Origin of the sequence: Buchnera aphidicola (Periphyllus lyropictus) (genome assembly GCF_024029895.1) — a bacterium.
GTDB lineage: Bacteria > Pseudomonadota > Gammaproteobacteria > Enterobacterales > Enterobacteriaceae > Buchnera_J > Buchnera_J aphidicola_BA.
Genome location: NZ_CP097457.1, coordinates 57,672 through 115,342 on the forward strand (window position 1 = coordinate 57,672; position 57,671 = coordinate 115,342).

Consider the following 57,671-nt stretch of genomic DNA (forward strand, 5'->3'; position numbering starts at 1 on the left):
TGTTTAATTATTCGAACACCTAATTTTTTAGATTTAATTAAATTTATTCCTGGATTTTTCCCTTGAACAACAAAATCTAATTTATTAGAAACACTTTTTTTAATTTCAACACCATAATATCTTAATTTTTTTATTATTTCATTTCGAGAAAAATTTTTTAATTTTCCAGTAATTAAAATTTTTTTATTATAAAAAAAAGAATTTCTTTTATTTTTTTTTAGTTTATTAATTAAAGAAAATTTAGAAATACTATTAGAATATTTTTTTATTATATTTTGATTTTTAAAATTTGAAAAAAAACAAAATAAATTTCTTGATATTTTTTTTCCTATTCCTGAAATTTTTAAAAAATCCAATTCATGTGCAGAAATTAAATTATTAATGTCTTTAAAAAAAAATGCTAATTTTTTTGAAACATTTTTACCTACACCTTTAATACCGAAAGAAAAAATAAATTTATCTAAACTTATTAATTTAAATTTATTTAACGAATTTAAAATTTTTTTTGTAGTTTTATTTCCAACATAATTTAAACTTTTTAAAATTTTTTCATTTAAATTAAGAAAATCAATCGGACTATAAAACTTATTTTTTTCTACTAATTGATTAATTATTTTTGGCCCTAAACTATCTATTGAAAGTGAAGTTTTAGAAAAAAAATGAATTAAACGTTTTTTAATTTGATCTAAACAAAAAAAATAGTTACTACAATAATTACGTTTACCATTTAATGAAGATTTTAAAATAGAATTACAAGAAGGACAAAATAATGGAAAAGAAATTTTATTTAAAGAATTTTGATTTAATTTATTTTTTACTCGAATAATTTTAGGTATTACATCTCCAGCTCTACAAACATAAACTTTAGAACCAACATATAAATTTAATTTATTCATTTCACTTTTATTATATAAAGAAGCTTTTCTAACAGTAACTCCAGATATTTTTATTGGAAAAAATTTTGCTACTGGAGTGATTATTCCAGTTCTTCCAACTTGAAATATAACATTTTTTAATTTTGTTTTTTTTCCTTTATTTTTAAATTTATATGCAATAGCCCAACGTGGAGATCTAGAAGTAAAACCTATTTTTTTTCTTAATTTTAAAGAATTTACTTTAATAACAATTCCATCAATATCAAAATTTAATAACATTCTATTTTTTTTAATATTTAAATAAAAATTAAAAATATTTTTAATAGAAGAACACAAAAAAATTTCAGAACTAATTTTAAAACCCCAATTCTTGATTTTTAATAAAATTTTATAATAACTATCAATATTTTTAAAATAATTAAATAATTCAAATCCATGACATACAAATCTTAACTTTCTATGAAATAATTGATTAAATTTTTTTTGAAGTAAAGACCCTGAAGCTAAATTTCTAGCACTAGAAAATTTATTAATATTTAATTTTAAATTATTTTGATTTAATTTTAAAAAATCTTTTTTTAACATAAAAACTTCACCTCTAATTTCTATTAATTCAGGAAAATTATTTCCTTTTAAAATTAAAGGTATATTTTTAACAAAAAAAATGTTTTTAGTTACATCTTCTCCTTTCTCACCATCTCCTCTTGTAAAAGCTTTTATTAAAATTCCTTTTTTATAAATTAAATTCACAGCTATTCCATCAAATTTTAACTCACAACAAAAAGATACAATTTTATTATATTTTTGATATTTTAAAATTTTTTTATAAAAAGAAAAAAAATTTTCTTTATTAAAAGTATTTTCTAAAGAAAGCATAGGAGTTAAATGATTAGTATAAGAATTTTTTTTTGAAATATTAAAACCAATCAAGTTTGTAGGAGAATTTCTATTCTCTTTAATTTTATATTTTTTTTCAAGAAATTGTAATTTTTTAAATAAATAATCATATCTATCATCAGAAATAATTGGTTTATTTAAAATAAAATATAAATAATTATGATAAATTAAAATTTCTTGAAGATCTTTAATTCTTTTTTTTATTTTTTTCATAAAATTATATAGTTCTATTTAAAGTTTTGATTAAATTATTTCATAAAAATCTTAATAAAAAAAATTTTAAAAAAATAAAAAAATATAAAATTTTAAATTAAAAAACTAATTAAAAATATTATATAAAAATAAATTTTTTATAAAAAATATTATTAATTTTATATTTTATTTTAAAATAAATAAAAATTTAATATTTAAATAAAAAAAAAGAATTTCTTTTATTTTTTTGTAAGAATTGAAATATTGATGTTAATATACAAATTATTTGTTTAAAAAAAAATGTAATAAATAATTATTAAAATAATAATTTTTTAATAAAAAATATGAAAAAAAAAAAAAAAAAAAAAACTAAAAAAAAAAAAAAAAAAAAATGATAAAAAATTATTTTTTTTAAATTAAGGAATTTTTTAACATGTTTCAAAAAAAAATAAAAATTAAAGCACCCCATGGATTACATACAAGACCTGCTGCAAAATTAGTACAAGAAGCTAAAAAATATAAATCAGATATAACAATTTCTTCTAATGGAAAAAAAGCTAATGCAAAAAGTTTATTTAAATTACAAACATTAGGTTTATCTAAAGGAAGTATGATAGTTTTATCTGCTACAGGAACAGATGAAGAAAAAGCTATAAAAAAATTATCTATTTTAATAAGCAAACTAACATAAAAAATATTTAAAATTATTTATAAATAAATTTAAATTAATGAATCGAAATTTGTTTAAAATAACTTATTTTAATCACTATATCATTATTATATTCAATGGTAATGTCATGATTTCAGGAATTTCAGTATCACCAGGAATTGTTTTTGGAAAAGCACTTCTTTTTAAAGAAAAAAAAATTATAATAAATAAAGAAAAAATTACTAAAAAAAATATTTCAAAAGAAATTAAAAAATTTTTTAAAGCAAGAAAAAAATCAGAAAAACAAATCCAAGAAATAATAATTCAAGCAAAAAAAAAATTTGGAAAAAAAAAATCTGAAATATTTAAAAGTCATATACTTTTATTAAAAGATGAAGAATTAGAAAAAGAAATTTTATCATTAATTAAGAAAAAATTAATTAAAGCTGATTATGCAGTAGAAAAAATTATTAAAAAACAAATCTATTTATTAGAAAAATTAAAAGATGAATATTTAAAAAACAGAGCTATTGATATAAGAGATATTGGAAATAGATTATTAAAAAATATACTAAAAATAAAAATAATTGACTTAAATAATATTAAAAAAAAAAGAATTTTAATAGTTAAAGATTTAACTCCATCTCAAACAACACAAATGAATTTAAACAAAATTATAGGATTTATAACAGATTTAGGAGGAAAAACTTCACATACCTCAATTATAGCAAGATCTTTAGAAATACCTGCTATTGTTGGAACTAAAAATATTACAAAAAAAATAAAAAATCAGGATTTTTTAATATTAGACAGTATAAATAACAAAATTACAATTAATCCTTCAAAAAAAAATATCAAAAAATTTAAAAAAAAAGAAAAAATATTTTTAAAAAAGCAAAAAAAAAATATATTAACTAAAAATCTTAAAGCTATAACAATTGATAAAAAAAAAATAAAAATAGGATCTAATATAAGTAACTGTAATGACATTGTTAGTTTAAAAAAATATGGAGCAGAATGTGTAGGACTATATCGTACAGAATTTTTATTTATGGAAAGAAATAATTTACCTTCAGAAGAAGAACAATTCAAAAACTATAAATCAATTGCAAAAAAATTAAATGGAAAAACAATTATTATAAGAACAATGGATATTGGAGGTGATAAAAACCTCTCTTATATAAAATTTCCAAAAGAAGAAAATCCTTTTCTTGGTTGGAGAGCTATTAGAATTTCAATTGATAATATTAACATTTTACAAGATCAATTAAAAGCCATCTTAAGAGCTTCAGCTTATGGAAAATTTAAAATAATGTTTCCAATGATTATTTCAATAGAAGAAATTCGTTACTTAAAATCACAAATAAAAAAAATAAAAATTCAATTTAAAAATAAAAAAATTAAATTTGATAAAAATATTGAATTAGGAATTATGATTGAAACTCCAGCATCAGCTATAATTTCTAAATATCTTGCTAAAGAAGTAGATTTTTTTAGTATAGGAACAAATGATTTAACCCAATATACATTAGCTGTAGATCGTGGAAACGATTATATTTCTCATCTTTATCAACCTTTAAGCCCATCTGTTTTATATTTAATAAATAAAGTTATAAAATCTTCTCATAAAGAAGGTAAATGGACTGGAATATGTGGGGAATTAGCAAGTAATGAAAAATCTATTGCTTTATTAATTGGAATGGGGATTGATGAATTAAGTATGAGTTCTGTATCTATTCCAATTATTAAAAAAATAATAAGAAAAATTAATTTTAAAAAAGCTAAAAAATTAGCAAAAAAAATATTAAAACAATCTACTACAAAAAAAGTAAAAAAATTAATCAAAAAATTCAATAAAAAAGAAAATTTATTATCATAAATAATAAATTTAAATAGGAGAAAATAATGAGCTTTATTTCAAATTTTTTTAAAAAAAAAGACGCTCATTTAGATAAAAAAATAAAAATTTATTCACCAATTTCAGGTAAAATTATTCCTATAGAAGAAGTTCCAGATATAGTTTTTTCAAAAAAAATTGTAGGAGATGGAATAGCTATAAAACCTACAGATAATAAAATAGTTTCTCCAATTGACGGAACTATAGGAAAAATTTTTAAAACTCTACATTCTTTTTCTATTGAATCATATTCAGGTATTCAAATTTTTGTACATTTTGGAATAGATACAGTAAAACTAAATGGAGAAGGATTTCGATCGTATGCAAAAGAAAACCAAAAAGTAAAAAAGGGAGAATTAATTCTAAAAGTAAATTTAGAATTATTAAAAAAAAAAGCAAAATCTATTATTACTCCTATAGTAATATCAAATATGGAAGAAATAAAAAAAAAAAAAAAAAAAGGTCTAGTAAAATCTGGAAAAAATGTAATTATGTATATCAATAAAAAATAAAAAAAATATCTAAACGGCGTTTAAACGCCGTTTAAAAATTTTAAAAATAAAAAACTCACCAATTTTATTTTTAAAATTTTATTAAAATTATATTAAAAAAAATTTTTTAGGTTTTTGTAACTAAAAATACCTTTAATCGATATATATCTAAAAATAAAGTTCTTAATTTTAATAATTCCTTTTTTATATAAAAACCTTTAAATCCTTCTTTAATAACAAACTTGACTGAAACAGCACTTAAAATAAAAAAAACAATCTTAAAAAAATTTCTTATTTTGTATTTTTTTAAGAAACAATTACATTCCTTAAAAAAAATACAATATTCACTTAAAATTCCAATTTTAATTACTTTATTTGGATTTCTCCAAACATTTATACGATCAAACAAAATAACTATATCTTTAGAACTAAGAAAAAATATATTATGTAATAAAAAATAATTTTCTGAAACTATTAAAGATAAATTTTGAATATAAATAGGAACATTTAATCTTTTTAACATATTTTTTACTAAATTAATTTGAAAATCAGAATAATTTTTTTTATTTTTTATAAAACTAAATATATTCTTATAATAAAAAAAAAATTGACAAATAAAAGAAAAACGAATATCTAATTTAAAATTACTTTTTGAAAAATTAGACAATGAATATAAAAAATAATCTCCTAAATTATTATTACAACAATTTCCACAATTTAATTTTATATTATATAAATGATAAATTTCTGGAAAAAGAACAGAAAGCGCATTACATTTTTTTAAAACATAAAAATAAATATGTGGAGAATTAGTTATTAATGCTTTTTTTGTTTCATTCCATATTCTATGAGAAGTTAAAAAAGATATTTCTCCAGTTTTTGTAATAGATTTCATAAAAACCATAGTTTTTTTTTCTATACGAAAACCTAAATGTGAAAATTGAGCAGCAAATCGAGCAGTTCTTAATATTCTTAATGGATCTTCTTTAAAAGCTTTAGAAACATGTTTTAATAATCTTAATTTAATATCTCTTCTTCCGTTTAAAGGATCAATAAAATTACCATTTTTATCCTGAGCAATAGCATTTATTGTAAGATCTCTTCTCATTAAATCTTCATATAAAGTGACATTTTTTGAATAATTAGTACTAAAACCAGTATAACCAAAACCAAATTTTTTTTCAGTTCTAGCTAAAGCGTATTCTTCAAAAGTTTTTGGATGTAAAAAAACTGGAAAATCTTTTCCAACTTGCTTAAATTTATTTTTTTTTAATTCTTTAGGTGTAGAACCTACAACAACCCAATCTCTATCTTTTACTGGTAAATTTAACAAAAAATCTCTAACAGCACCTCCAACTAAATAAATTTTCATTAATTTTCCTAAAAAATTTAAAAAAATAATATATAAAATAATCGTAATTTAAAAAATTATAATAGTAAAAAAAAAATTACTTAATTTTAAAAAAATAAATTAAAATTTAAAAAAAATTTAAATTATTAAAAAAATTAATAAAAATTACCAATTAACTAAAAAATAGTTATAAAAAAAACATTAAAAAATAATATTAAACTTAAAAAAAAATAATAACATAATCTTTTTTTAATAAAAATTTATAATATTTTCAATATTTTTATATAAAATTTTAATAAAATTTTTAATAAATTTTTAATTTTGGATTTACTATAACATTAAAATTCGATTGAATTTCATTACATTGATATTTTAACATTCCAACATATGCTATCATTGCTCCATTATCTGTACAAAATTCAGGTTTAACAAGAAAAACTTCACCATTATATTTTCTTATCATATTTTTTAATTTTTTTCTTAATTCTTGATTAGAACTAACTCCTCCAGATATTACTAAACGATTAATATTGGTAATTTTAATAGCTTTTTCACATTTATTAACTAAAATATCAGTAACAGATTGTTCAAAAGCATTAGAAACATCAGCTCGAAATTGAAAATTTATATTATTTTTTTTTTTAATAAAATTAATTACTGAAGTTTTAAGACCAGAAAAACTAAAATTTAAATTATTTTTATTTATCATAGGTCTAGGAAAAAAATACTTATTTAAGACTCCAAATTTAGCAATTTTTGAAATTTCAGGACCTCCTGGATATTTTAAATTTAAATATTTAGCAATTTTATCAAAAGCTTCACCAGCACTATCATCTATAGATTTTCCTAATAAAGTATATTTTCCTATTTTATGAGCATAAATTAATTCAGTATGTTTTCCTGAAACTAATAATGCTAAAAAAGGAAAAATAGGACACTTTTTTTCCATCATCACAGATAATAAATGCGCTTCCATATGATTTACTAAAATTGTAGGAATACCTAAAGAATAAGCTAAAGCAGTTCCAAAAGTTGCACCTACTAATAAAGATCCAACTAATCCAGGTCCAGAAGTATAAGCTATAGCATTAATACTATTAATATTAAATTTATCAGTACTTTTTAAAACTTTATTTATTAAATTAGAAATACTTAATACATGTTCTCTAGCTGCTATTTCAGGAACTACTCCTCCATACTTATTATGAATAAATGACTGACTAAATAACTTATTTATTAATAAACCATATTTACTATCATATACAGCAATTCCTGTATCATCACAAGATGTTTCAATTCCTAAAATTTTCATATTTTACCTAAAATTTAAAAAAATTTATTTTTATAAATGATTTAAGCGTTTAAATTTGATAAACTATTCTATATTAATAAAACAAAAAAATCTTATTAAGAAAAAATATGCCTATAATAAAAATTCGTGAAAATGAACCATTTGATGTTGCATTAAGACGCTTTAAAAGAGCATGTGAAAAAGCTGGAATTTTATCAGAAATAAGAAGAAGAGAATGTTATGAAAAACCTACAACAGAAAGAAAAAGAGCAAAAGCATCTGCAATAAAAAGATTAGCAAAAAAATTATGTAGAGAAAATTTAAAAAGAGAAAGAATGTATTAAAAAAATTATAATAATGAAAATAAAAGAAAAATAAAAAAAAATAAAAAAAAAAAAAAATAAAAATACCAAATTACCGTTCATTTAAAATAAGAACGGTAATATAAATAATATTTTTATATATTATACTTATTTGAGGCATATGACTGGAAAAATTCCAAAACTGTTTATAAATGAACTGCTTTTAAAAACTAACATAATAGATTTAATAAAATCTAAAATACCTTTAAAAAAAAAAGGAAACAATTATCAAGCCAAATGTCCTTTTCATAAAGAAAAAACACCATCATTTATTGTAAATTATGAAAAACAATTTTATCATTGTTTTGGATGTAATTCACATGGAAATGCAATTGATTTTTTAATGAACTATAACGGATTAAAATTTATAGAATGCATAGAAGAATTATCAATTTTAAATAATATTAATATTCCATATAAAAAAAGTAATGAAAAAATTTTTAAAAAATATAAAAAAAGAAAACGTTTATATAAAATAATGAAAAATATTTCTTATATATATCATAAAAATTTTAATAGAAATAGCTCAAAAAAAATTATAAATTATATAAAAAAAAGAGGAATTAAAAAAAAAATAATAAATTTATTTTTAATAGGATATTCAAATCTTATTACTTTAAAAAAAATACTATATACTCAAGAAAAAATTTTTAATAAAAAAGATTTATTAGATTCAGGAGTTATTAACATTAATTACTCTGGTTTAAAATATGATAGATTTAATAATAGAATTATCTTTCCAATTAGAGATAGACATGGAAGAATAAATGGATTTGGAGGTAGATTATTAAAAACAAATAAAAATTTTCCAAAATATATAAATTCTCCAGAAACAAAAATATTTCATAAAAAAAAACAAATTTATGGACTATATGAAATTTATAAAAAAAAAAATAATTTCAATTATTTAATTGTAGTTGAAGGTTATTTTGATGTAATTTTACTTACTCAATTTAAAATAAAAAATTCAATTTCTATTTTAGGTACATCATTAACTACAGATCATTTAAAAATTTTATTCAACATAACTAAAACAATAATTTTTTGTTATGATGGAGATAAAGCAGGAAAAAATGCTTCTTGGAATGCATTAATAAAATCTCTGCCATATTTATATGAAGATAGAAATATAAAATTTATTCTTCTTCCAAAAAATGAAGATCCTGATTCAATAATAAAAAAAGAAGGAACTGAAAATTTTAAAAAAAGAATTAAAAAAGCATTATATATGTCAGAATATTTATTTAAAAAATTAATAAAAAAAAATAAAATTTTTAGCATAGAAAAAAAAAAAAATTTTATTCATAATGCATTATCTTTAATTAATACCATTCCAAGTAAAACTTATAAATTTTTTCTATATAAAAAATTAGGAGAAAAAATTGGAATTACAGATGAATATCACTTAAATAATATCTTAAAAATAAATAAAAAAAAAAAATTAAAAATAAAAAAAGAAAAAAAATATAATTCAATCAAAGTATTAATAAGTTTGATTATTCAAAATCCTCATTTATATAAATTAGTTTTAAAAAATAAAAAAATATTTAAAATAAAAAAAAAAGGAATTTTGCTTTTTTTAAACATTATTAAAAAATGTAAAAAAAATAAAAAAATAAATACAGGTATTTTATTAGAACAATATAGAAAAAAAAAAGAATTTTTAATATTAAAAAAATTAGCAAAATGGAATAATATGATTAATAAAAAAAAAGTAAAACAAACTTTTTTAGAACTATTTAATCACTTACAAATAGAAATGCTTAAAAAAAAAATGGAAAAATTAATATTAAAAGAAAAAGAAAAAGGTTTAAAAAAAAAAGAAAAAATAAAATTATGGTTAATAAAAAAAAAAATAATGAAAAAACAAAAAAAAATTTAAAAAAAAGACTTAATTATAATTTAAATTTAAATAAGTAAATTATTTTTAGAAAAAACTTTATTATAATTAAAATTAATAGTGGATATTATCTTATGGATTCAAACCCAAAATCACAGCTTAAAGCTCTTATTACTCATGGTAAAGAGCAAGGATTTCTAACTTTTGCTGAGATTAATGATCATTTACCAGAAGATATAGTTGATTCAGAACAAATTCAAAATGTAATTCAAATGATTAATGATATGGGAATTCAAGTAGTAGAAAAAATACCTGATTCAGATGATTTAATTCTGAATAATTCTAATAATAATACAGATGAAGATGAAGTAGAAGCAGTTACACAAGTTCTTTCTAACGTAGAAACAGAATTAGTAAGAACAACTGATCCAATAAGAATGTATATGAGAGAAATGGGAACAGTTGAGTTATTAACTCGAGAAGGAGAAATTAAAATAGCTAAAAAAATAGAAAAAGGAATAAAACAAATTCATTCTTCAGTATTTAAATATCCTAAATCTATTAAACATATTTTAAAACAATATAATTATATAAAATCTGGAAAAATTAAATTATCAGATATTATTATAGGTTTTTTAGATAAAAAAATTAAATATAAAAAAAAAAGAAAAAAAATCACTCATTCAAATTTAGAAAATTACATTATCAAAAAAAAAAATTATGAAAAAAATAAAAAAAAGAATAATGAAGAAGAAAATATTGATAAAAAATTAGCAAAAAAAAGATTCTCTCAATTAAAAAATCAATATATTATTACAAAAAAGATAATAAAAGAAAAAAAAATAAATCACAAAGATTCTATTAAAGAAATTAAAAAACTTTTTTTCATTTTTAAAAAATTTAAGTTAGCACCTAAACAATTTAATTATTTAATTAAAAAAATAAATTATATAATAAAAAAAATTCGAATTCATGAACTATTTTTAATAAAAATATGTACAAAAAAATGTAAAATTCCAAAAAAAATTTTTATGAAATTATTTTTAAAAAATGAAACGAATAAAAAATGGTTAAATATAGCTAAAAAAATGAATAAAAAATGGAGAAAAAAATTAAATAAAATAGATAAAATAATAAAACATAATATTTATCAATTAATTAAAATTGAAAAAAAATCAAAATTAAAAATAAATAAAATAAAAAAAATACATAAAAAAATAATCGTTGGAAAAAATAAAGCTAAATATGCAAAAAAAGAAATGGTTGAAGCAAATTTAAGATTAGTAATATCAATTGCAAAAAAATACACTAATCGAGGATTACAATTTTTAGATTTAATACAAGAAGGAAATATTGGTTTAATGAAAGCAGTAGATAAATTTGAATATCGAAGAGGATATAAATTTTCTACATATGCAACTTGGTGGATTAGACAAGCAATTACAAGATCAATTGCAGATCAAGCAAGAACTATTAGAATTCCAGTTCATATGATAGAAACAATTAATAAATTAAATCGTATATCAAGACAAATACTTCAAGAAATTGGAAGAGAACCTACACCTGAAGAACTTTCAGAAAAAATGTTTATTTCAGAAGAAAAAATAAGAAAAGTACTTAAAATTGCTAAAGAACCTATATCTATGGAAACTCCTATAGGAGATGATGAAGATTCTCATTTAGGAGATTTTATTGAAGATACATCTCTAGAATTACCATTAGAATCAGCAACTTCAAAAAGTTTAAAAAATGCTACTCAAAATATTTTATCTAGTTTAACTCCTAGAGAAGCTAAAGTATTAAGAATGCGTTTTGGAATTAATATGAATACTGATCATACATTAGAAGAAGTAGGAAAACAATTTGATGTAACTAGAGAAAGAATTAGACAAATAGAAGCAAAAGCATTAAGAAAATTAAGACATCCAAGTCGTTCTGAAATATTAAAAAGCTTTTTAGATGATTAGAAAAATAAAAAAAAATGTTTTTTATTTAAAAAAAATATTAAAATATAAAAAATATCGTTAACAATAATTAAATATAATTATTGTTAACAAAATATTTAAAAAAAATTTAATTTTTTTTACATTTTATATAATTTTAAAAAAATCTGAAAAAAGAAAAATATTTAAAAAAAAATAAGAAAAAAAAAAATAAAAGAAAAAAAATATTTCTACTTAATTTTATTTTTTTAAATTAGCTTGATAAAAAGCCAAATCAAAATTAATAGGATCTAAATTTAAAGAAGGAAATCCACCTTTAGAAGTTAAATTAGATATACATTCCCTAGCATATGGAAATAAAATATTAGGACAATATACTCCTAAAAAATGAGGTAACTCTTTTTCCATAACTTTTTTAATATAAAAAATACCAGATTGATAAACTTGACATGAAAATATTGATTTAAGTTCAACATTAACTTTTACAGTAATTTTTAATGTTACTTCAAACAAATTCTTTTCTAAATCATTACAAATAGTATGAAAATCACAAGAAATCTTTGGTTTCCAAGGTTCTTTAAAAATACTAGGAGAATATGGAGATTCAAAAGAAATATTTTTAACATAAATTTTTTGAATTTGAAATTTTGTTTCACCCTTTAATTTTTTTATTTTTTTTTCTAACATAAATTTATCTCTATGTAAAAATAACTTAAATTAATAATATATTTAATAAATCTTAAAAATTTTTTAATTTAAAAAAAAAAAAAGAAAAAAGATAAAAAAATAAAGTTTCTAAATTATTAAAATAAAAAAAATTTAAAAAATAAAAAATTATAATTTTTTCTTATAAAATATAAATAAAAAATAAAATTTTTATAAAAAATAAAAATTATAATAATTTATAAAATTAAAAAAATATAAATAATATTAAAAAATAATATATATAAAAATTTAAAATTTAAAAAAAATATAAAATAAATAATAAAATATAAAAAAATTCTAATATTTATTAAATTTTTTTAATTTCATTTTTTATATACATTTTAGATTTAAAAATTTCTTTTAAAACTTTAATTTTAGAAGTTCCACCTTGAGAATTTTTTCTTTTTAAACTATTTTTTAAATTTATATATTTATATACATCATTTTCTATTAATTTACAAAATTTTTTAAAACTAGAAAGTGATAACTGAGATAATCTTTTTTTTTTTTTAATAGAATATAAAACAATTTTTCCAGTAATTTTATGAGATTTTCTAAAACTAACTCCTTTAAAAACTAAATAATCAGCTAAATCAGTTGCATTAGAATAACCTTTTTTAGAAACTTTTTTACATATTTTATTATTAATTTTTAAACCTAAAATAACAATTTTAGACATTTTTAAACAATTTTTCCAAACATTTAAAGAACGAAATAAACTTTCTTTATCTTCTTGCATATCTTTATTATAAGCTAATGGTAAACCTTTTAATAAAACTAAAATATTCAATAAACATCCATAAACATATCCTGTTTTTCCTCGAATTAATTCTAATGAATCTGGATTTTTTTTTTGAGGCATTAATGAAGATCCAGAAGTCACTGAATCTGATAATTCAATAAAATTACATTCTCCTGAATTAAAAAAAATTAAATCTTCTGAAAATCTAGATAAATGCATCATACTTATAGAAGCAATAGAAAGTAATTCTATTACATAATCTCTATCAGAAACACTATCAAGACTATTATTACTAGTTTTAGAAAAACCCATTAAAGAAGCTAAATATTTTCTATTAATTTTCCATCCAGTTCCAGCTAAAGCTCCACATCCTAAAGGACTTACATCTATTCTTTTTAAACAATCTTTTAAACGTTCAAAATCTCTTTTCAACATCTCAAAATAAGCTAAACACCAATGAGAAAATAAAATTGGTTGTGCTCTCTGTAAATGAGTATAACCTGGAAAAATAGAAGAAATATTTTTTTCAGCAATAAAAATTAACGAATTTTGAAAATTAATAATATTTTTTTTTATTAAATAAATAAAATCTTTACACCATAATCTTAAATCTGTAGTAACTTGATCATTTCTACTTCTTCCAGTATGTATTTTTTTTCCAACATCACCTAACATATAAATTAATTTCTTTTCAACCCAAGAATGAATATCTTCTGAATCACTTAATAAAATTTTTTTAGGATTATCTTTAATTTCTTTAAAAATAAAATTTAATGCAGTTTCTAATTTTTTTTGATCTGATAATGTAATAATATTACTTTTTAAAAGTATTTTGGACCAAGCAATCGAACCTTTTATATCTTGTTTAATTAAAATATAATCTATTTTTAAAGAATTATTAAAACTTTTAAAAAAATTATTCTGATTTTTTGAAAAACGACTACCCCAAAGATTCATTTTTTTATTTCCATTTATTAAAATTATAAATTATACAATTTAATTTTTTAAATAATAATTAATAAATTTATAATATATTTTATAAAATTACTTTTTTTTAATTGATCGAATTTTAGAAGAAAGAGAAAATAAGTTAATAAAACCAGAAGCGTTAGATTGTTTATATACAGAATCTGATCCAAAAGTAGAAAAAGATTTTGAATATAATGAATTTTTTGATTTTTTTTTAACAGCACATACCATACCTTTATATAATTTTAAAACTACTGTTCCTGTTATCATCTTTGATAAATTTTCTGAAGATACTTGAATAGATTTCCTAATTGGAGTAAACCAACAACCATTATAAATTACATGTGACATTTCTAATGCTAATTTTTCTCTCCATTTCATACATTCTTGATCTAAAACTAATTGTTCTATTGCTCTTATTGCTTCATACATAATTGTCCCTCCAGGAGTTTCATAACATCCTCTAGATTTTAAACCAATCAATCTATTTTCTACTATATCAACTCTCCCAATTCCATGCAAAGAACCTAATCTATTTAACTCTTTTAAACATTGAAAAGGAGTTTTAAATTTATTATTAATAGATAATATACAACCATTTTCTATATATAATGAAACATATTCTGGAATATTAGGAGAATCTTCTACATTTTTTGTCCAAACCCAACAATCTTTTGTAGGTTCATTCCATAAATCTTCTAAAATTCCACCTTCTGTAGAAATATGCCAAATATTTTCATCTCTACTATAAATTTTTTTTAAAGTTGAAGTAGTAGAAATATTTTTTTCATTTAAATATACTAATAAATCCTCTCTAGATTTAAATTTCCATTCTCTCCATGGAACAATAACCTTTAATTCAGGAGACAAAGAAGAATAAGCCATTTCAAATCTTACTTGATCATTTCCTTTTCCAGTAGATCCATGAGCTAACGCTTGAGCTCCAATTTTTTTAGCTAATTCAACTTGAGCTTTAGCAATAATTGGTCTTGCAATAGCTGTTCCTAAAAAATATTTTCCTTCATATAATGCACCTATTTTTAATAAAGGATAAATATAGTTTTTAACAAAAATTTCTTTTAAATCAATAATTTCACATCCAACTGCTCCGGAAGAAATAGCTTTTTTTTCTATTCCATTCAAATCATCTCTAGATTGCCCAACATCTGCTACAAATGCAAAAACATCAAAATTATAATTTTCTTTAATCCAAGGAATAATTGCTGAAGTATCTAATCCACCAGAATATGCCAAAACTACTATTTTTTTTTTCATAAATACTCTCTAATAAAAATTTATTAATAAAAAAATTATCCAAAAAAATATTAAAATGTTTATTTTTTTTAAAAAAATTAAAAATTACAAAAAAAATATTTAAAATAATTATTTAAAATATTTAAATTTTTTTTAAAATATTACATAAAGAAAATATAAAATTTAATTTATTTAAAGTATATAAATGAAAATCATATACACCTTCTTTATATAATTCATTAATCATATTTATTGAAATATTCATACTAATTAATCTTTTTTCTTTATTATTTTGATTGGATTTTAAATACAAAGATTTTAACCATTCAGGAACATAAATGTTTGAAACTAAACAAAATTTATAAACTTGATTAAAATTATATATAGGTAAAATTCCAGGTATAATTTTTGCATTTATTCCAATTCCTGAACATTTATCTCTAAACCTTAAAAAATTTTCTATATCAAAAAAAAATTGAGTAATAGCTTGAGAAGCACCAGAATCAATTTTTTTTTTTAAATTTAATAAATCAAATTTAGCGCTTTTTGCTTCTGGATGTACTTCTGGATAAGCAGCTACAGAAATATCAAAATTTGCAATTTTTTTTAATAAAACTACTAAATCTAAAGCATATAAATTAGGCTTTTTTGATTTTTCTAAATAATCTCCTCTTAAAGCAATAATATGCTTAATTCCTAAATTTAAATATTTTAAAGCAGTTTTTTTTAATTCTGTTTTATTTTCATAAACACAAGTCATATGCGGAACAGAATCTAAATTTGTATAATATCTTATTTGATTAACAAAATTATAAGTTTTTAATCTATTTCCATTATTTTCTCCATAAGTAACAGATATAAATTTAGGATTAAATAAACTTAATTTTTTTATTTTAATCCAAAAACTTTTATTTATTTTATTTTTTGATGGTGGAAAAAATTCAAAAGATAAATTAATTTTTTTATTAAAAATGTTTTTATTATTAAAAACATTTTTTTTAAAATTAAAATTTTTTTTTAATAAATTCATTATTTTTCTCTCAATAAATCATTTTTTTTAATTACAAAAAATAAATAAAAATATATAAAAATTTTTTACATTTAATATATAAAATAAAATATTTTTTTAAAACATAAAAAAATAATTTTATCTTTAATTTTCTTAAAATTTTTTATTAAATTAATTTAAAAAAATAAATCTTTTTTTTAAGTATTTGATTTTTTATAAAAAAAAACGTAAAATACATTTATTATAATATTTAAAAAATTTTCAGCCGGCTTAGCTCAGAAGGTAGAGCAACTGACTTGTAATCAGTAGGTCACCAGTTCAATTCCGGTAGCCGGCATAAATTAAAAATTTTTATAAAAAATATAAAAATTTAAATAAATGGTGAGATTCCCGAGCGGCCAAAGGGAGCAGACTGTAAATCTGACGTCATTCGACTTCGAAGGTTCGAATCCTTCTCTCACCAAAAAAATTATGCGAGCATGGTATAAAGGCTATTACCTCAACCTTCCAAGTTGATAATGTGGGTTCAATTCCCACTGTTCGCTCAAAATATTTCTTAAAAAAATGCTAAAAAAATATTTAGCTGGTATGGCTTAATTGGTTAAAGCGCACCCTTGGTAAGGGTGAGATCCCCAGTTCAAATCTGGGTATCAGCAATTTCATCTCTTTTATTATTTCTAAAAAATTTTCATTTTTTTTAAAATCTTATTTCAGGATTTCTTATGAAATCTAATATTTTCAATAAAATAAATTTAATTTTAAAAAAAAAAATAATATATTTCTATATTTTTTTTTTTATTTTTATTCTTTTTTTAATATTTAAAAATTATTTTTTTAAGAAAAAAATACAAAATATAATAATATTTATATTTTTAATAACATTTATTACCTCATTATTAATATATAATAAAAATTTTCAAAAATTACTATCTATAATTAAAAAAATAAAAATTGAATTAAAAAATATTTCTTGGCCTACAAAAAAAGAAACTTTAAATACAACTTTTATAATTATTTTAATAAGTTTATTAATATCAATTGTTTTATGGATATTAGATAACATAATATTTTATTTAATATCTTTTATTACTCAATTATAAGAAAATACTTCAATGAAAAAAAAAAACTAAAAAAAAAAAAATGGTATGCTATACAAATTTATTCAGGATTTGAAAATAAAGTTGTAAAATCTATAAAAGATCATATTAAAAAGAAAAATCTAAAAAAAATCTTTGGAAAAATTTTAGTACCTTCAGAAGAAGTAATTGAAATAAAAAAAGGTAAAAGAAAAAAAAGTGAACACAAATTTTTTCCAGGATATGTTTTAATTAAAATGATAATAAATGAAATAAGTTGGCATTTAATTAAAAGTATCCCAAAAGTAATCGGTTTTATTGGAGGAACTTCAGAAAATCCATTTCCTATTCGAACTAAAGAAATAAATTTAATTAAGAAAAAGTTAAAAAAAATTGGTAATAAACCTAGACCAAAAACATTGTTTGAACCAGGAGAAAATGTTAGAGTAAAAAATGGACCATTTTCAGATTTTAATGGAACTGTTGAACAAGCAGACTATGATAAAAATAGATTAAAAGTTTCAATTTCTATATTTGGAAGATCTACTCCTGTAGAATTAGATTTTAATCAAGTAGAAAAATATTCTTAAAATAAAATAAGGAAAAAAAATGAAAAAAAAAATTACTTCATATATAAAACTTCAAATTCCAGCTGGACAAGCTAATCCAAGTCCTCCAGTAGGTCCTGCATTAGGTCAAAAAGGACTAAATATAATGGATTTTTGTAAACAATTTAATTCTAAAACAAGTAAATTAGAAAAAGGAATTCCAATACCAGTATTAATAACTGTTTTATCTGATAAAACATTTACATTTATCACTAAAACTCCACCAGCATCAATATTATTAAAAAAATACGCAGGTATTAAATCAGGATCTAAAAAACCAAATTTAGAATTCGTTGGTTCAATATCTATGTCAAAAATAAAGGAAATAGCACAAATAAAAAAAGAAGATATGACAGGGTCAAATTTAAAAAAAATTAGTAATTCAATTATAGGAACTGCAAAATCTATGGGTTTAAAAATAAAAAACTCTTAAAATATGAAAAATAAATATATTATAAAATCAAATAAAAAAAAAATAAATCAAATAAAAAATATAGAAGAAGCAATTTCAATTTTAAAAAAAAATTCTAAAAAAAATTTTATAGAAAGTTGTGATGTTGTAGTTATGCTAGGAATAAATACAAAAAAAACAGATGAAAATGTAAGAGGATTTACAGTATTACCAAATGGAATAGGAAAAAAAATTACTGTTTTAGTATTTGCTCATGGAGAAAAAGCTGAAGAAGCAAAAAAAGCAGAAGCAGATTTCATAGGAATGGAAGATTTAGTAAAAAAAATTAAAAGAAAAAAAATTAAATTTGACGTTGCCGTAGCAACACCAGAATCTATGAAAACAATAAGCGTATTAGGATCTATTTTAGGACCAAAAGGTTTAATGCCAAATTACAAAATGGGAACTGTTACTTCAAAAATTTTTGAAACAGTAAAAAAAATAAAAAATGGACAAATAAGATATAAAAATGATAAAAATGGAATAATACATACATCTATAGGAAAAATTAATTTTTCTAAAAAAGAAATAAAAGAAAATTTAATAAGTTTTATTAATACATTAAAAAAACAAAAACCAAATCATATAAAAGGAATATATTTTAAAAAATTATTTTTAACAACTACAATGGGAAAATCTATTGAAATAAATCAATCCGAAATTGAATAAAATATTAATAGATTTTTTTTTAAATTAAATATTAAAATATCCTAGTTTCTTAATTAATTTTTCTATATTTTAGTTAGAAATTAGGTTTTTACATTTTAATTTTAAAAATCTTATACATTTTTCTAAAAAATTTTCTACAAATTTCAAGAAATAATTATAAAGGATTTTTAAAAAAAAATCTAGGAGTAAAAATGTCTATTAATATTAAAAAAAAAATGGAAATAGTAAAAAGAATTAATAAAATATCAAACTATGCATTGTCAGCTGTAGTTGCAAACTCAAATAAAATAAATGTTAATAAAATAAATAATTTAAGAAAAGAAGCAAGAAAAGAAGGAGTGAAAATTAATATTGTAAAAAATACTTTATTAAAAAAAGCTATAAAAAATACTCCTTTTGAGTGTTTAAAAAAAATTTTAAAAAATTTTACTTTAATAGCTTATTCTATTAATCACCCTGGAAGTGCTGCAAAACTATTATATTTATTTTCTAAAGAAAATAAAACTTTCAAAATAAAAGGAGCTGCTTTTGAAGGAAAATTTATTAATCCAAAAAAAATAAAAAAATTATCTTTAATTCCTACATATAAAGAAGCGATACAAAAACTAATAATAATTATAAAAGAATTAGCAATAGGAAAATTAGTACGTTTATTAATGTCTATTAAAAAAAAAAAAGAAGATAAATAAATATATTAAATTTAGGAAAAAAAATGTCTATTACTAAAGAAGAAATATTAGATACAATTTCAAAAATGTCAGTTATGGAAATTATGGAATTAATTAAATCTATGGAAAAAAAATTTGAAGTATCTTCTAATATTTCTGTAAACAATACTATTCCAAAAATAGAAAAAAAAATTGAAAAAACAGAATTTGATGTTCATATTAAATCTATAGGAAAAAATAAAGTTTCTGTAATAAGAGCAGTTAGAAGTTTAACTACTTTAGGATTAAAAGAAGCCAAAGATTTAGTAGAATCTGCACCAGTTCTTTTAAAAGAAAAAGTTAATAAAGAAGAATCAGAATCTTTAAAGAAAACTTTAGAAACAGCGGGAGCTGAAGTAGAAATTAAATAAAAAAAATATTAATTATTTTTAATAATATTTTTTCTAAAAAATAAAGCTGGTGAAAAAAATCACCAGCTCTTTTATAAAATTTTTATATAAAAATATAAAACTAATAAATTTTATTTAAAATTTTTAAAAAAGTTATAAAAATTTCACAAATAAAACTTTTATAAATAGAGAAATAAAATGGTTTATTCTTATACAGAAAAAAAAAGAATTAGAAAAGATTTTGGAAAAAATCCAAAAATTTTAGATATTCCTTACTTGTTATCTATTCAAATAGATTCATTTAAAAAATTTATTGATCAAAAAAAAAATAATTCTAATGGAATTGAATCAGCATTAAAATCAGTTTTTCCTATTAAAAGTTATAACGAACATGCTGAAATTCAATATGTAAAATATAGATTAGGAAAAAAAAGTTTTAATGTTTTAGAATGTCATACTAGAGGAACAACATATTCTGTTCCATTAAGAGTAACACTACGTTTAATAATATATGAAAAAGATTCGTTATCCAATAAAAAAATAAAAGATATAAAAGAACAAGAAGTATATATGGGAGAAATTCCATTAATGACAAAAAATGGAACATTTATTATTAATGGTACAGAGAGAGTAGTTGTATCTCAATTACATCGAAGTCCAGGAGTATTTTTTGATAGCGATAAAGGAAAAACTCATTCTTCAGGAAAAATTTTATATAGCGCAAGAATTATTCCTTATAGAGGATCTTGGTTAGATTTCGAATTTGACCCAAAAGATAATCTATTCGTTAGAATTGACAGAAGAAGAAAATTTCCTGTAACAATTTTATTAAAAGCTTTAGGATATAATACAGAAGAAATATTAAATATATTTTTTAAAAAAACTTCTTTTAAATTTTATAATTCTAATATAAAAATGAAATTAGTTCCAAAAAGATTAAGAGGAGAAATATTTTTTTTTAAAATTCAAAAAAATAACAAAATTTATTTAAAAAAAAATCAAAGAATAACAGCAAGACACATAAAAAAATTAATAAAAAACAAAATAAATTCTATAAATGTTCCTATTGAATATATTATAGGAAAAGTTTCTTTAAAAAATTATTTTGATAATAAAAATAAAATAATAATTTCTGCAAATTCTAAATTTACTCTAAATGCAATAAAAAAAATAAAAAAAAACAATATTAATAGTATTAAAACAATATTTACAAATGACTTAGATCATGGATCTTATATTTCAGAAACGTTAAATATTGATTTAACAAAAGATCATAATGAAGCTTTAATAGAAATTTATAGAATGATGAGACCAGGAGAACCTCCAACAAAAGAAGCAGCAAAAAATTTATTTAAATCTCTTTTTTTTTCAGAAGAAAGATATGATTTATCTTCTGTAGGAAGAATGAAATTTAATATGTCTTTATCGAAAAAAAATCACTCTGGAAATAATATTTTAAATAAAAAAGATATTGTTAATGTAATAAAAAAATTAATAAAAATTAGAAACGGAAAAGGAGAAGTAGATGATATAGATCATTTAGGAAATAGAAGAGTACGTTCTGTAGGAGAAATGACTGAAAATCAATTTAGAATAGGATTAATTCGAGTAGAAAGAGCAGTAAAAGAAAGATTATCTATAAGTGATGTAGATACTTTAATGCCTAAAGATATGATTAATGCAAAACCAATTTCAGCAGCAATAAAAGAATTTTTTGGATCTAGTCAATTATCTCAATTTATGGATCAAAATAACCCTCTTTCAGAAATTACACATAAAAGAAGAATTTCAGCATTAGGAATTGGAGGATTAACAAGAGAAAGAGCAGGATTTGAAGTAAGAGATGTTCATCCTACTCATTATGGTAGAGTATGTCCAATTGAAACCCCAGAAGGTCCAAATATTGGATTAATAAATTCTTTATCAGTATATGCTCGAACTAATAAATATGGATTTTTAGAAACTCCATATAGAAAAGTAAAAAATGGATATATTACAAATAAAATAAAATATTTATCTGCAATTGAAGAAGGAAATTTTATTATTGCACAAGCAAATATAAAATTAAATAAAAAACAAAAAATAATAAATAAATTAATAAATTGTAGATACAAAAATGAATTTGGTTTATTTAAAAAAAAACAAATTAATTATATGGATATATCTAATCAACAAATTGTTTCTGTAGGAGCTTCTTTAATACCATTTTTAGAACATGATGATGCTAATCGTGCTTTAATGGGTGCAAATATGCAAAGACAAGCAGTACCAGTAATAAAAGCAGAAAAACCACTAGTTGGAACTGGAATGGAAAGATCAGTAGCAATAGATTCAGGAGTGACAGTTATTGCTAAAAGAAGTGGAAAAATTCATTATGTAGATTCATCTAAAATTGTTATAAAAGTTGATAAAAAAGAAATTAAAAAAAATGAATCTGGAATAGATATTTATCATTTAATTAAATTTAAAAGATCTAATCAAAACACATGTATTAATCAAATTCCTTGTATTAGCTTAAATGATAAAATAAAAAAAAATGACGTATTAGGAGATGGACCAGCTACTGATCTTGGAGAATTAGCTTTAGGTCAAAATATGAGAGTAGCATTTATGCCATGGAATGGATACAATTTTGAAGATTCAATATTAATATCAGAACAAGTTGTTCAAAAAGATAGATTTACAAGTATACATATTCAAGAATTATCTTGTATTTCTAGAGATACTAAATTAGGTTCAGAAGAAATTACTTCAGATATACCAAACATAAGCGAATCATCTTTATTAAAATTAGATGAATCAGGAATTATTTATATTGGAGCAGAAATAAATGGAGGAGATATTTTAGTAGGAAAAGTAACACCTAAGGGAGAAACTCAATTAACTCCAGAAGAAAAATTACTTAGAGCTATTTTTGGAGAAAAAGCATCTGATGTAAAAGATACTTCTTTAAGAGTTCCAAACGGAATAATAGGAACTGTAATAGATGTACAAATTTTTACTCGAGATGGAATTAAAAAAGATAAAAGAACTCTAGAAATTGAAGAAATGAAAATTCAACAACTTAAAAAAAATCTCTCTGAAGAAAAAAAAATTTTTAAAATAGGCTTATTTAGACAAATTAAAATAATTTTAATAAAATCAGGAATTTCATATAAAAAATTTAAAAAAATACCTTTTAAAAAATGGTTTTATATAAAATTAAAAAATAATAATTTTAAAAAAGAAATAGAAAAATTAAAAAATCAATATTATTCACTTAAAAAAAAATTCAAAAAAAAATTTATAGAGAAAAAAAAGAGAATTAAAAAAGGAGACGATTTATCTCCAGGAATATTAAAAATTGTAAAAGTATATTTAGCTGTAAAAAGATATGTTCAAACTGGAGACAAAATGGCAGGAAGACATGGAAATAAAGGAGTAATATCTAAAATAAATCCTGTAGAAGATATGCCTTATGATAAAAATGGAAAACCTATAGATATTGTATTAAATCCATTAGGAGTTCCCTCAAGAATGAATATTGGACAAATATTAGAAACTCATCTAGGAATGGCAGCTAAAGGAGTTGGAGAAAAAATAAATAAAATATTAAAAAAAGAAAAAAGAATAAAAAAATTACGTAATTTAATGAAAAAAACATTTAATATTGGTTATGATAAACGACAAAAAGTAAATATTAAAAAATTTTCTGATCAAGAAATATTATGTTTAGCAAAAAATTATAAAAAAGGAATACCAGTTTCTACACCAGTTTTTGATGGAGCAAAAGAAAAAGAAATTAAAAAATTTTTAAATTTTGGAGGTTTTCCATCTTCTGGAAAAATTGATTTATTTGATGGAAGAACAGGAGAAAAATTTGAAAGACCTATAACTGTAGGATATATGTATATATTAAAATTAAATCATTTAGTTGACGACAAAATGCATGCTCGTTCAACTGGATCATATAGTTTAGTAACTCAACAACCTTTAGGTGGAAAAGCTCAATTTGGAGGACAAAGATTTGGAGAAATGGAAGTATGGGCATTAGAAGCTTATGGAGCATCATATACATTAAGAGAAATGCTTACAGTAAAATCAGATGATGTAAGTGGAAGAACAAAAATGTATAAAAATATTATTGATGGAAATCATAAAATGGAACCTGGAATGCCAGAATCATTTAACGTTCTTATAAAAGAAATTCGTTCCTTAGGAATTAATATAGAATTAGAAAATTAAAAAATAAATTAAAAATAAATTAATTTTAAATTAAAATAATACTATAAAATAGGAAAAATTTTTGAAAGATCTATTTAAATTTATTAAATTAAAAAATAAATCCGAAGATTTTAATGCAATTAAAATCTCTCTATCTTCTCCAGAAATCATACGATCTTGGTCATATGGAGAAGTTAAAAAACCAGAAACAATAAACTACAGAACTTTTAAACCTGAAAGAGATGGATTATTTTGTTCAAGAATTTTTGGACCTATAAAAGATTATGAATGTTTATGTGGAAAATATAAAAGACTAAAACATAGAGGTGTAATATGTGAAAAATGTGGAGTAGAAGTTACAAAAAGCAAAGTAAGAAGGGATAGAATGGGACATATAGAATTAGCTTCTCCAATAGCTCATATATGGTTTTTAAAATCACTACCTTCTCGAATAGGTCTTTTACTTGATATGCCATTAAGAGATATAGAACGAGTTTTATATTTTGAATCATATGTAATTATTAAAAATGGAACAACTAAATTAAAAAAAGGAATGGTTTTTAATGAAGAAAAAAATATTGAATTAATAGAAAAATATGGAGATGAATTTCAAGCTAAAATGGGTGCAGAAGCAATTCAAATTTTATTAAAAAATATTAATTTAAAAAAAAAATGCAAAAGTTTAAGAAAAGAGTTAAAAAAAACAAATTCTGAAACAAAAAAAAAAAAAACTACAAAAAGAATAAAACTAATAGAATCTTTTATTCAATCTAAAAATAAACCAGAATGGATGATTTTAACAGTTCTTCCAATACTTCCTCCAGATTTAAGACCATTAGTTCCATTAGATGGAGGAAGATTTGCTACATCTGATTTAAACGATTTATATAGAAGAGTAATTAATCGAAATAATCGTTTAAAAAGATTATTAGAGCTTTCAGCTCCTGAAATAATTATTAGAAATGAAAAAAGAATGCTTCAAGAATCAGTAGATGCATTATTAGATAATGGAAGAAGAGGAAGGGCTATAATTGGATCAAATAAGAGACCTTTAAAATCATTAGCTGATATGATAAAAGGAAAACAAGGAAGATTTCGTCAAAATTTACTTGGAAAAAGAGTAGATTATTCAGGAAGATCAGTAATTACAGTAGGTCCATATCTTAAACTTAATCAATGCGGATTACCAAAAAAAATGGCTTTAGAATTATTTAAACCGTTTATATATGGTAAATTAGAATTAAAAAATCTAGCTAATACTATTAAATCTGCAAAAAAAATGGTAGAAAAAGAAGAATCTGTTGTATGGGATGTATTAGATGAAGTTATTAAAAAACATCCTATTTTATTAAATAGAGCACCTACTTTACATAGATTAGGAATACAAGCTTTTGAACCAATATTAGTTGAAGGTAAAGCTATTCAATTACATCCATTAGTATGTGCTGCTTATAATGCTGATTTTGATGGAGATCAAATGGCTGTACATATACCATTAACAATAGAGGCTCAAATAGAAGCAAAAAATTTAATGATGTCTACTAATAATATATTATCTCCAGCTAATGGAGAACCAATTATTGTTCCTTCACAAGACGTAGTGCTTGGATTGTACTATATGACTAGAAAAAAAATTAATGGAAAAGGAGAAAACATGATTTTATCTAGCCCTAAAGAAGCCGAAAAAATATATCAATTAGGGTTAGTAGATTTACATTCAATAGTAAAAATTAGAATTACCGAATATGAAAAAAAAAATAAAAGAATAAAAATAAAAAAAAAAAAAATAACTAAAACAACAATAGGAAGAGCAATTTTATGGATGATAGTACCTAAAGGTTTACCTTTTTCTATAGTTAATAAAACATTAAGAAAAAATACTATATCATCAATGATAAATAAATGTTATAGAATTTTAGGAGCTAAAAAAACAGTAATTTTTGCAGATAAAATAATGTATACAGGATTTTCTTATGCAGCTAAAGCAGGATCTTCAGTAGGAATTGAAGATATGAAAATTCCTAAAAACAAATCTAAAATTATTAATGAAGCTGAAATAGAAGTATTAGAAATACAAGAACAATTTCAATCAGGATTAGTAACAGCTGGAGAAAGATATAATAAAGTAATAGATATTTGGTCTACTGCTAATGAAAAAGTGTCTAAATCAATGATGAAAAATTTATCTATAGAAAAAATTATAGATAAAAAAGGAAAAAAAACTAAACAAATTTCATTTAATAGCATTTTTACTATGGCAGATTCTGGAGCAAGAGGTTCAGCAGCTCAAATAAGACAATTAGCTGGAATGCGAGGATTAATGGCTAAACCAGATGGATCAATAATAGAAACACCAATAACAGCTAATTTTAGAGAAGGATTAAACGTTTTACAATATTTTATTTCTACACATGGAGCTAGAAAAGGATTAGCAGATACAGCATTAAAAACAGCTAATTCAGGTTATTTAACTAGAAGATTAGTAGATGTTGCTCAAGATCTTGTAGTCACTGAAAAAAATTGTAAAACTAAAAACGGAATAACAATGACTACTTTAATAGAAGGAGGAAATATAAAAGAACCTTTAAGAGAAAGAGTTTTAGGAAGAATATCTCTTAAAAATATATATAAAAATTATTCTAAAAAAATCTTAATAAAAAAAAATACTCTTTTAAATGAAGAATATTGTGATATTTTAGAAAAAAATTCTATTGATAACATAAAAGTTCGTTCGATTGTACATTGCGAAACAAATTTTGGAGTATGTGCATACTGTTATGGAAGAGATCTTGCAAGAGGAAAATTAGTAAAAAAAGGAGAAGCTATCGGAGTTATCGCAGCTCAATCTATAGGAGAACCTGGTACTCAATTAACTATGAGAACTTTCCATATTGGAGGTGCCGCATCTAGAGCAGCTACAGAATCTAATATACAAGTAAGAAATGAAGGAACTATAAAATTAAATAATTCTAAATTCGTAATAAATTCTTCAGGTAAAACAGTTATAACAGCAAGAAATGTAGAACTTCAAATACTTGATTCTTCTGGAAGAAAAAAAGAAAATTACAAAGTTCCTTATGGAGCTATCTTAGAAAAGAAAGATGGAGAAAAAGTATATTCTCAAGAAATAGTAGCTGTATGGGATCCTCACACTATTCCAGTTATTACAGAAGTGAATGGATATATAAAATTTATAGATATGTTAGATGGTCAAAGTATAACAAGAAAAAAAGATAAAATAACTGGATTATCATCTATAATTATTTTAGATATATCTGAAAGAACAACTCTTGGAAAAGATTTAAGACCATCTTTAAAAATTATTAATGATAAAGAAGAAGAAGTATTTATTCCTGGAACAAATATGCCTGCTCAATATTTTTTACCTGGAAAAACTATTGTTCAATTAAAAAATGGAATGAAAATTAGATCTGGAGATACATTAGCAAGAGTTCCTCAAGAATCTGTTAGTACAAAAGATATTACAGGAGGACTTCCAAGAGTAGCTGATTTATTTGAAGCAAGAAAACCTAAAGAACCAGCTATTTTAGCAGAAAAAAGTGGAATTATTTCTTTTGGAAAAGAAACGAAAGGAAAAAGAAGATTAATTATTACTACTTTAAATAAAGAAAAAAATTATGAAGAAATGATACCAAAATGGAGACAATTAAACGTTTTTGAAGGAGAACGCGTAGAAAAAGGAGATATTATTTCAGATGGTCCAGAATCTTCACATGATATATTAAGATTAAGAGGAATTCAATCTGTTACTAGATATATTGTAAATGAAGTTCAAGAAGTATATAGATTACAAGGAGTAAAAATCAATGATAAACATATTGAAGCAATAATTAGACAAATGTTAAGAAAAGCAACAATAATTGATCATGGAGAATCAACATTTTTAAATGGAGAACAAATAGAATATTCTAGAATTAGAATTTCTAATAAAAAACTAAAAAAACAAAATAAAAAAATAATATCTTATGATAGAGATTTATTAGGTATAACAAAAGCATCTCTTGCCACAGAATCTTTTATATCTGCTGCATCTTTTCAAGAAACTACAAGAGTATTAACTGAATCATCAGTAGCTGGAAAAATAGATGAATTAAGAGGATTAAAAGAAAATGTTATTGTAGGAAGATTAATTCCTGCTGGAACTGGATATAAATATCATCAAGATAGATTATTTAAAAGAAAATTTAAAAAACCTAATTCTAAAAAAAATAAAAATCAAAAAAAACAAATTAGTGTAGAAGAAGCATCAGCAAATTTGTCAGAATTATTAAATTCTAATAATTTATAAAAAAATAACAAAAATATATAAAAAAATAAAAAATCAATTTTTTATTTTTAAAAAAATTTTATAAAAATATTATTTCCTTAAAATAAAAATTTTAAAAAAAAAATTAATGAAAAAAATATTACATATATTTTAAAATGTAAAATTTAAACAATTAAAAAAATAAATATTTTTTTTATAAAAATTTTAAAAAATCTATATTTATAAATAAAAAATTAATATATTAAGGACAAAAATTATGAATAAATCACAATTAATAGATATTATTTCAAAAAAATCATTAATTTCTAAAATAAAAGCAAAAAACATATTAGATATTATACTTTCTGAAATTACTAATTCTTTAAAAAAAGAAGAAAATGTTCAACTAGTTGGATTTGGAACATTTAAAATAAATAAAAGAGCAGCTAGAACTGGAAGAAATCCAAAAACTGGAAAAGAAATTCAAATATTAGCAACTAAAGTTCCTTCTTTTATTTCAGGAAAAACATTAAAAGAAGCAGTTAAATAAAACTTTCATAATATTTATAAAAATTAGTAGGGATTAAACCCTGCTAATAATAAAATTTTTAGAAAAATTTATTATATTATAAAAAAATAATATTTTAATAATTTTTATATATTTAATATAATAAAAAAATAAATTACTTTAATTATTTTTATAAAAATTTTAACAAAAGAACTTTACTAAAATTTACTTATTAATTATGAATTATTAATTAAAAAACGTATTTTTTAGTAGAAAAAACTAAATTTTTTTTATTCATTATTTTTTTACCTTAATCCATGTTCTTGTTTTTAATTTAAAATCTTAATTAATCCGTAATTTTTTTAAAGAAACAAATTCTATAGATAATTTAATTAATTTTAAAATATCATTTTTTGTTGGTATATTTAGAGAATAAATATCATAAAAACCAGGACCAATACTATTGGAACATTTATAATATTTAAAACGTTTTAATATTTCCATATTAGAACGAGTAGTTTTAATAATTATAAAATTAGAATCTAATTTAGAAATAGATTTTATTATATCATTAAATTCAAAATAACAAATATTTGCATGAATTTAAGTAGTATCTTTAACTGAAAAAACACTTAATTTAAAAGAATTTATAGCCTAAGAAAGATATTTTTTATCAATATTTCTTAAAAGTAAACCTTCTCTTAATTCTAGTTCATTTATTTATATTATATTAATATTATTTTTTTCTAAATCATTAATTTCATCTTTAAATGCTAAAACAATTTGATTTGAAATTTTTTTATATGATATATTTTCTCTTGAAAAAGAATACAATAATATTGTAACCAGACTTTAACATTCCTTTTACAGGATTTTTAATAAGCAATTTCGTATATTAATTTAATTTATAATTATTGGTTTTGTTCTAAAAATATCACTTAAAATAATAGGAGGTTTTAAACATCTTAATTCATAACTTTATCCTATCTATTATAAGTAAACAAAAAATCTATCTAAATTTTCTTAAAAATATTCTACCATATCATTACGTTCTAGTTCTTAATGAACTAAAACATCTATATCTAAATCTTCTTGATTTTTTATATTCTATTTAATAATTTTAAAAATTTTTAACTGATAATATCTTTTACTAATTTTTTTATTTTTAAAATTTAATTTTAAATTTCTTAATTTATTAGTTTAAGAAAAAGATCTAATAGTTGTAATAAGTAAAAATAGATAAAATTTAATTTTTTCTGTTATTTTTTAAAACGAATAAAATAAGTACTTTTTCTTTTATAATCTTTTTTAGAAATATCTAATAATTTTTTTGTACATTTTTATTTTTCATATTATTAGAATTATTTCTAGAATACAAAGGTAAAATCCATCATTCTAATAAATCTTTTTTATTTCTTTTTAATGCATCACTTAATAAAAATAATTCATCACATTTTTATTTAGCAAAAGAAAAATAACTTTTAAAATTAGGATTAAGTGTTTTTTTTTTATCCAAATATATAGGTTTATGTAATAAAGAACAAGAAGTTCTAATCTAAATTTTTTCTCTAGTTGATTTTAAACTTCTTAAAATATTATAATATTTTAATAAATCTATTTTTCAAATATTTTTTCTATTTATCATACCTAAAGATAAAAAAGATTTTTAAATAAATTTTTATTAAAATTTTTTAAATTATAATCTACAGATATTAAATCTATATGTAATCTATTTATAGAAAGATCGTTAATAAAATTTAAATTATGACTAACATTTCTAAAATAAGTTGTTAATAATAAATTAATTTTTCCTTGTAAATAATTATAAAAATATATAATTTTTTTTTATTCTTTAAATAAATCTAAATATAAAATAGGTTTTTTCTATTTAAACCCATTTAATTCTTTTCATATAAAAAGAATAAAGAATTTTTTAATATACTTTTAAAATTTTAAGTAATAACTTTAAACGATTAAAATTTAAAGAATTATTTTTTCCTAATTAAAAATATGAAAGCAGACTTAAAATAGAAGTTTAATTTTTTTTTAATTAATAAAGTTTCATAAATTTTATTTAATATTTTTTTCCATAAAAAAATTTAATATTTTCATTAAATTTTGGAACAATATAATTATAATTAGTATTAAACCATTTTGTAATTTCAAACAGATAAGTTAGTTTTTTATTAAAAGAAACCCCCCTTTTAAAAATATGAAATAAAGTATCTATATCAATTAAATTATTTAAATTTAAAAATCTTTTTAGAATATTTCCTAACATCATACTAGTAGTTAAAAAATAATAATACTAAAAAAAATCTTTTACTGATAAAAAATTTAAATATATTTTTTTTTATTTTTTTTTGTATAATAAAATTCTTTTTTTTTAATTTTTCTCCAACTAATAATAATTTTTTTTATATATTTTTCTAAACTAATAATTTTCTTATGCATATTTTAATTTTCTATTACTCCAAATTCTAGGAAATCCTAATATAATTTAATATATTCATAAATATTATCTTTTTTTTTTAAATTTAATAAAATTAAAATAAATTTATAAATTTTTTATTTTAATAAAATAAATATAATAATTTAAAAAAATTTTATATAAAAAATTTTAAAAAAATATTATTTTTTATTAAATTTTTTTATAGTTAAACGTAGTTTTTTCATAGCATTTTTTTCTAATTGTCGAACTCTTTCAGCAGATATCCCATAATTTTTAGCTATATTTTTAAGAGTTTTTTTTTTATTTTTATTTAACCATCTAGAACAAATAATATTTCTACTTCTTTCATCAAGATATGACAAAGCAACGTTTAATTTATTTTTTATATATTTTTTCCAATTATCATCTTCAATTACATTAGTAAAATTAGAAAATTTATCTTTTAAAAACGAAAGAGAATAAAAATTATTTTTTTCTTTATAATCATTATTATTAGAAGAATTGTCTAAAAAAACATCTTTAGCTGACATTCTTGATTCCATTTCAATAACATCTTTATTTTTCACTCCTAATTTTTTAGCTACATCTGAAATTTCTTTTTTATTAAACCAATCTAATTTTTTTTTAATTTTTTTTAAATTAAAAAATAATTTTTTTTGTGATTTAGTTGTAGCAACTTTAACAATTCTCCAATTTTTTAAAATATATTCATTAATTTCAGACTTAATCCAATATACAGAAAAAGAAACTAATCTTACTCCTAAATAAGGATTAAATTTTTTAACAGATTTCATTAAACCAATATTTCCTTCTTGTATTAAATCAGCTTCTGGCAATCCATATCCAGAATAATTTTTCGCTATATGTATTACAAAACGCAAATGAGATAATATTAAAATTTTAGCAGCCTTTAAATCTCCGTTATTAAAAAATTTTTTTGCTAACTTTTTTTCATCACTGGCTGATAAAATTTTTAAATAATTTGAAGATTTTAAAAAAGAACTAAAAACATTTAATGAACTAACTGAAGAATATTTTATTTTATTAATCATTTTTATTCCTATATTTAATAATAATAATTTATTAAATAAAATTTTTTAAAAATAAAATTATTATTAATTTAATACTATATTAAATTTTTTTTAAATTTATTAAAAAAATATCATATAAAATTTATTAAAATTTTTAAAAAAATATTTTTTTAAAAATTTAATATTTTATAATTATTAATTATTAAATATTGAATCAACAAAATCTTTTTTATTAAATAAATAAATATCATCTATAGATTCTCCTATAGTAATATATCGAATAGGAATAGAAAACTGATCTGTTATTGAAAAAATAATACCTCCTTTTGCTGTACCATCAAACTTAGTTAATATTAAACCCGTAATTCCTAAAAATTTATTAAATAATTCAGTTTGAACTAAAGCATTTTGACCAGTACAAGAATCAATAGTTAAAATTATTTCTGAAGGTCCAACTTTATTAATTTTTTTAATAACTGTAATAATTTTCTTTAATTCATTCATTAAATTTATTTTAGTATGTAATCTTCCAGCAGTATCAACAATTAAAACATCAAATTTTTTTGAAATAGCTTTATTAACAGCATCATAAACTACAGAAGCTGGATCAGAATTACATTTTTTATAAGTAATTGAAATATTATTTTGTATACATAATGTTTTAATTTGATCAATTGCAGCAGCTCTAAAAGTATCCGCTGCAGCTACTAAAACTTTTTTATTTTTCTTTTTATATAAATTAGCTAATTTAAAAACTGTGGTAGTTTTTCCAGATCCGTTTACTCCAACTAAAACAATAATTTTAGGACTTTTATTTGAAAAAACTGGTTTATTAACTTTATTTAAAATTTTATTCATTTCATTAATAATTGAATTATACACTAATTTTGAATTTTTTAATTCTTCTTTATTTAAATTTCTTATAGAATTTTCTAATATTTTTTCTGTAGTTTTAACATTTATATCACAAGATAATAATTTTGATTTAATTTTTTCTAAAAATTTTTTATTTAACTTTTTACTTGTAAAAAAATTATTAAAAATATTTTTTAAACTATCTTTAGTTTCTTTAAATTTTTTTTTGAAAAAATAAAAAAATTTATTTTTAAATATATTTTTTTTTTTTAAATTTAATTTTTTTTTATTTAACTTAGATAAATTTTTACTACAGATATCATTATTCTTAAATTCTTTTATTTTTTTTTTAGATATTTTTTTTTTTTTTTTAAAAATGTTAATTTTATCTAAAAAAGAAAAAAAAAAACTTTTTTTATTTTTTGACATATAATCCTTTTATAAAAAAATATTTTATATAATTATATTTATTATATCAAAATAAAATTATAAAATACTTTTAAAAAAAATGAAAAAAAAAAAAAGTTTTAAAAAAAATAGTTTAAATATTATTGGTGGTAAATTTAAAAGAAAAAAAATAAATATTAAACATTCAAATGAACTACGACCAACTAAAAATTTTATTCGAGAAACTTTATTTAATTGGTTAAAAAAATATATTTATAATTCAAAATGTTTAGACTGTTTTTCTGGAAGTGGAATTTTAGGAATAGAATCAATATCTAGAAATGCAAAATTAGTAACTGCATTAGAAATAAATAAAAAACATGTTCAATATATAAAAAAAAACTTAAAAAAATTAAAAATAAAAAAAATGAAAGTAATTCATGCAAATACAGTAAAATGGTTATATAAAAAAAAATTTCAATACGATATAATTTTTCTTGATCCTCCCTACAATAATAATTATTTGTTAAAAAAATCAATATTTTTATTAGAAAAAAAAAAATGGATAAAGAAAAATGGAATAATTTATATAGAAAAAAAAAGAAATAAAAAAAAAATAATTATTCCTAAAAATTGGATAATTAAAAAAAAAAAAAAAACAAAAAAAATAGAATATAAAATATATTTAAAAAAATAAAAAAAAGAAAAAATTTTAAAAATAAAAAGGATCTAAATATATGAATAATTCAATATATTTAATAAATCGAATAAAATCTATTATACCATCTCATGTTAAACCAAAATTTTTAAATGAAAAAGATTTACTAAATTGGAATAAAAAACAAGGTTATCTTTCTTCAAAATCAATATTAAGAAAAAATAAAGCATTAAAAATGCAAAAAATATTAAAAAATTCAGGAATTCAAAAACTATATATAAATTGTTCTTTTTCAAATTATAAAATCTCTAATCCAGGACAAGAAAAAGTATTAAATTCTTCAAAAAAATATGTAATTAATTTTGAAAAAGATTTTTCAAATTTTATATTTTCTGGAAATCCAGGAACTGGAAAAAATCATCTAGCTTCAGCTATAGGAAATTATTTAATTTTACATGGAAAAAAAATATTAATTATAACAATTGCTAATTTAATGTCCAAAATAAAAAATACATTTAATAAAAATAATGAATCTAGTGAATCTTTATTAATAGATAAAATCAGTAAAATAGATTTACTTATAATTGATGAAATTGGTATTCAAAAATCTTCAGAGTATGAAAAAATTATTATTCATCAAATTATAGATAGACGTTCAGCATCTAAAAAATCAACAGGTATGTTATCAAATTTAAATTATCAAAAATTACATGAATTATTAGGAGAAAGAATTATTGACAGGATGAAATTAGGAAATAGTATATGGTTGAATTTTTACTGGAAAAGTTATAGATCATATGTAAAAATAAAAAAATAAAAATATATTATTTTTTAATTAATTTAATTTTAATTTTCTATAATTTATTTAATTCTAGAAACATACTTACTAGTTCTAGTATCTACTTTAATAAGATCGTTATTTTTTATAAAATATGGAACTTTTACAGATATACCTGTATTTAAGATTGCTAATTTTATACTATTATTAATAGAATTTTTTTTAATTGATGGAGAAGTTTTAATAACAGTTAAATTAACAAAATTATCTACAGAAACTGAAATAACTTCCTTTTTCCATATTGTTAAAACACATTTACATTGAGGTATTAACCAAAATCTTGTATTTTTTAATAAATCTTTAGAAACAATAATTTCATTAAAATTAGTATTATCCATAAAATACCAAAAAGAATGATTGTTATATAAATATATTGCTTTTAAATCTTTAATTTCAGCTTTTTCTAAACGATCAGTAGATTTAAAAGTAGTTTCAACTATCTTTCCAGAAAGAAGACTTTTAAATTTTAAACGAGAAAAAGCTTGACCTTTTCCTGGTTTTACAAAAAAACTGCTTTTAATAATACATGGTTCTTTAAAAATAATTACTTTTAAACCAGGTTTAAACATATTTATTGAATAATTTTTTGACATATATTTGTTTTAATTTAATTAATAAAGAATTTTTTTAAAAATTTTTTCTTTCCCTTAATTAAAAATTTAAGGGAAAAAAATAAAAATATTTTAAAAATTATTAAATTTATAAAAAAATATTACTAATGATTTAAAAAATTACATCATCCCGTTCATTCCACCCATTCCACCTGAAGATGGAGAAGGCATATCAGAAGATTTATCTTCTTTAGGAGAATCAGTAACCATACATTCTGTAGTAATCATTAAACCTGCAACAGAAGCTGCATATTGAAGAGCTGATCGAGTTACTTTAGTAGGATCTAATATTCCAAAATTAATCATATCTCCATATTGATCAGTAGCTGCATTATATCCATAATTTCTTTTACCATCTTTTACATTATTTGTAACAACTGATGGTTCTTCTCCAGAATTTTCAACAATTTGACGCAAAGGAGCTTCCATAGATCTTAAAGCAACTCTAATTCCTACATTTTGATCTTCATTTTCTCCGATCATAGTAGATATTTTTGCTGCTACACGAACTAAAGCAACACCTCCTCCAGCAACAACTCCTTCTTCTACAGCTGCTCGAGTAGCATGTAAAGCGTCTTCTACACGTGCTTTTTTCTCTTTCATTTCAACTTCTGTAGCTGCTCCTACTTTTAATACAGCAACTCCACCAGATAATTTTGCTAATCTTTCATTTAATTTTTCTTTATCGTAATCTGAAGTTGAATCTATTATTTGTTGACGAATATTTAAAATTCGTTCTTTTATATCCGATTTTTTTCCTAAACCACCAATAATAGTTGTAGAATCTTTTGTAATAACCACTCTTTTAGCTTGACCTAAATCTTCTAAAGTAGTTTTTTCTAAATCCATAGCTAAATCTTCAGAAATAACTGTTCCAGAAGTTAATATTGAAATATCTTGTAGCATTGCTTTTCTTCTATCTCCAAAACCAGGAGCTTTAACTGCAGCAATTTTAACAATTCCTCTCATCGAATTTACAACAAGAGTTGCTAAAGCTTCACCTTCTAAATCTTCAGAAATAATTAATAAAGGTTTTCCTGATTTCGCAACTGCTTCTAATACAGGTAACAATTCTCTTATATTAGAAATTTTCTTATCTGCCATTAATATATAAGGATTATCTAATTCTACAATTCCTGTTTCAGTTTTATTAATAAAATAAGGAGACAAATAACCTCTATCAAATTGCATTCCTTTTACTACTTCTAATTCATCTTCTAAACCAGTACCTTCTTCTACAGTAATTACTCCATCATTTCCAACTTTTTCCATAGCTTCAGAAATTAAAGATCCTACTGTTTCATCAGCATTAGCTGAAATAGTTCCTACTTGAGTAATAGCTTTAGAATTTGAACATGGAACAGATAATTTTTTTAATTCTTTTACTGCTTGAATAACAGCTTTATCAATTCCTCTTTTTAAATCCATTGGATTCATTCCAGCTGCTACTGCTTTTAAACCTTCGTTCACAATTGACTGAGCTAGTAAAGTAGCTGTAGTAGTTCCATCTCCAGCAACATCATTTGCTTTTGATGCTACTTCTTTAACCATTTGTGCACCCATATTCTCAAATTTGTCTTCTAATTCTATTTCTCTTGCAACTGAAACTCCATCTTTTGTAATACTAGGTGCTCCAAAAGATTTATCTAAAACTACATTTCTCCCTTTTGGTCCTAAAGTTACTTTTACTGCATCTGCTAATATATTCACTCCACGAAGCATTTTTGTACGAGCTTCGTTACCAAATTTCACATCTTTAGCTGCCATTTTTTATTTCCTTAAATAATTTTTTTTTAATGAAAAAAATATTATGATTCTATTATTGCTAAAATATCACTTTCATTTAAAATTAAAACTTCTTCATTATTAATTTTTTCTATCTTAGCTCCATAACCTTCATTAAAAATAACTATATCGTTTACTTTTACATCTAATTTTTTTATTTTACCATTATCTAAAATTCTTCCATTACCTACAGCTAATACTTTTCCACGAGTAGATTTATTAGCTGCTGAACCAGTTAAAACAATTCCACCTGCAGATTTAGATTCTACTTCTTGGCGTTTTATAACAATACGATCATGTAAAGGGCGTATTTTCATTTTTTAAAATTTTCCTTTTAATACAAAATTATTCTTTAAAATTTTTATTTTTTAATAAATATATTTTTTTAAATATAAATATACATCTATTAATTAATATAGGGATGATAATTAAAACTTTCAAGGTCTAAAAAAAAATTGTATTTTTTTTAATTATTATTAAATAATTAATAAAAAATATTGACAAGATATTACATTTAATGTTTTACTATATTTTAAAAAGCCCGAATAGCTCAGTCGGTAGAGCAGGGGACTGAAAATCCCCGTGTCGGTGGTTCAATTCCGCCTTCGGGCATTTAAAATTTTAAAAAAAAAATTTTTTAAAATTATTTTCCAATACAAAAATTAGAAAAAATATCATTTAAAATATCATCAGAACTAATTAATCCAGTAATTTTGTTTAAATAATTTTGAGTATTTTTTAAAAAATACGCTAATATTTCATAATTCTCATTATCTTTCCATTCAGATTTTGCTAACAACATTTCATTTATTGCTAATTTTATTTCTTCTATATGTCTTTGTCTAGATATAAATACACTTTCGTTAGAGAAATTATTAAATTTTTTTAAAGTATTTTTAAAATATTTATAAAAAATATTTAAACCAATTTTTTTTTTTATTGAAAGATAAATCGAATCAATTTTATTAAATTGAGTAATTTTAGAATTTAAATTAGTTAAATCAATTTTATTTAAAATCAATAAAATATGTATTTTAGAAGAAATATTTTTTATAAAATTAAAAAAATCATTTAATTGTTCTTTTTTATTTTTATTAATATCTATTAAAAAAAATAATATATTAGCTTTATTTATTTCTTTTTTTGCTAAATTTATTCCAATTTTTTCTATTTTATCTTTAGTTTCCCGAAAACCTGCAGTATCAACTAATTTTATTAAATTTTTATTAAAATATATGTTATTTTTAATTAAATCTCTTGTAGTTCCTTTAATATTAGTAACAATAGAAGATTTTTTTTTAGATAATAAATTAAATAAACTTGATTTTCCTGAATTTGGAAATCCAGCAATTACTACTTTAATTCCCTCTTTTAATAAAATTCCATTATTTGAAATAAATAAAATATCTTTTAAATAAGAAATAATTTTTATAATTTTTTTTAAAACATTTTTTCTTATATTAATTTCTATATCTTCTTCAGAAAAATTTAATTTTGCTTCTAAAAAAACTCTAAATTTTTTTATTTTTGAAACTATTTTAAAAATATTTTTAGAAAAATCACCATTTAATGATTTTAAAGATGCTTTAACTGAAGCTTCAGAATTAGCATTAATTAAATCAGATATTGCTTCAGCTTGAATTAAATCTATTTTTTTATTTAAAAAAGCTCTTTTAGAAAATTCTCCAGGATTAGCTAATCTAATATTAGGTATTTTTAAAATTCTCTTTAATAATAAATTAGCTATAAAATTATTTCCATGTCCTTGTAATTCAAGAACATCTTCCCCTGTAAAAGATTTAGGAGAAGGATACCAAATTGCAATTCCTTGATCAAGAATTTCTTTATTAACATCTAAAAATTTTAAATAAGTAGCATATCTAGGTTTTAATAATTTTCCTAACACACATTTAGAAACTAAATAAGATTTTTTTCCAGAAATTCTTATAATATAAACTCCGCCAATTCCTGGAGGAGTAATTTGTGAAATGATTGTATCAAACATAAAATTTAAACATAAAAATTAACGGTATATTTTAATATATAATAAATTTTAAATATAATTTAAATATTTTTAATAAAAAATTTTTAAATTAATTCCTTGCAGTTTTATAAATAAATTTTTGTTGTATAATACTAATAATGTTGCTAACAATATAATATAAAACTAATCCGGAAGGAAAAAATAAAAAAAATGTTACAAATAATACTGGTATGATATAAGAAAATGCTTCTTGTATTTTTCCTATAATAGTTTCAACATCGTTATTTTCAGAAGAAATTTTATGCATAATAAAAACAGTAATTCCCATCAACAAAGGAAGAACATAAAACGGATCATAACTAGATAAATCATGTATCCAAAAAATAAAAGGGGAATGTCTTAATTCAATAGAATTAGAAAGCATATAATAAAAAGATAAAAAAATAGGCGTTTGAAAAATTAGAGCTAAAAATCCTGAAAAAGGACTAATATTTTCTTTTTTATAAAGTTCTAATATTTTTTTACTCATTTTCTCTTTATCATTTTTATATTTATTTTTTAAATATTCTAATTCTGGTTTTAAAGATTTTAATTTAGATACAGAAAAATATTGTGATTTACTTAATGGACTAAGTACTGTACGAATAACAATTGTTAAAAATATAATAGAAAAACCCCAATTTCCAATAATTTTATTTACAAAACTTAAAATTTTAAATAATGGTTGAGATAAAAACCAAAGACATCCATAATCTACAGTTAAATCTAAATTTGGAGCAATTTTAGACATTTCTTTTTGAATTTCTGGACCCATCCATAATACTGAATTAAATTCATAAGTTGAATATTTAGGTACCGAAACATTAGAAGTTCGATAACCAATAACTGCTGTATCAGAATTAACATTTTTTGTATAAAAAGTATTTATTCCAATATTTTGAGGAGGAATCCAAGCAGTAACAAAATATTTTTGTAACATAGCAATCCAACCAGAACTCGTCTCTTTAAATAAATTTCTTTTTTTAGAAATTGAATAAAAAGAATATTTTTTATATCTCATATCAAAAGCAGAATAAGCTGTTCCTCTATAAGACTTAGGAAAATTATTAAAAAAATTTTGTTCTTCAGGTGAAACAAAAGTTTGAATAATTTCTCCAAACATATTTAAAAAAATATTTTTTTTAGTTAAATTAATAATTTTATATTTTACTGAAACATCATATTTTCCACGAGTAAATGTAAATATTTTTTTATATTGAACTCCATCTTTTCCAATAAATTTTAATGGAACAATTAATTTTTCTTGATTTGGTAATAATTCATACAAATTTTTATCAGATTGAAATTTTAATATATAATTATCTTTTTTTCCATCATCATGTGTAACATCTATTAATCCACCATGAACATTATATACATAATCTTGAGAAGTTCTTAATAAAGGAAAATTTTCTGAAGAACCTTGCTTATTTTTATATTTTAATAAATCAACTACTTTAATATCCCCAGTACTTTTATCAATAATAATATTATAAACATCTGTTTTAATATTTATTGAATTTTTACTATTTTTATAATCTAAATTATTAAAATAATTATTTTCATGGGAATGAACAATAGAATCATTAAAATGAAAATAATTTTTATTATTCCAAGATTTCCATAAAAAAAAAGAAGCTAAAAAAAAAACAAAAATTAAAAAAATACGTTGAACAGACATTTTATATTCTCTTATAGTTTTATTTTGTTATTTAATTTTAAAAATTTAAAATAATAATACTATTTTTTTTTAAAATATTATATTTAAAATAGAGAAAAATTAGAAAAATATTTAATCTAATTTTAATCTATCATTAAACATAATTGCTTTAAAAATTTTTAAATTTTTTATTAAAAATAATATCTTGACCACAAATATTTTAAATTTCTTAAAAATATTCGATTTTCTAATCGAGAAAATTTTTTTTTAACAATTACAATGAAATCCATTAAAAGAAAATTTTCTTTATGTAAACGAAAAAATTCTCTAATCAATCTTTTTAAATAATTCCTTTGATAAGATTTTTTTACATCTTTTTTTTTAATTGAAATTCCTAATCTAGGATAATTAATATAATTTTTACAACCAAGTATAATAATCTTTTTAAATCGAACTTGATAAGAATTTTTAAAAACATTTTTATATTGTAAAGAAGTTAATAACTTTAACTTTTTTTTAAAAGAAAATTTTATTATCATAAACACAATTTAAATTATTTAGAAGAAATAGTTAAAAAAAAACGAGATTTAGATCTTCTACGAGATAAAATATGTCGTCCATTTTTAGTAGACATTCTTGATCGAAATCCATGCATACGATTTCTTTTTAAAACTGAAGGTTGAAAAGTTCTTTTCATAATAGAAAAAACCTAAAAAATTAATAAATTTTAAATACATTTAAAAGTTAATAATAATTTTTTTATATTAAAAAAATTTATTAAAAAAAATTTTATAAATTATAATTTAACAAAATTTTATATTTTGATCTATAAATAATATAAAATATGTTAAAAAAAATTAATACGTTTAATAATAAAATATATTTTTATTATCTATGGAGTATAATTAAATGTTTATTTTAGCATGGAAAAAATGTCTTTGTTATTTTAAACAAAAATTGTCAACTAATGAATTTAATATGTGGATATTTCCATTAAAACTAAAAATAAAAAAAAACCAATTAACTCTTTATACACCTAACAAATTTTTTTTAGACTGGATTAAAGAAAAATATTTTATTAAAATTTACAATTTAATTAAAAAATATTCTAATTATAAAAAAATTCATTTAAAACTAGCTATAAAAAAAAAAATAAGAATTATATGTAAATATTCTAAAAAAAAAAATATTAAAAAAAATCTTTTAAAAAATAAAAATTTATTTTCTAATAAAAATCAAAAATATACTTTTAAAAACTTTATTATCGGTAATGAAAATAAATTAGTATATAATATCGCTTATAATATTTCAAAAAATTTAGGAAAAAAATATAATCCGTTATTTATATACGGAAAAACAGGATCAGGAAAAACACATTTAATTTATGCAATAAGAAATTCTCTCTTAAAAAAAAATAAATTTAAAATAATTATTATAAATTCAGAAAATTTTGTTCAAAAAATGGTAAATTCAATTAAACAAAATTGTATTGAAGAATTTAAAAAAAAATATCGATCTACACAAATTTTAATTATAGATGATATTCAATTTTTTTCAAATAAAAAAAGATCACAAGAAGAACTTTTTCATACATTAAATCATTTAATAGAAAATAAAAAACAAGTTATATTTACTGCAAATTGTTATCCAACAAAAATAAAAAATATTCAAAAAAGATTACAATCAAGATTAGATGGAGGTTTAAGTATTTGTATTAATTCTTTAAAAAAAAAAACAAAAAAAAAGATTTTAGAAAAAAAATTAAAAGAAAAAAAAATATATTTAAATAAAAAAATAAAAAAGTTTTTAATAAAAAATTTAAATTCTAATATAAGAGAAATGGATGGTGTATTAAATAAAATAAAAGCTAACATAGATTTATATAAAAAAAATTTTTTATTAAAAGATATAAAAAATATTTTAAAAGATTATTTATTTTTTAAAAAAAAAAAAATAACTATAAAAAAAATTCAAAAAATTGTATCAAAATATTACAAAATTAAAAAATCTGATTTAATTTCAAAAAAAAAATTTCATTCACTTGTTTTACCTAGACAAATAGCTATAAGTATAACTAGAGAAATTACTAAACATAGTTTAAAAGAAATTAGTTATGCATTTAATAAAAAACAACATACAACTATTTTATATTCATGTAAAAAAATAAAAAAACTATGTAAAAAAAATCTTTTTGTTAAAAAAGATTATTTATATTTAATTAAAAAAATATCTCTATAAAAATTATGAAATTTACTATTGAAAAAAAAAAAATTATTAAACCATTACAAAAAATTAATTCATTAATAACTAAAAAAAGTTCTAATGAAATTTTAGGAAATATCTTAATAGAAGTAAATAAAAAAAATATTTTAATCACTGCTACAAATACAGAAATTGAATTAATTTATAAAATTTCTAATAAATATAAATACATAAAAGGAAAAATTACTGTATCAGGAAAAAAAATATTAGAAATATTTCGAATAATTTCTGATACTTTATTAATTAAAATTAAATTAATTAAAAAAAAATTATATATTTTTGCAAAAAATAGTAAATTTTATTTATTAACTATTTCAGCAAAAAAATTTCCATATTTTAAAAAAAATAAAAATCTTATAAAATTTTATATAAATCAAAATATTTTAAAAAATATGCTAAAATACACTTTTTTTTCAATGCCTATTAATGATGTAAGACCTTATCTTAATGGAACTTTTTTAGAATTTAAAAAAAACTACATTCGATCTATAGCAACTAATGGACATAGAATGTCTATTTTTAAAAAAAAAAAAAAAAATAATTTTCCAATATTTTCTATAATTCTACCAAGAAAATCAACTATTGAATTAAATAAACTATTAAAAAACAAAAAAAAACCAATAAAAATTTTGTTTAATAAAAAAATTATTCAAATTTATTTTAAAAAAAATATTTTTACTTCAAAATTAGTAAACAGCCAATTTCCAAAATTAGATCATATTTTAATTCAAAAAAAAAAATATATTATTAAAATAAATAAAAATAAATTTAAAAAAGCTTTATCTCATGTTTCCATTTTAGTACATGAACAAATTAAAGGAATATACTTAAAATTTAAAAAAAATTTATGTATTATCACTTCTAGTAATCATGAAGAAAAAGCTCAATATAAATTTCAAATAAAATATAACTACTCTAAAAAAATAAAATTATCTGTTAACATAAATTATTTATTAGATGTATTAAATGTATTAAAGTATAATTTTATTTATTTAATTTTAGACGAAAACGTTCAATGTTTACAAATTGAAGTAAAAGAAAAAAAAGAACTTAAATATATTATTTTACCTTTATATATCTAATCGAAATTAAAAATAATAATATTATATAAAAATTTTTTATATTTAAGATAAATTATAAAAATTTATAACAGAGCAAAAATGAAAAACAATTATACTTCATCAAACATAAAAATATTAAAAGGTTTAGAAGCAGTAAAAAGACGTCCAGGAATGTATATAGGAGACACAGATGATGGAACAGGATTACATCATATGGTTTTTGAAGTTGTAGATAATTCTATAGATGAAGCATTAGCTGGATATTGTAATAAAATTATTGTATCTATGTATAAAGATAATTCTATTTCAGTAGAAGATAATGGAAGAGGTATACCTGTAGATATACATTCAGAAGAAGGAATACCTGCATCTGAAGTAATTATGACAATGCTTCATGCAGGAGGAAAATTTGATGATAATTCTTATAAAATTTCTGGAGGTTTACATGGAGTAGGAATATCTGTAGTAAACGCATTATCTTCGAAATTAGAATTAAAAATTTATAGAAATAAAAAAATATATCAACAATTATATTCAAATGGATACAAAAAAAGTAATTTATTAATAATTGGTAAAAGTAAAAATACAGGAACTAAAATAAGATTTTGGCCAAACTGTAAAATATTTAATAACATTATAAAATTTGAATATAATATTATTTCAAATAGATTAAAAGAATTATCTTTTTTAAATCCAAATATTTCTATTTATTTAATAAATAAAATAAATAAAACTAAAAAAAAATATTATCATCAAGGAGGAATAAAAGAATTTATAAAACATATAAATAAGAAAAATAAATTTATACATTTAAAATATTTTTATTTTTATGCTAAAAAAAATAACATCACAATTGAATTAGCAATGAAATGGAATAATTCTTTAAAAGAGAAAATATTATGTTATACAAATAATATTCCTCAAAAAGAAGGAGGAAGTCATTTATCAGGATTTAAATCAGCATTAACTCGAACTATAAATAATTATATTGAAAAAGAATCTTATAATAAAAGAAATAAAATAAATATTATAGGGGATGATGTTAGAGAAGGATTAATTGCTGTTGTTTCTATAAAAATTAATGACCCTAAATTTTCTTCACAAACAAAAGAAAAACTCGTATCATCTGAAGTAAAATCAGTAATTGAATCATTAATACATGAACATTTAATTAATTTTTTATTAGAAAATCCAAATGATACGAAAATAATAATTAATAAAATTATAGAATCTGCTACTGCAAGAGAAGCAGCTAAAAAAGCAAGAGAAATAACTAAAAAAAAAAGTGCTTTAGAATTATCTGGTTTACCTGGAAAACTTTCAGATTGTCAAGAAAAAAATCCAATATTTTCTGAAATTTATTTAGTAGAAGGAGATTCAGCAGGAGGATCTGCAAAACAAGGAAGAAATAGAAAAAATCAAGCTATTTTACCATTAAAAGGTAAAATATTAAACGTAGAAAAATCTACTTTTGAAAAAATGCTTTCTTCACAAGAAGTAACATCAATTATTACAGCTTTAGGATGTGGTATAGGAAAAGAAAACTATGATTTAAAAAAACTTCGATATCACAGTATTATTATTATGACAGATGCAGATATAGATGGATCACATATAAGAACTTTATTATTAACTTTTTTTTATAGATATATGCCAGAAATAATTAAAAAAGGATATGTTTATATTGCTCAACCTCCACTTTATAAAATAAAAAAAGGGAAAAAAGAGAAATATATAAAAAATTATATTTCTATGAAAAAATATCAAACAAAATACGCATTACAAGATATAAAAATAATAAGTAAAAAAAAGAAATATAATTATAAAAATAAAGAAAAATTTAAAAATATAATATATGAATATTTAAAACTAAAAAATCTTATTAAAAAAAAATATTCTGAATTATTTTTAAAAATTTTTTATAAATTAATAATAAGTAAAATAATAAAAAATTTAAAAAACAAAGAAAAAATAAAATTTTGGACAATAAAACTTATTTCAAAATTAAATAAAAAATATAAAAATAATTTAATATATTCTTACAAAATTAAAAAAAATAAAAATTTAAAATATTTTGATATTTATATATTAAAAAAAATACATGGAAATAAAAAAAAATATTGTATTAAATATAAATTTTTTCAAAGTAAAATTTATAAAAAAATTTGTTATATTTATAAAAATTTTCAATATTTTTTAAATAATAAAACATATGTTATACAAAAAAATAACAAAAAAAAAGTAAAAAACATAAAAAAAATTATTATTTGGATAATAAAAAAATCAAAAAAATCTACAATACAAAGATATAAAGGATTAGGTGAAATGAACCCTTCTCAATTATGGAAAACAACGATGAATCCTAAAACAAGAAGAATGTTACAGGTTAAAATTAAAGATGCATATCAAGCAGATAAAATGTTTAGTATTCTAATGGGAGATTCAGTAGAACCAAGAAAAAAATTTATTCAAAATAATGCACTAAAAGCAGAAAATATAGATTTTTAATAAATTTTAAAAATATTAAAAAATAATGCCATTTATAAAAAAATAGCGGCAGAAAATATATTACACTGCCGCTAAAAAACCTTAATAAATTTATTAATTTCATATTTTTTTAAAAATTATATTTTTTATTTTTTTTTAATTTATTAATAAATTGTATTTTACTTATAACATCCTTATATTTTTTATTAATTTTTTTTAATTTATTAACATCATAAATTCTATTACATTTTTTTTTCAAATATGTTTTTTTATTCATTAACATTTTTTTATCTAATTTTTTAATATCTATAAAAAAATCAGCTATTATATTAATAATATTATATTTTATTTCTAAAATACCTTTAGAAATATAAATATTTTTTTTAAAATTATTATTTTTAATAATATTTATTAAACCAGATTTTAAAAAAGTTAATAATGGAGTATGATTTATATAAATACTTAAATAACCTTTTAATCCAGGAACTTTTACACTTTTAATATCTTTAAAAAAAATATAATTCTTCAAAGATACAATATTTAAATTTAAACCCATAAAAAATATCCTAAATTATTTAATTATTAACATTTATTTTCTTTCAAAATTTTTTATAACATCTTGAATAGAACCAACCATATAAAAAAATTTTTCAGGTATATGATCATAATCTCCATTTAAAATACCTTTAAAACCAAAAATAGTTTCTTTTAAAGAAACATACTTTCCAGAAAAACCAGTGAAAACTTCTGCAACAAAAAAAGGTTGAGATAAAAATTTTTGGATTTTTCTAGCTCTTAAAACTATTAATTTATCATTTTCAGATAATTCATCCATACCTAATATAGAAATAATATCTTTTAATTCTTCATATTTTTGCAAAATAAATTTTATTTTTTGAGAAACTTCATAATGTTCTTTTCCTACAATATTAGAATTTAAATTACTACTAGTAGAATTTAAAGGATCTATTGCAGGATAAATACCTAAAGATGAAATACTTCTACTTAATGTAATAGTTGAATCTAAATGTGAAAAAGTTGCGACTGGAGAAGGATCAGTAAAATCATCTGCAGGAACATAAACTGCTTGAACAGAGGTAATAGATCCAGTTCTAGTAGATGCAATACGTTCTTGTAAAAATCCTATTTCTTCAGATAAAGTAGGTTGATATCCTACTGCAGAAGGTACTCTTCCTAATAATGAAGATACTTCTGTTCCGGCTAATATATATCGATATATATTATCAATAAAAAAAAGAACATCTTTTCCTTCATCTCGAAATTTTTCTGCTAAAGTTAATCCAGTATATGCAACTCTAAATCGATTTCCAGGAGATTCATTCATTTGTCCATAAACTAATGAAACTTTATCTAATACTTTTGAATATCTCATTTCATGATAAAAATCATTTCCTTCTCTTACTCTTTCACCTACTCCAGTAAAAACAGAATATCCTGAATGCTTAACAGCAATATTTCTGATTAATTCCATCATATTTACTGTTTTTCCTACTCCAGCTCCACCAAATAAACCAATTTTTCCTCCTTTTGAAAAAGGACAAATCAAATCAATTACTTTAATTCCAGTTTCTAAAATTTCATGATTATTAGATTGTTCTGTATATAAAGGGGGTGATTGATAAATTTCTCGATATTCTTTATTTAATAAATTTTTTTTATTAAATATTGGACCTTTATTATCAATAGGTTTACCTAAAACATTAATAATTCTTCCTAAAGTACACTTTCCTACTGGAACTTTAATACAATGTTTTAAATTATTAACTAACATCCCTCTTTTTATGCCATCAGAAGAACCCATAGCAATTGAACGAACCACTCCTGATCCTAAATGTTGTTGTACTTCTAAAATTAACGATTTATTTTTATTTTTAACTTTTAATATATGATAAATTTTAGGCAAATTTCCTTTAGGAAAACTTACATCAATAATAGGACCAATAATTTGAACAATTTTCCCAGAAAACATATTTATATACCTTAATTTAAATTTTTTTTAATCCATTAAAACTGCAGATGCCCCTGAAATTATTTCAATTAATTCCTGAGTAATATTATATTGTCTTGCTTTATTATAAGTAAATTTCAATTCCTTAACTATATTAGAACTACTTTCTGTAGCATTTTTCATAACTAACATTCGAGAAGAATTCTCACATATTAAATTTTCTAAAATACAATTATATAATTTCATTTTAAAAAATTTATATAAAATTTTTTTATGTAATAAATATGAATTAGATTCATAAATATAATCCCAACTTTTAAAAAATTTTTTAGAATTTTTTTTAAAACATTCAAAAGGTAATAATTTTTCTATTGTTGGTAAATAATTTGTTTTATTTTTAAATTTATTAAAAATTATAAATATTTCATTAATTTTATTTAATTGATATTTTTTTAATAAATTTTTTGAAAATTCAAAAACATTTGTAATATTAAAATTTTTATAAAAAATAGTATTAAAAATTGAAATATTTTTTTTAAATGTTTTTAAAAAAATTTTATTTTTTTTTCCTAATATAATTATTTCAAATTGAGTTTTTTTTTTAACAAAATTATTAAAATAATAAAAAAATTTCTTAAACAAATTTCCATTTAAAGATCCACATAATCCTTTAGTTGACAAAATTATAATAAATAAAATTTTATTAATATTTTTTTTAACAAAAAAAATGTTTTTTTCTTTTTTTATTTGAGACAAAAAAAATAAATTTTTAACAACTTTTGTTAAAATATTTAAAAAAGGAGTTATTTTTTCTGATTCTAATTGTAATTTTTTTATTTTAATAATTGAAATCATTTCCATAGCTTGAGTAATTTTTTTAGTACTCTGAATACTATTTATTTTATCTTTTATTTCTTTTTTATTAATCATAAATAAAACCCTTAAAAAATAAAATATAATTATAAATTAAAATTAATTTAATAATAAATTTTTTGAAATAAATTTATTAAATTATATAATTTTTTTTTTATTTTTAAATTATACTTCCCAAATCTATTAATATTATTTAATAAAGAAAAATGTTTTTTTTTAGCATAAACAAGAATATTTTTTCGAAAAGAATTTAATTCTTTAAAAGAAATATTATTAATAATTTTTTTTGTAATTAAAAATAATAAAATCGATTGTTCTCCGATAGAATAGGGTTTATATTGTTTTTGTTTTAATAATTCAATAATTTTTTTACCAAAATTTAACTGATTTTTTGTATTAATATCTAAATCTGAAGAAAATTTAGAAAATGACTTCAATTCTTGATATTGAGCTAAAGAAGTTCTAATTCCAGAAGATAATTTTTTAATTATTTCGCTTTGTGCTGAACTTCCTATACGAGAAACAGAAACTCCTAAATTAATTGCTGGACGTATACCTGAATAAAACAAATTAGATTCTAGAAATAATTGACCATCTGTAATAGAAATAATATTTGTTGGAATAAATGCAGAAATATCTCCTAATTGAGTTTCTACAATAGGAAGAGCCGTTAAAGAACCAAATTTATTTTTTATTACTCCATTAGTTTTCTTAAAAATATATTCTTTATTTACTTTAGATGATCTTTCTAATAATCTAGAATGTAAATAAAATATATCCCCAGGAAAAGCTTCTCTTCCAGGAGGTCTTCTTAACAAAAGAGAAATTTGACGATATGATATAGCATGTTTAGATAAATCATCATAAATAATTAAAGCATCTTCTCCTTTATTACGAAAATATTCACCTAAAGAACAACCAGAATAAGGAGAAATATATTGTAAAGACGCAGATTCAGAAGCAGAAGCAACAACAACAATAGTATTATTTAAAGCATTATAATTATCTAAAGCTTGAACAATATTGTATATAGTAGATAATTTTTGACCAATAGCAACATAAATAGATTTTACACCTAAATTTTTTTGATTAATGATAATATCAATAGCAAGAGAAGTTTTCCCTGTTTTACGATCTCCAATAATTAATTCTCTTTGTCCTTTTCCAATAGGAATCATTGAATCAACAGATATATAACCTGTTTGAATAGGCTCATTAACAGTTTCACGATCTATAACTTTAGGAGCTGAATTTTCTATAGGTAAATAACCATCATTAGAAATAGAACCTTTACCATCAATTGGAACACCAAGAGCATTAACAACACGTCCTAAAAAATTATTTCCTACTGGAATTTCTAAAACTTTTCCTGTACATCTAACTTTCATTCCTTCATAAATATCATCATAAGGACCTAAAACAACAGCTCCTAAAATATCTTTTTCTAAATTTAAAGCAATAGCATATTTATTTTTAGATAAAAGTAACATTTCTCCTTGCATAGCATTATATAATCCATAAACTCTAATAATACCATCCATTACAGAAATAACTTTTCCTTCACTATATATACGTTTATTAACTTTAAAATCCAAAATTCTTTCTTTTATTATATTACTAATTTCTACAGAATTTATCTGCATTATTATTCTCTTATTTTTTTAAAAAATTAATTAAACACTTTAAATCATTTTTAATAGAATAATCAATAGTAAAATTAGGAAAAAATATTACAAATCCATTAATTAAACTCTTATCAATAAAAAATTTTAAATGAATTTTTTTAAATGACCATTTTTCTAAAAACTTTAATATTATTTTTTTTTGTAAATCATTTATTAAATAAGAAGATTTTAAAATTACTTTAATAATATTTTTATTATTTTTTTTTAAAAAATTAAATTCTTTAAAAATATTAGATAACAAAAATAACCTTTTGTTATAAGATAAAATCTTTAAAAAATTTTTTTCATAAGATTTAATTTTAAAACCATTTAATAAAAATTTAAAAGTGTTATACGATTCCATAGGATTTAAATATCCAGAACAAATAAATCTCATATTATTTTGAATAGAAATTTTAGATAAAAGAAATAAAAAATGTTTTACACGATTAACCTTTTTTTTTTTTAAAGCAATTTCAAAGATAGCTTTTGCATAAGAATAAGAAATATCTTTAAAATTTATCATAATTTAAACCTTTAAAATCCATAACTAATTGATCAATAACCTTATTATTATAATTCTTATTAATATTTTCCTTTAAAATTAATTCAGATATTTGAATTGCTAATAAAATCACATTATCTTTTAAATATCGCTCTGCTTTTTTCTTTTCAATAGAAATTTCTATACGAGAACTATTCAAAATTTTATTTTTCTTTAATAAAGCTTTTTTTATAGCATTTTTTATAATTAAATCTTTTTCTAAATTTGCTTTTTGAATAATTTCAAAATATTTTTTTTTAGCTTTTTTAAGTTTTAAAGATACTTTTATTTTTTTTTTAGATATTCTTTTTTTTTCTTGATTTAATATTAACATTGAATTTTTTATTTTTTTTTTTCTATCTTTAATTACTTTTATTATAGGAGGCCATATAAATTTCATACAAAATAAAACAAAAATAAAAAAAGAAATTAATTGTCCAAAAATAGTAGCATTTATATTCATAAAAAGTTTATATTTCCTTAAAAATTATTTTTAAAAAAATTTAAAAAATTAAATAAAAAAATAAAAAAATTTGAATTTTTTTATTTCTTTTTTTTTAAAATTAAGAAGAACCAAAAATCATATATAAACCTAAACCTACTGTAATCATTGGAATAGCATCTACTAATCCCATAACAATAAAAAATTGAGATCTAAGAACAGGAATTGAGTCAGGTTGTCTAGCCGCTCCTTCCAAAAATTTTCCTCCTAATATACCAATCCCAATAGCTGCTCCAATAGAACCTAAACCAATCATAATTGATGCTGCTAAATATATATAATTCATATCAATATTATTCATTTTTAAAACCTTTAAAATTAACAATTTAAATTTAATAAAAAATTAGTGTTTTTCTGTTGCTAAAGAAAGATAAATAATTGTTAAAACCATAAAAATAAAAGCTTGTAAAAAAACTACTAAAATATGAAATATAGCCCATGGAACACTTAAAATCCATTGAAGCCACCATGGAAGAAAAGCAGAAATTAATATAAAAATCATTTCTCCTGAATACATATTCCCAAATAATCTTAAACCTAAAGAAATAGGTTTAGAAAGAAGAGAAATAGATTCTAAAAAAAAATTAAAAAAAAGGAAAAAAAAATGATTAAAAGGCTGAAAAAATAAACTTTTTAAAAAACCAATTAAACCTTTATTTAAAATACTATAGAATAAAATTAAAAAAAATACTCCAAAAGACATAGATAAAACAATATTTATATCTGTTGAAGGCACTATTTTTACATTAGAAATATTAAAAAAAATTTTGCAAAAAAAAGGAATAATATCAATAGGTAATAAATCCATTAAATTCATTAAAATTATCCAACAAAAAATAGTTAAAGATAATGGAGCAATCAAAAAATTTTTATTTTTAGGGCATATTTCTTTAATATTTTTATTTATAAAATTTATAAAAATTTCAATAATTAATTGAAAATTTTTTGGAGATTTTAAACTTAATTTTCTAGAAGAAAAATAAAAAAAAGATAAAAAAACAAAACCTAAAAAAAAGGAAAAAAAAATAGAATCAAGATTTAAAACAAAAAAATTTTTTCCAGTATCTTGAAAATTTAAAATTTTTAACGTTTTTAAATCTAACTGAAAATTATGTAAATGATGATTAATATATTTTTGAGGATTAAATATAATCTTAGAAAACATTATGATTATAACCTTTTAATACAATTTAAATTAATTTAAGAAATAATTAATTTAAAATTCATTAATATAATATATTTAAAAATTTAATTAACTAAAAAAAATAATTTTTTAAAATTAAATTAAATTTAAAAAGAAAAAATGAAAGAAAAATATTTTTATTATATCACTTAAATATATTATATATATTATTTTTTTTTAAAAATTATTTATTTAATTAAAGATTTTTTTTTAAGATATATAAGTAATATTGATATCGCTGCAGGAGTAATTCCAGAAATTCGAGAAGCTTGTCCAATTGAAGAAGGTTTATATATATTTAATATTGAAATTACTTCTTTAGATAAACCATAAATATTATTATAATTTATATTATGAGATAAAAACATTTTTTCATATTTAATATATTTTTTTATTTCTTTATTTTGACGATTTATATAACCTTGATATTTTATTTGAATTTCTAATTGTTTTAAAGATTCATCATCATTTAAAATTTTTGATTGATAAATTTTTAAATTAATTAATTTTTTTATAGTAACTTTAGGTCTTTTTAAAATATCTTCTAAAGTTGTTGAACAAGATATAGGATCTAAAAAATATGAATTGAATTTTTTAGAAAAAAAACTATTAGGTTTAATAATAATAGATTTTATTATTTTTTTTTCATTTTTAATATTTATACATTTTTCTTGATATCTATTCCATCTTAAATTATCAATTAACCCTAATTTTTTTCCAATTTTAGTTAATCTTAAATCTGCATTATCCTCTCTTAAAAATAATCGATGTTCTGCTCTAGAAGTAAAAATTCTATATGGTTCTGTTATACCTTTAGTACATAAATCATCAATTAAAACTCCTATATAAGCTTGATCTCTTCTAGGATACCAATATTTTTTTCCTAAAACATGAAAAGCTGCATTTATTCCAGAAATAATTCCTTGAGCTGCAGCTTCTTCATAACCTGTAGTTCCATTTATTTGACCTGCTAAAAAAAAACCTTTAAAAAATTTTGATTCAAGAGTTAAATTTAAATCTTTAGGATCAAAATAATCATATTCTACTGCATAACCAGGTTTTAAAATTTTAATATTTTCAAAACCTTTAATAGTTTTTAAAAAATCAATTTGAATATTGATTGGTAAACTAGTAGAAATACCGTTAGGATAAATTACATTACTTATTAAACTTTCTGGTTCAAGAAAAATCTGATGTCTAGTTCTATTAGGAAATTTTTTTATTTTATCTTCTATAGAAGGACAATATCTTGGTCCTTTACCAATAATTTTTCCAGAATAAATAGCACTTAAATGTAAATTTTTAGAAATTATTTCATGAGTTTTTTCATTTGTATAAGTAATATAACAAGAAATTTGTTTAGGTTGTAAAAATTTTTTTTTTAAAAAAGAAAAAAAAGGAGAAGGAAAAATACCTTTTTGTTCTTCTAAATTATTAAAATTAATACTATTTTTACAAATTCTAGGTGGTGTTCCAGTTTTTAAACGATTAATTTTAAAAGGAAAATTTTTTAATTTTTGAGCTAATAAAATAGAAGATTTATCATTTAATCTTCCTCCATTTAAAGAAAGATTTCCAATATGAAGTGTTCCATTTAAAAAAGTTCCTGTAGTTAAAATAATCGATTTAGAGAAAAATTTTAAATTTTTTAAAGTAACAACACCGATAATTTTATTTTTCTTTACTATTAAATCTATTACTTCATTTTTAAAAATATATAAATTTTTTTGAGAAAACAAAAATCTTTTTACAACTTTAGAATAAATTAATCGATCAACTTGAATTCTGGTTGATCGAACTGCAAAACCCTTTTTTTTATTTAAAATTCTAAATTGTATTCCTGATTGATCAGCAAAAATTCCCATAAAACCACCTAAAGCATCAATTTCTTTAACTAAATGACTTTTTCCAATTCCTCCAATTGCAGGATTACAAGATAAAGAACCTAAATTTTTAATACTTTGTGTAATAAGAAGAGTTTTACAACCAAGTCTAGAAGATGCTAAACAAGCTTCAATTCCAGCATGTCCTCCTCCTATAACAATAACATCATAAAATTCATTAATTCCCATTAAAAATTTTTTAACCTTACATTAATATATTTATTACATATTATAATAAATAATCTGGTATTTAAAGAATAAAAGAAAATAATATATATATATTAAATATTAATATAAATATTTAATTAATTATAATTATTTTAATAATAAAAAAAGAAAAAGAAAAAATTATTATTAAAAATTGATATTTTGTTTATAGATTTATAAAATATTTAATAAAATTTCTGTTTTAACTATAAAATTTAAAATTTTTTATATGTTTATAAAATGTGTATAAAATGTTTATAACTTTTATTTCTTTTTTTTTTATTTTAAATATTTTGCTTTTAAAAATAAAAAGTTTTATATTTATAATAAATATTTATAAAATTTTTATTTTTAGGATAAAAAATTTTTTATGAATTTAAGAAAAATATTAGAAAAAAATTTTTTTTTAGTTCTTTCTATTTTTATTCTTTTTATATCTGGATTATTTATTTCAATTAAAAAATATAATTCTTTTAAAATGAATCATGGAACTGATTACATTTTATGTAAAAAAAGTATTGATTATGGTAGTAAAAAATCTTTAAAATATTTTTTTAAAAATAATAAAAATGTATATGGAATTTTATCATTATTTAAATTATTACAAAAAGATCTAAAGAAAGAAGACGTTATTTTTCTAATAAAAGTATGTAATAATTTATCTTTTTTTCAAGATCAAATTTTAAAAAATATTTTATATTTTGATGTTGCTCGATTACAACTACAAATGAATTATACTAAAGATATTTTTTTTATATTAAATAAGATCAAAGGTAATCCATGGGAAAAATATTCTGATATTTGGAAAAAAAATCTTTCAAAAATAGATTTAAATAAGAAATATACTTTTGTATATAAAAATGGAATTCCTTTTTTAAGAAATATTGAAATTTAAATAATACTAAAATATTTTTAATAAATTAAAAGAAATTTTTATAAATTTAGGTTGAAAGAAATGAATTTAATTATTTCATTAATTGGTTGTGAAAATGTTGGAAAATCTACTTTATTTAATAATTTGATTAAAAAAAAACAATCTCTGACTTCTAAAAAATTTAAAAGTATTACTCGAGATAGGCAAATTTCTACTTTTGTTTTAGATAATTTTATAATAGATATTATTGATACTGCTGGATTCTTTAATTCTAATTTAGATTTTAGAGATAAAATATTATTTCAAAATAATTTAGCTATAAAAAATTCCGATATAATATTTTTTATTGTAAATGCTAAAATTGGATTAACATATGAAGATCAAGAAATTTGTAATTTATTAAGAAGATCAAAAAAAAAAGTTATATTAATAATTAATAAATTTGATTCTAAATCAAAAAATTTATTTTTAATAGATGATTTTTATCGTTTAGGATTTAAAAAAGTATTTAAAATTTCTGCTTTAAATTTAAACGATATTGAAATTTTTAAGAAAA

General features: G+C 19.7%; 48 protein-coding genes, 5 tRNA genes and 2 pseudogenes (2 of these 55 cut by a window edge). 27 read left to right on the forward strand and 28 right to left on the reverse strand.

Annotation, left to right across the window (positions count from 1 at the left end; translation table 11 throughout):
• Positions 1-1,985, reverse strand: partial view of an NAD-dependent DNA ligase LigA gene (ligA, locus tag M5J13_RS00280; RefSeq protein WP_252837337.1) — the 5' portion only. 43 nt of this gene lie to the left of the window's left edge; only the first 1,985 of its 2,028 coding nucleotides appear in the window; its start codon is at positions 1,983-1,985; its stop codon lies beyond the left edge, outside the window.
• A 412-nt stretch (positions 1,986-2,397) separates the two neighbouring features.
• Between ligA and M5J13_RS00285 the strand changes: the two genes are divergently transcribed.
• From M5J13_RS00285 to crr, 3 genes are all read left to right on the forward strand, one after another.
• Positions 2,398-2,655, forward strand: a complete 258-nt coding sequence (locus M5J13_RS00285; protein WP_252837338.1) for an HPr family phosphocarrier protein — start codon at positions 2,398-2,400, stop codon at positions 2,653-2,655.
• A gap of 106 nt (positions 2,656-2,761) precedes the next feature.
• Positions 2,762-4,492 carry a phosphoenolpyruvate-protein phosphotransferase PtsI gene (ptsI, locus tag M5J13_RS00290; RefSeq protein WP_252837498.1) on the forward strand — a complete coding sequence of 577 codons (1,731 nt, stop codon included), beginning with the start codon at positions 2,762-2,764 and terminating at the stop codon, positions 4,490-4,492.
• 35 nt (positions 4,493-4,527) lie between these two features.
• The gene (gene crr / locus M5J13_RS00295) at positions 4,528-5,022 is read left to right on the forward strand and encodes a PTS glucose transporter subunit IIA (protein ID WP_436835303.1); all 495 of its coding nucleotides are present in this window, start codon (positions 4,528-4,530) and stop codon (positions 5,020-5,022) included.
• A gap of 106 nt (positions 5,023-5,128) precedes the next feature.
• On the opposite strand, the gene M5J13_RS00300 is transcribed toward crr, so the two are convergent.
• Together M5J13_RS00300 and tsaD are read right to left on the reverse strand one after the other, a co-directional pair.
• The gene (locus M5J13_RS00300) at positions 5,129-6,373 is read right to left on the reverse strand and encodes a tRNA CCA-pyrophosphorylase (RefSeq protein ID WP_252837340.1); all 1,245 of its coding nucleotides are present in this window, start codon (positions 6,371-6,373) and stop codon (positions 5,129-5,131) included.
• Between the two features lie 283 nt (positions 6,374-6,656).
• Entirely contained in the window at positions 6,657-7,664 is a 1,008-nt protein-coding gene (gene tsaD, locus M5J13_RS00305) for a tRNA (adenosine(37)-N6)-threonylcarbamoyltransferase complex transferase subunit TsaD (protein ID WP_252837341.1), read from the reverse strand.
• A 107-nt stretch (positions 7,665-7,771) separates the two neighbouring features.
• Between tsaD and rpsU the strand changes: the two genes are divergently transcribed.
• From rpsU to rpoD, 3 genes are all read left to right on the forward strand, one after another.
• Positions 7,772-7,987 carry a 30S ribosomal protein S21 gene (rpsU, locus tag M5J13_RS00310; protein WP_252837342.1) on the forward strand — a complete coding sequence of 72 codons (216 nt, stop codon included), beginning with the start codon at positions 7,772-7,774 and terminating at the stop codon, positions 7,985-7,987.
• Positions 7,988-8,126: 139 nt separating this feature from the next.
• Positions 8,127-9,887 (forward strand): DNA primase, encoded by a 1,761-nt coding sequence (gene dnaG / locus M5J13_RS00315; protein ID WP_252837343.1) that lies wholly within the window; start codon positions 8,127-8,129, stop codon positions 9,885-9,887.
• Positions 9,888-9,979: 92 nt separating this feature from the next.
• Entirely contained in the window at positions 9,980-11,812 is a 1,833-nt protein-coding gene (gene rpoD / locus M5J13_RS00320; protein WP_252837344.1) for an RNA polymerase sigma factor RpoD, read from the forward strand.
• A 216-nt stretch (positions 11,813-12,028) separates the two neighbouring features.
• On the opposite strand, the gene secB is transcribed toward rpoD, so the two are convergent.
• The 4 genes from secB to M5J13_RS00340 form a co-directional block, all read right to left on the reverse strand.
• Entirely contained in the window at positions 12,029-12,475 is a 447-nt protein-coding gene (gene secB, locus M5J13_RS00325) for a protein-export chaperone SecB (RefSeq protein WP_252837345.1), read from the reverse strand.
• Between the two features lie 325 nt (positions 12,476-12,800).
• On the reverse strand, positions 12,801-14,192 hold the full coding sequence (gene argH, locus M5J13_RS00330) for an argininosuccinate lyase (RefSeq protein WP_252837346.1): 1,392 nt from the start codon (positions 14,190-14,192) through the stop codon (positions 12,801-12,803).
• An 87-nt stretch (positions 14,193-14,279) separates the two neighbouring features.
• Positions 14,280-15,479 carry an argininosuccinate synthase gene (locus M5J13_RS00335; protein WP_252837347.1) on the reverse strand — a complete coding sequence of 400 codons (1,200 nt, stop codon included), beginning with the start codon at positions 15,477-15,479 and terminating at the stop codon, positions 14,280-14,282.
• Positions 15,480-15,600: 121 nt separating this feature from the next.
• Complete coding sequence (locus tag M5J13_RS00340) at positions 15,601-16,488, reverse strand: methylenetetrahydrofolate reductase (RefSeq protein WP_252837348.1); 888 nt, start codon at positions 16,486-16,488, stop codon at positions 15,601-15,603.
• A 243-nt stretch (positions 16,489-16,731) separates the two neighbouring features.
• Here M5J13_RS00340 and M5J13_RS00345 point away from each other — a divergent pair.
• The 13 genes from M5J13_RS00345 (at position 16,732) to M5J13_RS00405 (ending at position 29,348) form a co-directional block, all read left to right on the forward strand.
• Positions 16,732-16,804 (forward strand) — tRNA-Thr (locus tag M5J13_RS00345).
• 43 nt (positions 16,805-16,847) lie between these two features.
• A tRNA-Tyr gene (locus M5J13_RS00350) sits at positions 16,848-16,930 on the forward strand.
• A gap of 10 nt (positions 16,931-16,940) precedes the next feature.
• A tRNA-Gly gene (locus tag M5J13_RS00355) sits at positions 16,941-17,012 on the forward strand.
• Between the two features lie 37 nt (positions 17,013-17,049).
• Positions 17,050-17,123 (forward strand) — tRNA-Thr (locus M5J13_RS00360).
• Positions 17,124-17,189: 66 nt separating this feature from the next.
• Positions 17,190-17,567, forward strand: a complete 378-nt coding sequence (secE, locus tag M5J13_RS00365; RefSeq protein WP_252837349.1) for a preprotein translocase subunit SecE — start codon at positions 17,190-17,192, stop codon at positions 17,565-17,567.
• Positions 17,564-18,133: a transcription termination/antitermination protein NusG gene (nusG, locus tag M5J13_RS00370; protein WP_252837499.1), complete on the forward strand. Its 570-nt coding sequence runs from the start codon at positions 17,564-17,566 to the stop codon at positions 18,131-18,133. Before secE ends, nusG begins: the two co-directional genes overlap by 4 nt.
• Positions 18,134-18,152: 19 nt before the next feature.
• Complete coding sequence (gene rplK, locus M5J13_RS00375) at positions 18,153-18,584, forward strand: 50S ribosomal protein L11 (RefSeq protein WP_252837350.1); 432 nt, start codon at positions 18,153-18,155, stop codon at positions 18,582-18,584.
• 3 nt (positions 18,585-18,587) lie between these two features.
• A complete protein-coding gene (gene rplA, locus M5J13_RS00380; RefSeq protein WP_252837351.1) occupies positions 18,588-19,271 on the forward strand; it encodes a 50S ribosomal protein L1 in 684 nt (227 codons plus the stop codon).
• A 191-nt stretch (positions 19,272-19,462) separates the two neighbouring features.
• The gene (gene rplJ, locus M5J13_RS00385) at positions 19,463-19,960 is read left to right on the forward strand and encodes a 50S ribosomal protein L10 (RefSeq protein WP_252837352.1); all 498 of its coding nucleotides are present in this window, start codon (positions 19,463-19,465) and stop codon (positions 19,958-19,960) included.
• A 23-nt stretch (positions 19,961-19,983) separates the two neighbouring features.
• A complete protein-coding gene (gene rplL / locus M5J13_RS00390; protein ID WP_252837353.1) occupies positions 19,984-20,349 on the forward strand; it encodes a 50S ribosomal protein L7/L12 in 366 nt (121 codons plus the stop codon).
• 177 nt (positions 20,350-20,526) lie between these two features.
• Positions 20,527-24,552, forward strand: coding sequence for a DNA-directed RNA polymerase subunit beta (gene rpoB, locus M5J13_RS00395; RefSeq protein ID WP_252837354.1), 4,026 nt, complete (start codon positions 20,527-20,529; stop codon positions 24,550-24,552).
• Positions 24,553-24,613: 61 nt separating this feature from the next.
• Positions 24,614-28,840 carry a DNA-directed RNA polymerase subunit beta' gene (rpoC, locus tag M5J13_RS00400; RefSeq protein WP_252837355.1) on the forward strand — a complete coding sequence of 1,409 codons (4,227 nt, stop codon included), beginning with the start codon at positions 24,614-24,616 and terminating at the stop codon, positions 28,838-28,840.
• A 235-nt stretch (positions 28,841-29,075) separates the two neighbouring features.
• Positions 29,076-29,348 (forward strand): HU family DNA-binding protein, encoded by a 273-nt coding sequence (locus M5J13_RS00405; RefSeq protein WP_252837356.1) that lies wholly within the window; start codon positions 29,076-29,078, stop codon positions 29,346-29,348.
• A gap of 300 nt (positions 29,349-29,648) precedes the next feature.
• Here the strand turns inward: M5J13_RS00405 and M5J13_RS00410 are convergent.
• From M5J13_RS00410 to ftsY, 5 genes and pseudogenes are all read right to left on the reverse strand, one after another.
• Positions 29,649-30,140, reverse strand: a pseudogene (locus tag M5J13_RS00410) (hypothetical protein).
• A gap of 813 nt (positions 30,141-30,953) precedes the next feature.
• The gene (locus M5J13_RS02265; protein ID WP_354667637.1) at positions 30,954-31,145 is read right to left on the reverse strand and encodes a hypothetical protein; all 192 of its coding nucleotides are present in this window, start codon (positions 31,143-31,145) and stop codon (positions 30,954-30,956) included.
• A gap of 235 nt (positions 31,146-31,380) precedes the next feature.
• Positions 31,381-31,596, reverse strand: a pseudogene (locus M5J13_RS00415) (hypothetical protein); the annotation flags it as partial.
• A 341-nt stretch (positions 31,597-31,937) separates the two neighbouring features.
• Positions 31,938-32,810, reverse strand: coding sequence for an RNA polymerase sigma factor RpoH (rpoH, locus tag M5J13_RS00420; protein WP_252837358.1), 873 nt, complete (start codon positions 32,808-32,810; stop codon positions 31,938-31,940).
• A 174-nt stretch (positions 32,811-32,984) separates the two neighbouring features.
• The gene (ftsY, locus tag M5J13_RS00425; protein WP_252837359.1) at positions 32,985-34,073 is read right to left on the reverse strand and encodes a signal recognition particle-docking protein FtsY; all 1,089 of its coding nucleotides are present in this window, start codon (positions 34,071-34,073) and stop codon (positions 32,985-32,987) included.
• 79 nt (positions 34,074-34,152) lie between these two features.
• Here ftsY and rsmD point away from each other — a divergent pair, with 79 nt between their 5' ends.
• Positions 34,153-34,728, forward strand: a complete 576-nt coding sequence (gene rsmD, locus M5J13_RS00430) for a 16S rRNA (guanine(966)-N(2))-methyltransferase RsmD (protein WP_252837360.1) — start codon at positions 34,153-34,155, stop codon at positions 34,726-34,728.
• Between the two features lie 40 nt (positions 34,729-34,768).
• A complete protein-coding gene (locus M5J13_RS00435; protein WP_252837361.1) occupies positions 34,769-35,506 on the forward strand; it encodes an ATP-binding protein in 738 nt (245 codons plus the stop codon).
• Between the two features lie 44 nt (positions 35,507-35,550).
• Here M5J13_RS00435 and efp read toward each other — a convergent pair whose 3' ends face one another.
• From efp to M5J13_RS00450, 3 genes are all read right to left on the reverse strand, one after another.
• Positions 35,551-36,120, reverse strand: a complete 570-nt coding sequence (gene efp, locus M5J13_RS00440; RefSeq protein WP_252837362.1) for an elongation factor P — start codon at positions 36,118-36,120, stop codon at positions 35,551-35,553.
• A 138-nt stretch (positions 36,121-36,258) separates the two neighbouring features.
• Positions 36,259-37,905 carry a chaperonin GroEL gene (groL, locus tag M5J13_RS00445; RefSeq protein WP_252837363.1) on the reverse strand — a complete coding sequence of 549 codons (1,647 nt, stop codon included), beginning with the start codon at positions 37,903-37,905 and terminating at the stop codon, positions 36,259-36,261.
• Between the two features lie 41 nt (positions 37,906-37,946).
• A complete protein-coding gene (locus M5J13_RS00450; protein ID WP_252837364.1) occupies positions 37,947-38,240 on the reverse strand; it encodes a co-chaperone GroES in 294 nt (97 codons plus the stop codon).
• 222 nt (positions 38,241-38,462) lie between these two features.
• Here M5J13_RS00450 and M5J13_RS00455 point away from each other — a divergent pair.
• A tRNA-Phe gene (locus M5J13_RS00455) sits at positions 38,463-38,535 on the forward strand.
• Positions 38,536-38,566: 31 nt separating this feature from the next.
• Here the strand turns inward: M5J13_RS00455 and mnmE are convergent.
• The 4 genes from mnmE to rpmH form a co-directional block, all read right to left on the reverse strand.
• Complete coding sequence (gene mnmE, locus M5J13_RS00460; protein ID WP_252837365.1) at positions 38,567-39,928, reverse strand: tRNA uridine-5-carboxymethylaminomethyl(34) synthesis GTPase MnmE; 1,362 nt, start codon at positions 39,926-39,928, stop codon at positions 38,567-38,569.
• Positions 39,929-40,016: 88 nt separating this feature from the next.
• Positions 40,017-41,627, reverse strand: a complete 1,611-nt coding sequence (yidC, locus tag M5J13_RS00465) for a membrane protein insertase YidC (protein WP_252837366.1) — start codon at positions 41,625-41,627, stop codon at positions 40,017-40,019.
• Positions 41,628-41,797: 170 nt separating this feature from the next.
• Positions 41,798-42,145: a ribonuclease P protein component gene (gene rnpA, locus M5J13_RS00470; RefSeq protein ID WP_252837367.1), complete on the reverse strand. Its 348-nt coding sequence runs from the start codon at positions 42,143-42,145 to the stop codon at positions 41,798-41,800.
• 14 nt (positions 42,146-42,159) lie between these two features.
• Complete coding sequence (gene rpmH, locus M5J13_RS00475) at positions 42,160-42,303, reverse strand: 50S ribosomal protein L34 (protein WP_252837368.1); 144 nt, start codon at positions 42,301-42,303, stop codon at positions 42,160-42,162.
• A 212-nt stretch (positions 42,304-42,515) separates the two neighbouring features.
• Here rpmH and dnaA point away from each other — a divergent pair, with 212 nt between their 5' ends.
• From dnaA to gyrB, 3 genes are all read left to right on the forward strand, one after another.
• Positions 42,516-43,844, forward strand: a complete 1,329-nt coding sequence (gene dnaA / locus M5J13_RS00480) for a chromosomal replication initiator protein DnaA (RefSeq protein WP_252837369.1) — start codon at positions 42,516-42,518, stop codon at positions 43,842-43,844.
• Between the two features lie 5 nt (positions 43,845-43,849).
• On the forward strand, positions 43,850-44,950 hold the full coding sequence (gene dnaN, locus M5J13_RS00485; protein ID WP_252837370.1) for a DNA polymerase III subunit beta: 1,101 nt from the start codon (positions 43,850-43,852) through the stop codon (positions 44,948-44,950).
• 78 nt (positions 44,951-45,028) lie between these two features.
• Positions 45,029-47,437 (forward strand): DNA topoisomerase (ATP-hydrolyzing) subunit B, encoded by a 2,409-nt coding sequence (gene gyrB, locus M5J13_RS00490; protein ID WP_252837371.1) that lies wholly within the window; start codon positions 45,029-45,031, stop codon positions 47,435-47,437.
• 109 nt (positions 47,438-47,546) lie between these two features.
• Here gyrB and atpC read toward each other — a convergent pair whose 3' ends face one another.
• From atpC to mnmG, 9 genes are all read right to left on the reverse strand, one after another.
• Positions 47,547-47,972, reverse strand: coding sequence for an ATP synthase F1 subunit epsilon (atpC, locus tag M5J13_RS00495; RefSeq protein WP_252837372.1), 426 nt, complete (start codon positions 47,970-47,972; stop codon positions 47,547-47,549).
• A 33-nt stretch (positions 47,973-48,005) separates the two neighbouring features.
• On the reverse strand, positions 48,006-49,406 hold the full coding sequence (gene atpD / locus M5J13_RS00500) for a F0F1 ATP synthase subunit beta (protein ID WP_252837373.1): 1,401 nt from the start codon (positions 49,404-49,406) through the stop codon (positions 48,006-48,008).
• Positions 49,407-49,433: 27 nt separating this feature from the next.
• The gene (gene atpG, locus M5J13_RS00505) at positions 49,434-50,315 is read right to left on the reverse strand and encodes an ATP synthase F1 subunit gamma (RefSeq protein ID WP_252837374.1); all 882 of its coding nucleotides are present in this window, start codon (positions 50,313-50,315) and stop codon (positions 49,434-49,436) included.
• A 47-nt stretch (positions 50,316-50,362) separates the two neighbouring features.
• Positions 50,363-51,901, reverse strand: a complete 1,539-nt coding sequence (atpA, locus tag M5J13_RS00510; protein ID WP_252837375.1) for a F0F1 ATP synthase subunit alpha — start codon at positions 51,899-51,901, stop codon at positions 50,363-50,365.
• A 10-nt stretch (positions 51,902-51,911) separates the two neighbouring features.
• Positions 51,912-52,448 (reverse strand): ATP synthase F1 subunit delta, encoded by a 537-nt coding sequence (atpH, locus tag M5J13_RS00515; RefSeq protein WP_252837376.1) that lies wholly within the window; start codon positions 52,446-52,448, stop codon positions 51,912-51,914.
• Positions 52,435-52,929, reverse strand: coding sequence for a F0F1 ATP synthase subunit B (locus M5J13_RS00520; RefSeq protein WP_252837377.1), 495 nt, complete (start codon positions 52,927-52,929; stop codon positions 52,435-52,437). Before M5J13_RS00520 ends, atpH begins: the two co-directional genes overlap by 14 nt.
• Before the next feature lie 100 nt (positions 52,930-53,029).
• On the reverse strand, positions 53,030-53,269 hold the full coding sequence (gene atpE, locus M5J13_RS00525) for a F0F1 ATP synthase subunit C (protein ID WP_252837378.1): 240 nt from the start codon (positions 53,267-53,269) through the stop codon (positions 53,030-53,032).
• A gap of 42 nt (positions 53,270-53,311) precedes the next feature.
• Positions 53,312-54,133 (reverse strand): F0F1 ATP synthase subunit A, encoded by an 822-nt coding sequence (gene atpB, locus M5J13_RS00530; RefSeq protein WP_252837379.1) that lies wholly within the window; start codon positions 54,131-54,133, stop codon positions 53,312-53,314.
• Positions 54,134-54,339: 206 nt separating this feature from the next.
• Entirely contained in the window at positions 54,340-56,223 is a 1,884-nt protein-coding gene (gene mnmG / locus M5J13_RS00535; RefSeq protein ID WP_252837380.1) for a tRNA uridine-5-carboxymethylaminomethyl(34) synthesis enzyme MnmG, read from the reverse strand.
• Between the two features lie 388 nt (positions 56,224-56,611).
• On the opposite strand from mnmG, the gene M5J13_RS00540 reads away from it, so the two are divergent.
• On the forward strand, positions 56,612-57,136 hold the full coding sequence (locus M5J13_RS00540) for a hypothetical protein (RefSeq protein WP_252837381.1): 525 nt from the start codon (positions 56,612-56,614) through the stop codon (positions 57,134-57,136).
• A gap of 60 nt (positions 57,137-57,196) precedes the next feature.
• Positions 57,197-57,671 carry the start of a ribosome biogenesis GTPase Der gene (gene der / locus M5J13_RS00545; RefSeq protein ID WP_252837382.1) on the forward strand. 902 nt of this gene lie beyond the right edge of the window, so the window shows 475 of its 1,377 coding nt (coding positions 1-475); it begins with the start codon at positions 57,197-57,199; its stop codon lies off the right edge, out of view.

Bases quoted from the DNA above. Each gene is read 5' to 3' on its own strand.
- M5J13_RS00520 (WP_252837377.1), bottom strand. From the start codon at position 52,929: ATGAATATAAATGCTACTATTTTTGGACAATTAATTTCTTTTTTTATT.
- groL (WP_252837363.1), bottom strand. From the start codon at position 37,905: ATGGCAGCTAAAGATGTGAAATTTGGTAACGAAGCTCGTACAAAAATG.
- ptsI (WP_252837498.1), top strand. From the start codon at position 2,762: ATGATTTCAGGAATTTCAGTATCACCAGGAATTGTTTTTGGAAAAGCA.
- rsmD (WP_252837360.1), top strand. From the start codon at position 34,153: ATGAAAAAAAAAAAAAGTTTTAAAAAAAATAGTTTAAATATTATTGGT.
- ftsY (WP_252837359.1), bottom strand. From the start codon at position 34,073: ATGTCAAAAAATAAAAAAAGTTTTTTTTTTTCTTTTTTAGATAAAATT.
- M5J13_RS00335 (WP_252837347.1), bottom strand. From the start codon at position 15,479: ATGAAAAAAAAAATAGTAGTTTTGGCATATTCTGGTGGATTAGATACT.
- atpG (WP_252837374.1), bottom strand. From the start codon at position 50,315: ATGATTAATAAAAAAGAAATAAAAGATAAAATAAATAGTATTCAGAGT.
- dnaA (WP_252837369.1), top strand. From the start codon at position 42,516: ATGTTTATTTTAGCATGGAAAAAATGTCTTTGTTATTTTAAACAAAAA.
- secE (WP_252837349.1), top strand. From the start codon at position 17,190: ATGAAATCTAATATTTTCAATAAAATAAATTTAATTTTAAAAAAAAAA.
- rplJ (WP_252837352.1), top strand. From the start codon at position 19,463: ATGTCTATTAATATTAAAAAAAAAATGGAAATAGTAAAAAGAATTAAT.
- mnmG (WP_252837380.1), bottom strand. From the start codon at position 56,223: ATGGGAATTAATGAATTTTATGATGTTATTGTTATAGGAGGAGGACAT.
- rplK (WP_252837350.1), top strand. From the start codon at position 18,153: ATGAAAAAAAAAATTACTTCATATATAAAACTTCAAATTCCAGCTGGA.
- M5J13_RS00300 (WP_252837340.1), bottom strand. From the start codon at position 6,373: ATGAAAATTTATTTAGTTGGAGGTGCTGTTAGAGATTTTTTGTTAAAT.
- M5J13_RS00405 (WP_252837356.1), top strand. From the start codon at position 29,076: ATGAATAAATCACAATTAATAGATATTATTTCAAAAAAATCATTAATT.
- atpC (WP_252837372.1), bottom strand. From the start codon at position 47,972: ATGGGTTTAAATTTAAATATTGTATCTTTGAAGAATTATATTTTTTTT.
- yidC (WP_252837366.1), bottom strand. From the start codon at position 41,627: ATGTCTGTTCAACGTATTTTTTTAATTTTTGTTTTTTTTTTAGCTTCT.
- rplL (WP_252837353.1), top strand. From the start codon at position 19,984: ATGTCTATTACTAAAGAAGAAATATTAGATACAATTTCAAAAATGTCA.
- rpoH (WP_252837358.1), bottom strand. From the start codon at position 32,810: ATGATTAATAAAATAAAATATTCTTCAGTTAGTTCATTAAATGTTTTT.
- atpH (WP_252837376.1), bottom strand. From the start codon at position 52,448: ATGATAAATTTTAAAGATATTTCTTATTCTTATGCAAAAGCTATCTTT.
- atpB (WP_252837379.1), bottom strand. From the start codon at position 54,133: ATGTTTTCTAAGATTATATTTAATCCTCAAAAATATATTAATCATCAT.
- rpmH (WP_252837368.1), bottom strand. From the start codon at position 42,303: ATGAAAAGAACTTTTCAACCTTCAGTTTTAAAAAGAAATCGTATGCAT.
- tsaD (WP_252837341.1), bottom strand. From the start codon at position 7,664: ATGAAAATTTTAGGAATTGAAACATCTTGTGATGATACAGGAATTGCT.
- rpoB (WP_252837354.1), top strand. From the start codon at position 20,527: ATGGTTTATTCTTATACAGAAAAAAAAAGAATTAGAAAAGATTTTGGA.
- M5J13_RS00450 (WP_252837364.1), bottom strand. From the start codon at position 38,240: ATGAAAATACGCCCTTTACATGATCGTATTGTTATAAAACGCCAAGAA.
- M5J13_RS00340 (WP_252837348.1), bottom strand. From the start codon at position 16,488: ATGAATTTATTAAAAAAAAATTTTAATTTTAAAAAAAATGTTTTTAAT.
- argH (WP_252837346.1), bottom strand. From the start codon at position 14,192: ATGAATCTTTGGGGTAGTCGTTTTTCAAAAAATCAGAATAATTTTTTT.
- atpD (WP_252837373.1), bottom strand. From the start codon at position 49,406: ATGTTTTCTGGGAAAATTGTTCAAATTATTGGTCCTATTATTGATGTA.
- rpsU (WP_252837342.1), top strand. From the start codon at position 7,772: ATGCCTATAATAAAAATTCGTGAAAATGAACCATTTGATGTTGCATTA.
- mnmE (WP_252837365.1), bottom strand. From the start codon at position 39,928: ATGTTTGATACAATCATTTCACAAATTACTCCTCCAGGAATTGGCGGA.
- M5J13_RS00285 (WP_252837338.1), top strand. From the start codon at position 2,398: ATGTTTCAAAAAAAAATAAAAATTAAAGCACCCCATGGATTACATACA.
- atpA (WP_252837375.1), bottom strand. From the start codon at position 51,901: ATGCAGATAAATTCTGTAGAAATTAGTAATATAATAAAAGAAAGAATT.
- secB (WP_252837345.1), bottom strand. From the start codon at position 12,475: ATGTTAGAAAAAAAAATAAAAAAATTAAAGGGTGAAACAAAATTTCAA.
- rplA (WP_252837351.1), top strand. From the start codon at position 18,588: ATGAAAAATAAATATATTATAAAATCAAATAAAAAAAAAATAAATCAA.
- rpoD (WP_252837344.1), top strand. From the start codon at position 9,980: ATGGATTCAAACCCAAAATCACAGCTTAAAGCTCTTATTACTCATGGT.
- efp (WP_252837362.1), bottom strand. From the start codon at position 36,120: ATGTCAAAAAATTATTCAATAAATATGTTTAAACCTGGTTTAAAAGTA.
- rnpA (WP_252837367.1), bottom strand. From the start codon at position 42,145: ATGATAATAAAATTTTCTTTTAAAAAAAAGTTAAAGTTATTAACTTCT.
- M5J13_RS00435 (WP_252837361.1), top strand. From the start codon at position 34,769: ATGAATAATTCAATATATTTAATAAATCGAATAAAATCTATTATACCA.
- atpE (WP_252837378.1), bottom strand. From the start codon at position 53,269: ATGAATAATATTGATATGAATTATATATATTTAGCAGCATCAATTATG.
- dnaN (WP_252837370.1), top strand. From the start codon at position 43,850: ATGAAATTTACTATTGAAAAAAAAAAAATTATTAAACCATTACAAAAA.
- M5J13_RS00540 (WP_252837381.1), top strand. From the start codon at position 56,612: ATGAATTTAAGAAAAATATTAGAAAAAAATTTTTTTTTAGTTCTTTCT.
- gyrB (WP_252837371.1), top strand. From the start codon at position 45,029: ATGAAAAACAATTATACTTCATCAAACATAAAAATATTAAAAGGTTTA.
- dnaG (WP_252837343.1), top strand. From the start codon at position 8,127: ATGACTGGAAAAATTCCAAAACTGTTTATAAATGAACTGCTTTTAAAA.